The organism is Methylocapsa sp. S129, from assembly GCF_009765995.1.
Lineage (GTDB): Bacteria > Pseudomonadota > Alphaproteobacteria > Rhizobiales > Beijerinckiaceae > Roseiarcus.
This window is the reverse complement of the sequence record NZ_LMUI01000011.1, coordinates 1075876-1131481: the sequence shown is the minus strand read 5'-3', so window position 1 is coordinate 1131481 and position 55606 is coordinate 1075876. Positions and strand designations below refer to the sequence as shown.

The 55606-nt window shown below is 63.9% G+C and carries 55 protein-coding genes (1 of these 55 cut by a window edge); 25 read left to right on the top strand and 30 right to left on the bottom strand.

The features are described from left to right. The 3 genes from GSQ90_RS07780 to GSQ90_RS07770 form a co-directional block, all read left to right on the top strand. Positions 1 to 61 carry the end of a group II truncated hemoglobin gene (locus GSQ90_RS07780; protein ID WP_158814178.1) on the top strand. Its footprint begins 407 nt before the window's first position, so the window shows 61 of its 468 coding nt (coding positions 408–468); its start codon lies beyond the left edge, outside the window; its stop codon occupies positions 59 to 61. Positions 62 to 214: 153 nt separating this feature from the next. Beyond that, complete coding sequence (locus GSQ90_RS07775; protein WP_210254844.1) at positions 215 to 568, top strand: DUF6516 family protein; 354 nt, start codon at positions 215 to 217, stop codon at positions 566 to 568. Positions 569 to 586: 18 nt separating this feature from the next. Then, positions 587 to 949, top strand: coding sequence for a helix-turn-helix domain-containing protein (locus GSQ90_RS07770; protein WP_158814177.1), 363 nt, complete (start codon positions 587 to 589; stop codon positions 947 to 949). 106 nt (positions 950 to 1055) lie between these two features. On the opposite strand, the gene xdhC is transcribed toward GSQ90_RS07770, so the two are convergent. The 3 genes from xdhC to xdhA are packed head-to-tail and all read right to left on the bottom strand — an operon-like array spanning position 1056 to position 5842. Then, the gene (gene xdhC / locus GSQ90_RS07765) at positions 1056 to 1994 is read right to left on the bottom strand and encodes a xanthine dehydrogenase accessory protein XdhC (RefSeq protein ID WP_158814176.1); all 939 of its coding nucleotides are present in this window, start codon (positions 1992 to 1994) and stop codon (positions 1056 to 1058) included. A 49-nt stretch (positions 1995 to 2043) separates the two neighbouring features. Then, positions 2044 to 4374 carry a xanthine dehydrogenase molybdopterin binding subunit gene (xdhB, locus tag GSQ90_RS07760; RefSeq protein WP_158814175.1) on the bottom strand — a complete coding sequence of 777 codons (2331 nt, stop codon included), beginning with the start codon at positions 4372 to 4374 and terminating at the stop codon, positions 2044 to 2046. Next, positions 4361 to 5842 (bottom strand): xanthine dehydrogenase small subunit, encoded by a 1482-nt coding sequence (xdhA, locus tag GSQ90_RS07755; protein ID WP_158814174.1) that lies wholly within the window; start codon positions 5840 to 5842, stop codon positions 4361 to 4363. The genes xdhB and xdhA overlap by 14 nt, the downstream gene beginning before the upstream one ends. A gap of 238 nt (positions 5843 to 6080) precedes the next feature. On the opposite strand from xdhA, the gene GSQ90_RS07750 reads away from it, so the two are divergent. Beyond that, complete coding sequence (locus tag GSQ90_RS07750; RefSeq protein ID WP_158814173.1) at positions 6081 to 6377, top strand: nucleotidyltransferase family protein; 297 nt, start codon at positions 6081 to 6083, stop codon at positions 6375 to 6377. An 89-nt stretch (positions 6378 to 6466) separates the two neighbouring features. Here GSQ90_RS07750 and GSQ90_RS07745 read toward each other — a convergent pair whose 3' ends face one another. Then, the gene (locus GSQ90_RS07745) at positions 6467 to 8266 is read right to left on the bottom strand and encodes an FAD-binding oxidoreductase (RefSeq protein WP_158814172.1); all 1800 of its coding nucleotides are present in this window, start codon (positions 8264 to 8266) and stop codon (positions 6467 to 6469) included. Positions 8267 to 8396: 130 nt separating this feature from the next. Here GSQ90_RS07745 and GSQ90_RS07740 point away from each other — a divergent pair, with 130 nt between their 5' ends. After that, positions 8397 to 9257: a LytTR family DNA-binding domain-containing protein gene (locus GSQ90_RS07740; RefSeq protein ID WP_158814171.1), complete on the top strand. Its 861-nt coding sequence runs from the start codon at positions 8397 to 8399 to the stop codon at positions 9255 to 9257. Positions 9258 to 9450: 193 nt separating this feature from the next. On the opposite strand, the gene GSQ90_RS07735 is transcribed toward GSQ90_RS07740, so the two are convergent. Beyond that, positions 9451 to 9891, bottom strand: coding sequence for a VOC family protein (locus tag GSQ90_RS07735; protein WP_158814170.1), 441 nt, complete (start codon positions 9889 to 9891; stop codon positions 9451 to 9453). Between the two features lie 233 nt (positions 9892 to 10124). Between GSQ90_RS07735 and GSQ90_RS07730 the strand changes: the two genes are divergently transcribed. The 4 genes from GSQ90_RS07730 (at position 10125) to GSQ90_RS07715 (ending at position 15154) form a co-directional block, all read left to right on the top strand. Then, positions 10125 to 11057: a division plane positioning ATPase MipZ gene (locus tag GSQ90_RS07730; RefSeq protein ID WP_158814169.1), complete on the top strand. Its 933-nt coding sequence runs from the start codon at positions 10125 to 10127 to the stop codon at positions 11055 to 11057. A gap of 14 nt (positions 11058 to 11071) precedes the next feature. Beyond that, on the top strand, positions 11072 to 12040 hold the full coding sequence (locus tag GSQ90_RS07725; protein WP_158814168.1) for a glycosyltransferase: 969 nt from the start codon (positions 11072 to 11074) through the stop codon (positions 12038 to 12040). An 82-nt stretch (positions 12041 to 12122) separates the two neighbouring features. Then, positions 12123 to 13814 (top strand): outer membrane beta-barrel protein, encoded by a 1692-nt coding sequence (locus GSQ90_RS07720; protein ID WP_158814167.1) that lies wholly within the window; start codon positions 12123 to 12125, stop codon positions 13812 to 13814. A gap of 68 nt (positions 13815 to 13882) precedes the next feature. Continuing rightward, positions 13883 to 15154 (top strand): MFS transporter, encoded by a 1272-nt coding sequence (locus GSQ90_RS07715; RefSeq protein WP_158814166.1) that lies wholly within the window; start codon positions 13883 to 13885, stop codon positions 15152 to 15154. Positions 15155 to 15183: 29 nt separating this feature from the next. On the opposite strand, the gene GSQ90_RS07710 is transcribed toward GSQ90_RS07715, so the two are convergent. Continuing rightward, on the bottom strand, positions 15184 to 17520 hold the full coding sequence (locus GSQ90_RS07710; RefSeq protein WP_158814165.1) for a PAS domain-containing sensor histidine kinase: 2337 nt from the start codon (positions 17518 to 17520) through the stop codon (positions 15184 to 15186). Positions 17521 to 17842: 322 nt separating this feature from the next. On the opposite strand from GSQ90_RS07710, the gene GSQ90_RS07705 reads away from it, so the two are divergent. Then, the gene (locus tag GSQ90_RS07705) at positions 17843 to 19684 is read left to right on the top strand and encodes a glycoside hydrolase family 15 protein (RefSeq protein WP_158814164.1); all 1842 of its coding nucleotides are present in this window, start codon (positions 17843 to 17845) and stop codon (positions 19682 to 19684) included. On the opposite strand, the gene GSQ90_RS07700 is transcribed toward GSQ90_RS07705, so the two are convergent. From GSQ90_RS07700 to GSQ90_RS07665, 8 genes are all read right to left on the bottom strand, one after another. Further along, the gene (locus GSQ90_RS07700) at positions 19681 to 21291 is read right to left on the bottom strand and encodes an alpha-amylase family glycosyl hydrolase (RefSeq protein WP_158814283.1); all 1611 of its coding nucleotides are present in this window, start codon (positions 21289 to 21291) and stop codon (positions 19681 to 19683) included. The two genes, GSQ90_RS07705 and GSQ90_RS07700, sit on opposite strands and share 4 nt — an antisense overlap. Positions 21292 to 21417: 126 nt before the next feature. Then, a complete protein-coding gene (locus tag GSQ90_RS07695; RefSeq protein WP_158814163.1) occupies positions 21418 to 22257 on the bottom strand; it encodes an ABC transporter permease in 840 nt (279 codons plus the stop codon). 241 nt (positions 22258 to 22498) lie between these two features. Then, complete coding sequence (locus tag GSQ90_RS07690; RefSeq protein ID WP_246731448.1) at positions 22499 to 23365, bottom strand: ABC transporter permease; 867 nt, start codon at positions 23363 to 23365, stop codon at positions 22499 to 22501. Between the two features lie 4 nt (positions 23366 to 23369). Continuing rightward, a complete protein-coding gene (locus tag GSQ90_RS07685; RefSeq protein ID WP_158814161.1) occupies positions 23370 to 24443 on the bottom strand; it encodes an ABC transporter ATP-binding protein in 1074 nt (357 codons plus the stop codon). 3 nt (positions 24444 to 24446) lie between these two features. Then, positions 24447 to 25637 carry an ABC transporter substrate-binding protein gene (locus tag GSQ90_RS07680; protein ID WP_158814160.1) on the bottom strand — a complete coding sequence of 397 codons (1191 nt, stop codon included), beginning with the start codon at positions 25635 to 25637 and terminating at the stop codon, positions 24447 to 24449. Positions 25638 to 25661: 24 nt separating this feature from the next. Further along, positions 25662 to 25865 carry a hypothetical protein gene (locus GSQ90_RS07675; RefSeq protein ID WP_158814159.1) on the bottom strand — a complete coding sequence of 68 codons (204 nt, stop codon included), beginning with the start codon at positions 25863 to 25865 and terminating at the stop codon, positions 25662 to 25664. A 26-nt stretch (positions 25866 to 25891) separates the two neighbouring features. Further along, positions 25892 to 27292, bottom strand: coding sequence for a glucuronate isomerase (gene uxaC / locus GSQ90_RS07670; RefSeq protein ID WP_158814158.1), 1401 nt, complete (start codon positions 27290 to 27292; stop codon positions 25892 to 25894). A 15-nt stretch (positions 27293 to 27307) separates the two neighbouring features. Then, a complete protein-coding gene (locus GSQ90_RS07665; RefSeq protein ID WP_158814157.1) occupies positions 27308 to 28036 on the bottom strand; it encodes a GntR family transcriptional regulator in 729 nt (242 codons plus the stop codon). A gap of 215 nt (positions 28037 to 28251) precedes the next feature. On the opposite strand from GSQ90_RS07665, the gene GSQ90_RS07660 reads away from it, so the two are divergent. The 4 genes from GSQ90_RS07660 (at position 28252) to GSQ90_RS07645 (ending at position 31500) form a co-directional block, all read left to right on the top strand. Further along, entirely contained in the window at positions 28252 to 28608 is a 357-nt protein-coding gene (locus GSQ90_RS07660) for a helix-turn-helix transcriptional regulator (protein WP_158814156.1), read from the top strand. After that, positions 28595 to 29293, top strand: coding sequence for a glutathione S-transferase family protein (locus tag GSQ90_RS07655; protein ID WP_158814155.1), 699 nt, complete (start codon positions 28595 to 28597; stop codon positions 29291 to 29293). Before GSQ90_RS07660 ends, GSQ90_RS07655 begins: the two co-directional genes overlap by 14 nt. A 29-nt stretch (positions 29294 to 29322) precedes the next feature. Next, positions 29323 to 30288 (top strand): SRPBCC family protein, encoded by a 966-nt coding sequence (locus GSQ90_RS07650; RefSeq protein WP_210254843.1) that lies wholly within the window; start codon positions 29323 to 29325, stop codon positions 30286 to 30288. A gap of 99 nt (positions 30289 to 30387) precedes the next feature. Then, positions 30388 to 31500, top strand: coding sequence for an ABC transporter substrate-binding protein (locus GSQ90_RS07645; RefSeq protein ID WP_158814154.1), 1113 nt, complete (start codon positions 30388 to 30390; stop codon positions 31498 to 31500). A 150-nt stretch (positions 31501 to 31650) separates the two neighbouring features. Here GSQ90_RS07645 and GSQ90_RS07640 read toward each other — a convergent pair whose 3' ends face one another. Beyond that, positions 31651 to 32127, bottom strand: coding sequence for an SRPBCC family protein (locus GSQ90_RS07640; RefSeq protein ID WP_158814153.1), 477 nt, complete (start codon positions 32125 to 32127; stop codon positions 31651 to 31653). Next, on the bottom strand, positions 32117 to 32485 hold the full coding sequence (locus GSQ90_RS07635; RefSeq protein ID WP_158814152.1) for a helix-turn-helix transcriptional regulator: 369 nt from the start codon (positions 32483 to 32485) through the stop codon (positions 32117 to 32119). Before GSQ90_RS07635 ends, GSQ90_RS07640 begins: the two co-directional genes overlap by 11 nt. A gap of 308 nt (positions 32486 to 32793) precedes the next feature. On the opposite strand from GSQ90_RS07635, the gene GSQ90_RS07630 reads away from it, so the two are divergent. The 7 genes from GSQ90_RS07630 to GSQ90_RS07600 are packed head-to-tail and all read left to right on the top strand — an operon-like array spanning position 32794 to position 39397. Further along, positions 32794 to 33501, top strand: a complete 708-nt coding sequence (locus GSQ90_RS07630) for a GntR family transcriptional regulator (protein ID WP_158814151.1) — start codon at positions 32794 to 32796, stop codon at positions 33499 to 33501. Beyond that, the gene (locus GSQ90_RS07625; RefSeq protein WP_210254842.1) at positions 33498 to 34547 is read left to right on the top strand and encodes an ADP-ribosylglycohydrolase family protein; all 1050 of its coding nucleotides are present in this window, start codon (positions 33498 to 33500) and stop codon (positions 34545 to 34547) included. The genes GSQ90_RS07630 and GSQ90_RS07625 overlap by 4 nt, the downstream gene beginning before the upstream one ends. After that, on the top strand, positions 34547 to 35524 hold the full coding sequence (locus GSQ90_RS07620) for a PfkB family carbohydrate kinase (protein WP_158814150.1): 978 nt from the start codon (positions 34547 to 34549) through the stop codon (positions 35522 to 35524). The genes GSQ90_RS07625 and GSQ90_RS07620 overlap by 1 nt, the downstream gene beginning before the upstream one ends. Positions 35525 to 35565: 41 nt before the next feature. Further along, complete coding sequence (locus GSQ90_RS07615) at positions 35566 to 36648, top strand: PotD/PotF family extracellular solute-binding protein (RefSeq protein ID WP_158814149.1); 1083 nt, start codon at positions 35566 to 35568, stop codon at positions 36646 to 36648. Between the two features lie 25 nt (positions 36649 to 36673). Next, entirely contained in the window at positions 36674 to 37567 is an 894-nt protein-coding gene (locus tag GSQ90_RS07610; RefSeq protein ID WP_158814148.1) for an ABC transporter permease, read from the top strand. Between the two features lie 8 nt (positions 37568 to 37575). After that, positions 37576 to 38355 (top strand): ABC transporter permease, encoded by a 780-nt coding sequence (locus tag GSQ90_RS07605; RefSeq protein WP_158814147.1) that lies wholly within the window; start codon positions 37576 to 37578, stop codon positions 38353 to 38355. After that, the gene (locus GSQ90_RS07600; protein WP_371418335.1) at positions 38342 to 39397 is read left to right on the top strand and encodes an ABC transporter ATP-binding protein; all 1056 of its coding nucleotides are present in this window, start codon (positions 38342 to 38344) and stop codon (positions 39395 to 39397) included. The genes GSQ90_RS07605 and GSQ90_RS07600 overlap by 14 nt, the downstream gene beginning before the upstream one ends. A gap of 81 nt (positions 39398 to 39478) precedes the next feature. Here GSQ90_RS07600 and GSQ90_RS07595 read toward each other — a convergent pair whose 3' ends face one another. From GSQ90_RS07595 to GSQ90_RS07570, 6 genes are all read right to left on the bottom strand, one after another. After that, positions 39479 to 40438 carry an isopenicillin N synthase family oxygenase gene (locus GSQ90_RS07595; protein ID WP_158814145.1) on the bottom strand — a complete coding sequence of 320 codons (960 nt, stop codon included), beginning with the start codon at positions 40436 to 40438 and terminating at the stop codon, positions 39479 to 39481. A gap of 44 nt (positions 40439 to 40482) precedes the next feature. Next, positions 40483 to 41310: an ABC transporter permease gene (locus GSQ90_RS07590; RefSeq protein ID WP_158814144.1), complete on the bottom strand. Its 828-nt coding sequence runs from the start codon at positions 41308 to 41310 to the stop codon at positions 40483 to 40485. After that, a complete protein-coding gene (locus tag GSQ90_RS07585) occupies positions 41307 to 42077 on the bottom strand; it encodes an ABC transporter ATP-binding protein (protein WP_246731446.1) in 771 nt (256 codons plus the stop codon). The genes GSQ90_RS07590 and GSQ90_RS07585 overlap by 4 nt, the downstream gene beginning before the upstream one ends. A gap of 30 nt (positions 42078 to 42107) precedes the next feature. Continuing rightward, positions 42108 to 43199, bottom strand: a complete 1092-nt coding sequence (locus tag GSQ90_RS07580; protein ID WP_158814142.1) for an ABC transporter substrate-binding protein — start codon at positions 43197 to 43199, stop codon at positions 42108 to 42110. Between the two features lie 88 nt (positions 43200 to 43287). Beyond that, complete coding sequence (locus GSQ90_RS07575; protein ID WP_158814141.1) at positions 43288 to 44238, bottom strand: LysR family transcriptional regulator; 951 nt, start codon at positions 44236 to 44238, stop codon at positions 43288 to 43290. 212 nt (positions 44239 to 44450) lie between these two features. Beyond that, positions 44451 to 44939 carry a MarR family winged helix-turn-helix transcriptional regulator gene (locus tag GSQ90_RS07570; RefSeq protein WP_158814140.1) on the bottom strand — a complete coding sequence of 163 codons (489 nt, stop codon included), beginning with the start codon at positions 44937 to 44939 and terminating at the stop codon, positions 44451 to 44453. A gap of 62 nt (positions 44940 to 45001) precedes the next feature. Between GSQ90_RS07570 and GSQ90_RS07565 the strand changes: the two genes are divergently transcribed. Further along, positions 45002 to 45961: a zinc-binding alcohol dehydrogenase family protein gene (locus GSQ90_RS07565; protein WP_158814139.1), complete on the top strand. Its 960-nt coding sequence runs from the start codon at positions 45002 to 45004 to the stop codon at positions 45959 to 45961. Positions 45962 to 46384: 423 nt separating this feature from the next. Further along, a complete protein-coding gene (locus GSQ90_RS07560; protein ID WP_158814138.1) occupies positions 46385 to 47047 on the top strand; it encodes a DUF3313 domain-containing protein in 663 nt (220 codons plus the stop codon). Between the two features lie 65 nt (positions 47048 to 47112). On the opposite strand, the gene GSQ90_RS07555 is transcribed toward GSQ90_RS07560, so the two are convergent. Both GSQ90_RS07555 and GSQ90_RS07550 read right to left on the bottom strand, forming a co-directional pair. Continuing rightward, positions 47113 to 47787 (bottom strand): TetR/AcrR family transcriptional regulator, encoded by a 675-nt coding sequence (locus tag GSQ90_RS07555; RefSeq protein WP_158814137.1) that lies wholly within the window; start codon positions 47785 to 47787, stop codon positions 47113 to 47115. A gap of 414 nt (positions 47788 to 48201) precedes the next feature. Continuing rightward, entirely contained in the window at positions 48202 to 48780 is a 579-nt protein-coding gene (locus tag GSQ90_RS07550) for a TetR/AcrR family transcriptional regulator (protein WP_158814280.1), read from the bottom strand. Positions 48781 to 48922: 142 nt separating this feature from the next. Between GSQ90_RS07550 and GSQ90_RS07545 the strand changes: the two genes are divergently transcribed. Further along, complete coding sequence (locus GSQ90_RS07545) at positions 48923 to 49339, top strand: 4-oxalocrotonate tautomerase (protein ID WP_158814136.1); 417 nt, start codon at positions 48923 to 48925, stop codon at positions 49337 to 49339. A 177-nt stretch (positions 49340 to 49516) separates the two neighbouring features. Here GSQ90_RS07545 and GSQ90_RS07540 read toward each other — a convergent pair whose 3' ends face one another. The 5 genes from GSQ90_RS07540 to GSQ90_RS07520 form a co-directional block, all read right to left on the bottom strand. Continuing rightward, positions 49517 to 50374, bottom strand: a complete 858-nt coding sequence (locus GSQ90_RS07540) for a sigma-70 family RNA polymerase sigma factor (protein ID WP_158814135.1) — start codon at positions 50372 to 50374, stop codon at positions 49517 to 49519. A 10-nt stretch (positions 50375 to 50384) separates the two neighbouring features. After that, a complete protein-coding gene (locus tag GSQ90_RS07535; protein WP_158814134.1) occupies positions 50385 to 51272 on the bottom strand; it encodes an alpha/beta fold hydrolase in 888 nt (295 codons plus the stop codon). A gap of 102 nt (positions 51273 to 51374) precedes the next feature. Next, positions 51375 to 51689, bottom strand: a complete 315-nt coding sequence (locus tag GSQ90_RS07530; protein ID WP_158814133.1) for an EthD family reductase — start codon at positions 51687 to 51689, stop codon at positions 51375 to 51377. A 61-nt stretch (positions 51690 to 51750) separates the two neighbouring features. Beyond that, complete coding sequence (locus GSQ90_RS07525; RefSeq protein WP_158814132.1) at positions 51751 to 52056, bottom strand: putative quinol monooxygenase; 306 nt, start codon at positions 52054 to 52056, stop codon at positions 51751 to 51753. Between the two features lie 108 nt (positions 52057 to 52164). Continuing rightward, complete coding sequence (locus GSQ90_RS07520) at positions 52165 to 52935, bottom strand: DUF2061 domain-containing protein (protein ID WP_158814131.1); 771 nt, start codon at positions 52933 to 52935, stop codon at positions 52165 to 52167. A 305-nt stretch (positions 52936 to 53240) separates the two neighbouring features. Here GSQ90_RS07520 and GSQ90_RS07515 point away from each other — a divergent pair, with 305 nt between their 5' ends. Beyond that, positions 53241 to 54104 carry an outer membrane protein gene (locus tag GSQ90_RS07515; RefSeq protein WP_158814130.1) on the top strand — a complete coding sequence of 288 codons (864 nt, stop codon included), beginning with the start codon at positions 53241 to 53243 and terminating at the stop codon, positions 54102 to 54104. A 36-nt stretch (positions 54105 to 54140) separates the two neighbouring features. On the opposite strand, the gene GSQ90_RS07510 is transcribed toward GSQ90_RS07515, so the two are convergent. Continuing rightward, positions 54141 to 55343 (bottom strand): MFS transporter, encoded by a 1203-nt coding sequence (locus GSQ90_RS07510; protein ID WP_158814129.1) that lies wholly within the window; start codon positions 55341 to 55343, stop codon positions 54141 to 54143. Positions 55344 to 55606 lie beyond the last annotated feature (263 nt).

Sequence of the window (55606 nt, the reverse complement as noted above, 5' to 3'; positions counted from 1 at the left end):
CGAACAAGAGCCGATGCCGCGTTGGGGCTGGGGCGAAGTCAAAGGGCCGTATGCCGGCTGATTGTTGTCGTCTGGCGCGGGGACGCAACGCGCCAAAATGAAAGCTTGAAATATTCATTTCGCCCGTGATATCATGTGCGGATATGATCTATAAGGAACATGCCCAATATCCGACGAGCATACGCTTGAATTTTTGCTGGCGTTCGATGGACGCGTGCATCATCTCGAAAAGGGCTACTGGCTCAAATTCGAGATTGGCCGCGTGACGCCGACGCCAGAGCGACCGCATGGATTGCGCTATTCCTTCACCTTGCACGATGCCGAGGGAAACCGGCTTGTCGGGTTCGACAATGCCCATCGAGCCTCCCCGCCCAAGTCGGGCTATCGCCGCACGCGTATCGAGCGCGATCACTGGCATCGCGCCGGCGACGATCCGGGAAGGCCCTATGCATTCACGACCGCGGATCAATTGCTCGCGGATTTTTTCGCCGAAGCGCGGCGCGTTTTGAACGACCACGGCGTAAGCGAGGCCGTTGTCGGTACGAGCGATAGACGACAAAAGGACTGAGCCATGAAAATACAGCGCATGAGCGACTTGGAAGTCGAGATGCGGAAGGTCGCCCGAGGTGAAATAGCGGCTCCCGCGGACGCGGCTTCGCCGAGCGTGGACTCGAGCGAGGCGCTTATCCGGCTATTGACACCAGATAATCGGAGGCTGCTGCGCACGATCCGTGATTCCAAGCCGCAATCTGTCGCCGAATTGGCGCGGCTCACCAAACGCGCGCAGCCAAACTTGCTGCGGACCTTGGGCAAGCTCGAAGCGTTCGGGCTATTGGAAATGCGAACGGTCGATCGCCGACGCGTGCCAACGACGAAAATCGGGATGCTGCATCTCGACATCGACCCGTACGCGATGAGCGACAAGATCAAAATCAGCCTGGCGTCGTGAAGCCGACCGGACGAAATCGAAGATCGGGCGCGAAACGCCAGGGGGAAGATCAATCTCGTCGACGGGCAGATTCCTCAACTGAAGATGACATTCCGTTCTGACCTGCCTACCCCCGCGCGATCAGCAATTGCGCCGCAATCGCCGCCGCGATTACCGCGGGCTCCTTGCCCTCCACGCCCGGCAGGCCGATCGGACAGACGAGGCGCGCCAAAGCTTCTTCGCCAAGGCCGGCGGCGCGCATCTGGCTCAGGAAGCGGGCGCGCTTGGTCGCCGAGCCGATCAGGCCCACAAAAGAAAACCGCTCTGCGCCCAGAGCCTCGCTGACGATCGCCAAGTCTAGCGGATGCGAATGGGTCATGACCAGCACTTGCGCGCCGTCGGGCGCGGCGGCGAGCTCCTGCGCCGGCTCGCGCGCATGGACCATCGCGACATTGGCGGGCGCGCGCTCGGGGAACGCTTCGCGGCGCGGATCGATCCAGTGCGTCCGGAACGGCAGCGGCGCCAGCGCCAGGATCAGCGCGCGTCCGACATGGCCGGCGCCGAAGAGATAGAGAAGGGTGCGCGCGTCGTAAAAACGCTCGCGCAGGCCGCCGTCCGGCAGCAGTTCGATTTCCTCGCCCTTGCCGCCGGGCCAGGCCTGGATCGATCGCGCGAGGCGCCGGTCGGGCGTCTGACGCGCTTCGGCGACAAAGGAGCCGGCGCGTTCGGCGGCGGCGAGCGCCGCCAGATCGCTTTCGTCGCGCCCATCGAAAGTTTCGATCAGCCATTGCACGCGGCCGCCGCAGCATTGCGCGAGATCGGGGCCGAGAGAAACGGTACGGCGCAAGGCCGGGCCGCGGCCGACGGCGAGCGCAAGGCGCGCGGCTTCAAGCGCTTCCCATTCGAGCGCGCCGCCGCCGATCGTGCCGTTGAAGGCGCCGGACGGGCGCACCACCATGCGCGCGCCGCTCTCGCGCGGGCTCGACCCCTCCGCCTTGACGAGGCTGATGAGGGCGCCCGCCCCTTCGGCTTCAAGAGCCTCGATCAAACGATTGAAGACCTGCATGGAGGCGCCTCAACCCTCCCGCATCGAGGTCAGCGACATTGACCTATTTCTAGTGCGTTTGAATCGACTGAATGGCATTCAAAATCGCCTCCGGCGTACAGGGCGCTTCGAGTCTGGGCTGTGATCCCGGCCTGATCGCATGGACCGCGTCGAGAATGGCGCAATAGACCGAAATCGGCAGCATCAGCGGCGGCTCGCCAACCGCCTTAGAGCGATAGATAGTGTCGGCGATGTTCGGCCGCATGTGCAGCTTCGTGCGAAAATCGGCGGGCACATCGGAGGCGACCGGAATCTTGTAGGTCGCCGGCGCATGCGTCGACAGCCGGCCTTTGGCGTCGAACACCAATTCCTCCGTGGTCAGCCAGCCCATCCCCTGGACGAAGCCGCCTTCGACCTGGCCGATGTCGAGCGCCGGATTGAGCGAGGAGCCGACGTCATGGAGGATATCGACCCGCTCGACCTTCATCTCGCCAGTCAATGTGTCGATGACCACCTCAGAGCACGAGGCGCCGAAAGCGAAATAGAGGAACGGGCGCCCTGTCGCGGTCGCACGGTCCCAGGTGATGACAGGCGTCTTGTAGAAGCCGGCGGCCGAGAGTTGCACGCGATTCAGCCGGCAGGTCTTGGCGAGTTCGCCAAACGACATCGATTTGTTGCCGATCAGCACCAACCCATCGCGAAACACGATCTCCTCAGCCGTCACGCCCCATTGCGCGCAGGCGAATTCGACCATGCGCTGCTTGATCTGCCGCGCGCCGATCTGCGCCGCCATGCCGTTGATGTCGGAGCCGGAAGAGGCCGCCGTCGGCGAGGCGTTCGGCACTTTGGCGGTGTTGGTCGCGGTGATGCGCACGAAATCGATCGGCACGCCAAATTCCTCAGCGACTACCTGCGCCACTTTGGTGAACAGCCCCTGCCCCATCTCGGTGCCGCCATGATTGAGATGGATCGAACCGTCGGTATAGACATGGACGAGCGCGCCGGCCTGGTTGAGATGGATCAGCGTGAAGGAAATGCCGAATTTCACCGGCGTCAACGCGATGCCGCGTTTGATGTAAGGGCTATTCGCGTTGAAGGCCTCGATCGCGCGGCGCCGCGCCCGGTAATCCGAGGAGAGCTCAAGCTCTTCGATCATCGAAGGCAGCGTCGTCATATCCTCGACCGTCTGGCCGAAGGGCGTCTTGTCGCCGCCCGGGCGGTAGAAATTGGCCTTGCGCACGTCGAGCGGATCGAGGCCGCGCTCATGGGCGATCGCATCCATCACGCGCTCGATGGCGAGCATGCCCTGCGGCCCGCCAAAGCCGCGAAAGGCGGTGTTGGAGACCGTATTCGTCTTGAGGCGCCGCGAGGCGACCTTCACATCCGGTAGCCAATAGGCATTGGCGGCATGAAACATCGCGCGGTCGACGACGCCGGGCGACAAATCGGCCGAACAGCCGCAGCGCGCGTTGAGCATGACGTCATAGGCAGAGACGATTCCCTTGTCGTCATAGCCGACGCGCCAATCGGCGCGGAAATCATGGCGCTTGCCGGTCAGTGCGAAATCATCGTCGCGGTCGAGCCGTACTTTGCATGGCTTGCCCGTGACAAGCGCCGCCAGCGCCGCGATCGCCGCCCAGGCGCAGGCCTGGCTCTCCTTGCCGCCGAAAGCGCCGCCCATGCGCCGCGTCTCGACCGTCACAAAGGCGTCGGGGATGGCGAGAATCCGCGCCACGATGTGCTGGACTTCGGTCGGGTCCTGCGTCGAGGAATGGACCAGCATTTCGCGTCCCTCGCCCGGAATGGCGAAAGCGGCCTGGCCTTCGAGATAGAAATGCTCCTGGCCGCCAATATGCAGCAAGCCTTCGAGCCGGCGCGGCGCTCGCCCGAGCGCCGCGGGCGCGTCGCCGCGCCCAAATTCATAATCGGGCAGCACGCGCGCGCCGGTCTCCAGCGCGTCCGCGACGGTGATGGCGGGTTTGGCCTCGTCGATATCGATCTTGGCGAGCCGCGCGGCGCGCCGCGCTTCGTCGCGGCTGCGCGCGACGACGGCGAAAATCGCCTGATTGTGGAAGAGGATTTCCTTGTCGGCGAAGAGAGGCTCGTCGGCGAAAGCCGGCGCGATATCGTTCTTGCCCGGGATATCCGCCGCGGTGAGAACCGCGACGACGCCCTTGGCCGCGCGCACCGCGTCAAGCGTCATCCCGCGCAATGTTCCGGCCGCCTTGTCGGCGAGGCCGATCGCAATGTGCAAAGTCCCGGCGGGCTCGCGGATGTCGTCGATATAGGTCGCCGCGCCGCTGACATGCAGGCGCGCGGAATCATGGGCGAGCGGCTTGTGGACAACCGCCGTCTCCTTTTCGAGCGGGACCTGCGGGATCGCGGTTCTATTCCGCAGCATGGAGGCCTCCGATGCGCGTAGCGCTGTGGCCGCCGGCGACTTCAAGCAAAGCTTTCATCAGAAGATTGGCGGCGACGCGCGAGCGATAGGCCGATGTCGCGCGCATGTCGGTCAGCGGCGAATAATCCGTGGCGATCGCCGCTATCGCGGCGCTCCAGCTTGTGGGATTGTCGAGATCGGCGCCGACCAGCGCCTTCTCGGCGCCGCTCGCGCGTTTGGGCGTCGCGGCCATGCCGCCATAGGCGATGCGCGCTTCGATGACGCGTCGTCCCTCCAGGGTGAAGCGGAAGCCGCTCATCACGGCGGAAATGTCTTCATCAAAGCGCTTCGACACTTTGAAGGCGCGATAATGCTGGTTCGCCTTCAGCCTGGGGGCGTGAATGCGGCGCACATATTCGCCAGGCTGGCGATCCTGCTTGCCATAAGCGATGAAGAATTGCTCCAGCGGCAGAACGCGCGAGGCTTCGCCATGGCGCAGTTCGACGCTGGCGCCCAGCGCGATCAGCGCCGGCGGCAGATCGCCGATGGGCGAGCCATTGGCGATATTGCCGCCGACCGTGCCGGCAACGCGCACCTGCGCGGAGCCGAAGCGGCGCATGATCTCGCCAAGATCGGGATGAAGCTCGGCGAGCCTCGGCATGGCGCGCTGAAGGCTGGTCGTCGCATAGATATCGAGCCCTTCGGCCACCGTCTCCATCCGGTCGAGCCCGGCGACGCGTCCGAGCCAGATGATCTTGCGCGGATCGCGCAGCATTTTGGTGATCCACAGGCCGACATCCGTGGCGCCGCCGAGCAGCACCGCGTCCTTGTGCCGGTCGCAGAGTTCGGCGAGCGAGCGCTCGCTGGCCGGCGCGGCGAAAAAGGCGCTGTCGTCGCCGACGAACAGATCTTTTTCGTCGGCGATGGCGGCAAGGGCCTCAGCTCTCGCCTCGGCATGGATCGCGAACCGGTCGGCGGGCTCGCCGAGACAGGTTTCGAGCGCCGCGTCGACGATCGGCCGGTAGCCGGTGCAGCGGCAGAGATTGCCCGCGAGTTGATCGCAGATCGACGCGCGCGTCGCCGGCTCGCCGCGATGATAGAGCGCAAACAGGCTCATCACGATGCCCGGCGTGCAAAAGCCGCATTGCGAGCCGTGCTGGTCGACCATCGCCTGCTGGACGGGATGGAGGTTCGCCCCCTCGGCGAGATCCTCGACGGTCAAAACCTCGGCGCCGTCGACCTGGCCGAGCAGCAGCACGCAGGCGTTGGCCGCCTCATGGGTCAGTGCGCCATCCCGGTTGCGGGCGAGCACGATGGTGCAGGCGCCGCAATCGCCCTCGCCGCAACCTTCCTTGGTGCCGGTCGCCCCCGCCTCCTCGCGCAGCCAGTCGAGGAGCGTGGCGCGCGGCGCGAAGCCGTTCAACGCGACATCGGCGCCGCGGAAGCGGAAATTTAGGGACTTTCGCGGCTCTTTATGCGGATCGGTCATCTCGAAAGCTCTATCGACGGACCCAATCATGCGGCCAAATCGTACAAAACAAAAGGTTTCGCTCTATCGACCCCCGCCAAAGCACTTATCGAGAAATCCGTTAAGCGCGGCCAGGAGCCCCGTCGCCGGCTCTTCGCGCCGCAGGAGGTAACGGTTTAGGCAAGCTGCGCCTCGAAAGCGAAACAGGCTAGACGCAAGTGAATTGAGCACATTGTGACCGTGATGCTATACTCGCCCTATGAAACGCGACGAGATCATCGAGAAGCTGAGGCAAAGCGAGGCCGACCTTCGAGCCCGGGGGGTCGCGCATGCCGCGCTGTTTGGCTCCATGGCTCGCGACGAGCAGCGGCCCGATAGCGATGTCGACATCATGGTCGAAATTGCGCCGGACGCACGCATCGGCTTGTTCCAGTATGTCGGAATCGTCCAGTTTATCGAGGCCTTGTTCCCCATGCGCGTCGATGTCGCGAACCGGGAAGGCTTGAAGCCTTTTGTTCGGCCGAGCGCGGAACGCGACGCCATCTACGCCTTCTGATCGAACTCGCTTCGCCCTGTTCGATATTCGCGACGGTATCCTCATCCTCCTGGCGCGCGAATTCGTGCAGGATATCTCCCGCGAGCCCGTCAGCCCCTCGTAAACCCGTCATCGGACCAGCCCTCGCTGCCAACGCCATGGCGCACGAAGAACAGACCGCCTGGATCGTATTTCGCCTTGACAGCGCGCAGGCGCGGATAGTTCGATCCCCAGAAAGCGTCCTGCCACGACGCGACAAAATAATTGCTCTCGGAGACATAGGATCCCGCGTCCGGCGCCACTCTGCGCAGTTCGAGGGCGGCAAGATCGATCGCGCGCGCGTGCTTGCGCGCCGTAGCCACATCGAGTGCGGGCCGCGCGAGGCCGGGATAGCGCGGACCCTCGCCATCGGCGATGATGGCGAGCGCAAAAGCCTCGGTCATGGCCGGGTTGGTCGCCGTATCCCTAGCGGCCGCGATGGCCTCGTCCGGCGCGCCGGCCAATCCCTTGTTGAAATGCAGGTCGACTTTCTTGATGCGACTCGCCGCGAACAGCGCGTCGGCGAAGCGCTGCCGCTCCGCCTCCCGCAGCAAGGACGCCGGCAGCCAAAGCGATTCGTAGCCATGCAGGAACATGCCAACCTGATCCTGATCGCCCCGCCACCAGCCATGAAAGGCGGGAACGCCGGCGCGGGAATCGGCGATCATGAAATGGCTGCCCGCGACATCCCAGAAGTGGCGCGCCGGCAAGGCGCCCGCGCCGTGGCTGGCGCTGAGGTCAAAGTCCTCCGGCGATGCTTTGACCCAATCGAAGAAAGGCTGCCAAACCGCGCTCGCCTGCGGGGTGTCGAGGCCCTGGCACACCATCGACAGCTTGAGAATATTGTCCGATCCCAGTCCGATCTGTTCGCCCCAGTGCGGATTGAAGAGACTTTCGGCATAGAACGCGAGGAAGCGGGCGATCAGGCGCCGGAAGGCGTCGTCCGATTGCGCCTTGATGGTTCCCCAGGCGCCGCCCAAGAACGCGGGCAGGTCGTGCGTGCGCAGCGTCACGCGCGTGACCACGCCCCAGCTTCCGCCGCCGCCGCCCTTGATCGCCCAAAACAGATCCGGATTGGTGCAGGCGTTCGCAATGCGCACCGCGCCGTCAGCGGTGACGATCTCGGCTTCGAGCAGGCCCGCGGCCGCCGACCCAAAACCCTTCGAGAAGCTGCCGAAGCCGCCGCTTTGAATCAGGCCCGCCACGCCGACGTCGGTGCAGCCGCCGCCCTGCACATAGCGGCCGGCCTCGCTCGTGACGGCGTGATAGAGGTCGATCCACACCGCGCCCGCTTCGGCGCTGACCGCGGGACCGGGCGCGATTTTGCCTTCGCAGCCTTGCGGCGCGAAGGAATCATGCAGCGTCACCTTGTCCATCGCGCGCGTCCAGATCAGCAGCGAATCGGGCGCGTTCGAAGTTCCCTGATAGCTGTGGCCCGCGCCCTTCACGACGAGGCGCAGATTGTTGTCGCGCGCGAAATTCACCGCCGCCGCGACATCGCCGCTCGACCGGGCCTTCACCGCATAGGCGCTGGGCGCCGGCGTCCAGGCGTCGAGCCAACCGGAAACCTGCGTGCCCCCTGGCTGGTCGCCGAGGTAGAAGGGATTGCGGATATTGGCCAGCGCGTCGACGCAAGGCGCGCTGCCGGCGTCGGTCGCACAGGCGCCGAATGGGGAAGGCGCGGCGATCAGATTGCCGCCGACCGCCTCGTTCAGCTTGGCCCAGCTTGCGGCGCTCGGCCATGCGGCGTCGCCGGGCCGCACGCGGCTGAACGCGGAGGTCGCAGCGGCGTTGGCCGCAAGCTGGGACAGGAGATCGGATTGCAGCGCGATGACCGCCGCCATTCCCTTGAGCATGTTTCGTCTGTGCATCGTCCCACCTTTGCCCTTCCGGCCGCGGTCCTTTAATGTGGCTTGCGCCATGAGACCGAGCCTGTCCGCACCCGCGGAACGCACCTCTTCTTCCAAACGCGGCGCTCCGGGGGAAGGTCGCGGTGACGGCATGCACCCGATGGGTGATGTCTGGCAATGGCTTGGGATGAGCGGCGACGCTTTGGGGACGAGCGGCGTCGCCCGACGCACGCTTCTCTATTGCTACGCGGTCGCCGTGGCGATGGTCGGGGCCATCAACGCCATCAACGTCATCACCACCCACCACGAGCAACCGCAATACGGCCTTGCCGCTCCCATCCTCTGGGAGGGGTCGAGCGGGCTCGCCTTCATCCTGTTCCTGTGGATCCCCTGGGTCGCGTGCCGCATCGCGCCGCTCAGAGTGCGGCCGCGCTGGAAGCTGTTGATTCACGTCCCGGCGATGCTGATCTTCTCGCTCGCCCACGTCACGGGTTTCATCGGCTTGCGCAAGCTCGTCTACTGGTTTGGCGGCGCGCATTACGAATTCGGCGCGTTCCTTCCCCATTTCGGCTACGAACTCGCCAAGGACGCCATCAGTTATGCGATATTCGCGGCGGCCGCCGCGCTCGTCGAACATTTGCTGCGTCAATTGTCGCTGATCGAAACGCCTGGACAGACGCTGACTTTCGATATCCGCGACGGCTCCAGGCTCACCCGCGTGCGGCTGGATCAGGTTCTGGCCATCGCCTCGGCGGGAAACTATGTCGAATTCGTGCTCAAGGACCAGCGCAAGCTGTTGATGCGCTCGCCGCTGTCGACGCTCGAAAGCGAACTCGGCCCGCGCGGCTTCCTGCGCACGCACCGGTCATGGCTGGTCAATGCCGGACAAATGACCGCGCTGAAACCAGAGGGGTCGGGCGACTATACGGTGGAGCTGGGAAGCGTCACCGCGCCGCTCTCGCGCCGGTTCCCGGCGGCGCTGGCGAAATTGCGCGGCGGGTGCGGCTCTTGAACGGGTCTCCACGCCGGAAGTCCTTGCAACCTCCGCGCGTCATGCCCGGCCTTGTGCCGGGCATCCACGCCGATCCGTCGCCGCCAGCCTTGAGAGTTTCTTGCAACGGCGCCGCGTGGGTGGCCGGGACGAGCCCGGCCATGACGTAAGTTGCGCGGAAATCAAGATTGCCAGCTTCGTACGCTGGCGAGGCTCACCACACCCCCGTATTGGGCATCGAAAGCCAGGGCTCGGCGGGCGGCAGGGAGCCGTCTTTCTGGATCAGCTCGATCGAAATATTGTCGGGCGTGCGCACGAAAGCCATATGGCCGTCGCGCGGCGGCCGGTTGATCGTCACGCCCGCTTTCATCAACTTATCGCAAAAGGCGTAGATGTCGTCGACGCGATAGGCGAGATGGCCGAAATTCCGGCCGCCGGTATAGACTTCCGGATCCCAGTTGTGGGTCAGTTCGATCAGCGGCGCCTGGGTTTTCGCCGCCTGCGCGGCGTCGCCGGGAGCGGCGAGGAAAACCAGGGTGTAGCGCCCCTTTTCGTTATTGATGCGCCGCGTCTCCACCAGCCCGAACTTGCCGATGAAAAAATCAAGCGACGCCTCGAGATCGGTGACGCGGATCATGGTGTGCAGGAATTCCATTGCTTTGACTCCGCCGATTGTTTCAAAAGATGGGCATAGCCTCAAAAGACCGGGCAGACCATAACCGGCAATTCGGGTTGTGGAAGCCCCCGTTTTGTTCCTCCTCTCGGCGATCACGCAAAGATGACCCCGGAACCTGCCGCCGGCCGCAAGCCCATCGCCCTATTGGCCGAACGCCAAGAAAAATATTATGAATGGCTTGAGCATATTGCGTAAGCGATTCGGCGACATTCATGGACTTCGACAGCGATTCCTCCGATCTGCGCAGCGCCCATGTCATTGTCGTCGGCAATGAGAAGGGCGGCGCCGGCAAATCGACGATTTCGATCCATGTGACGGTCGCTTTGCTCAAAGCGGGCTATCGGGTCGCATCGATCGATCTCGATACGCGCCAGCAGACGCTGACCCGCTTCTTCGAAAATCGGCGCTCGTGGTCGGCCAACGCCAATTGGCCGATCGAATTGCCGCATCATTGCGCCATGGGGCGCGGCGAATCCGCCGATCTGCGCGAGAACGAGGCGCGCGAATTCGCCGACTTCGCCGCCGCCATCGGCGCCGTCGAACACGATTACGAATTCGTCGTCATCGATACGCCGGCCTCCGACAGCTATCTCATGCGTCTGGCCCATTCGCTCGCCGATACGCTGATTTCGCCGCTCAACGACAGCTATATCGATGTCGACGTTTTTTCGCGGGTCAACCACGACCGCAAGCAGCGCGGCGCGGTCGCCCATTACGCCGACCTCGTGCTTGAGGCGCGCCGCAAACGCCAACTCGTCGACAATGGCGTCATCGACTGGATCATGGTGCGCAACCGCATGGCCTCGCTGGCCAACAACAATGCCAAGCAAATCGCCATCAGCATCGCCCGGATCGGCGCCGAACTCAGGTTTCGCATCGCCGACGGCTTCCATGACCGGGTCATTTTCCGCGAGCTTTTCCCCATCGGACTGACTGCGCTCGACGCGATCGAACAAGGCGCGCAGAAAGGCGCGTTGACGTCTTCGCAGCAGAGCGCGCGGCAGGAGATCGAAAACCTCGTCGAATCCCTGCAATTGCCGACCCGGACGCCGGGCGTCGAGCACATCGAATCGCGTCGCCTGTGGCATGCGCGCGTATCGGATTTTTACCGGGCGCCGAGCGCCGACGCCCATGACTTCTCTTGACGACGGCGCCTTTCGTGAAGACCGCCGTCTGCCTCACGCCTGATCTGGCCTTCTTTCGCCAGGCGGCGTTCACCGCCTCCACCATCCTCGCGCAAGCGGATGCCGGCGCCTTCGATCTCTTCATCATCTGCGAGGAAGCCGATGTCGCGCCCGGTTTCGCGCAGCTTGATCCGGCGTTGCGCGCCCGAATTAACCTGCTCTGCGTCGATTTTTCGTCGTTCGATCGCGATACGCCGGGCCGCGGCCGCTTTTCGCGCGCGGTGTTTCGGCGCCTGTTCCTCGATCGGGTCTTGCCTGAGTCCTACGCGCGCATCGTCTCGGTCGATTCCGATATGCTGATCCGGCGTCCGGGCCTCGGCCGGCTCGCCGAAATCGATCTTGGCGGCGCGCCGATCGCCGCGGCCTATGACATGCTCTTCCTGATGGATTTCAACGGCGGCGCGCTGGCGCGCAGCTTCCAGCGCCATCGGCGCACGCTCGGCCTCGGCGAAAAGACGCCCTATTTCAACGCCGGCCTGATGGCGATCGACCGGGCGCGATGGAGCGCGCTTGAGCTCGGCGAACGCGCGCTGGCCGCATTGCGCGCGGTGCCCGGCCGCTACCCCTTCATGGAGCAAAGCGCGCTCAATGAACTGATCGCGGGCGGCTTTGCGCCGCTATCGCCGCGATACAATTTCATGGGCGACTTTTTTCTTCTCGATTTGGAGGCGCCGATCGACCCGATCGCCCTGCATTTCGTCAATCATCCCAAACCATGGAATCTCGACGTTTGGCGTGGAGAAGCGCGCTTTGCGCGGGACTACCAGGCCTGGTTCGCCGCTTCGCCATGGCCTGACTATCTCGCCCAGCCCCCTGCGAAGGGCCTGCGCCCGGGCAGGCCGCGGAAAACGCCCGCGCGTCGCGCCTTCGCCGAACGCATGATGGCGTTCTTCAGGACTTGCGCGTTCGCCGATGGATGGCGCGCGCCAGGCCCGGCGCCTTAGGCAACCGCCCGATCCGGCGCCGCGCGAGAATTCATTAACCAAGTTAAGGTTAACGTTCCGCACCGGCAACCCGAGACGGCGCGTGAATCGATACGTCATCCTCATCCTCTTATGCGTCGCAGGCTCCGGCGGCGGCGCCTTTGCGGCCGATCTTGACGTCATGGCGCCAACCCCGGTGCAAGACTCAGTCCCCTCGGGCCCGCGCTGGAACGGATTTACGGTCGGAATCAACGGCGGCGGCCTCTGGGCGCCCGGCCAAAGCGAGACGCAGATCTGGTTTCCGCCATCGCTGGTCACGACGGGGATTCCCGGCTCCTATAGTTTCTCTTCGCGCGGACTGATGGTTGGCGGACAGGCCGGCTTCAACAAGCAATGGGGCAGTTTCGTCATCGGAGCGGTCGCGGATTATGATCTCGTCGGCGGCGCGAAAACGACGCAAACAGCTTCCGGCGCCTATACCGGCGAACCGCCCGCGACGCCCTTCACGACGACGCAGTCGCAGCAGCTCCAGAGTCTGGGCACGATTCGCGGACGCGTCGGATTCACGCCGATCGACGACATGCTCCTTTACGCGACGGCAGGCCTCGCCTTTGGCCAGACGCGAACATCGACCAGCTTGACGTTCGATAGCGGCGCCGCATATGCGGGCGCGCGTAGCGACACGGCGGTCGGCTGGGCGGCCGGCGGCGGCGTGGAATATGCGCTGGGTCCGCAATGGTCGATCGGCGGCGAGTTTCTCTATTACGATCTTGGCGAAACCCATGATGTCGGAATCGCCAATTTCATTTATTCAAATGGCGACGCGACGCCAAAATCGGACTCGACCTTTGCGTTCAAGGGCTATGCATTGCGACTTGCCTTGAACTATGAATTCGACGGTTCGAGCGATGCGTCCGCTGTCGCGGCGGCGCCAGATTCCAGCGCCGATATCGTTGGAACCTTCGGGGTGCGCGCCGGCATGTCGACAAGCAGCGCTCAGATGAAGCTGTATGACTTCACTGGCGCCACGAAGGTTTCGCAGCTCACCTATCACAACCCGACGGCCGACACCGCCGAGATCTACGGAAGGCTCGACGAGACCAGTTCCGGACTTTTCGCGAAAGGTTTCGCCGCCATCGGCAAGGAGATGCGCGGTTACCTACAGGACGAGGACTTTCCCCCGGACACATCGCCCTATTCCTCGACCAACAGTCCGCAAAGCGATGGCCACCTAAGCTATGCCGACATCGACGTCGGCTATTACGCGATGCAAGGCTCCTGGTACAAACTGGGCGGCTTTGCCGGCTATCATTATCTCAACCAAACCTTCAACGCCTTCGGCTGCACGCAAACGGCCGGCAATGCGGATATCTGTCCGCCCGGAGACGTGGCGTCGTCCAACCTGACGATCACCGATGTAGGCGTCTGGCGGTCGGTCCGTCTCGGGATCGCAGGAGAGATGACCCTGCCCGCCGGCTTCTCCCTTCGCGCGGAAGCCGCCTGGCTGCCCTATATCGGCTTCAACGGCAGCAACGATCACTGGCTCAGAGAGCCGGAAGATTTCTCGGGCGCGATCCCGGAAACCGGCAGCGGTTCGAACGGCTATCAACTCGAGGCGGAGTTGAACTACGCCCTTTCGCACAATTTCGACATCGGAATCGGCGGCCGCTTTTGGTCGATGAACGCCAAAGGCCATGTGCTGTTTCAGGACGTTACGCCAGGCGGCGGCGCCCAGGTCGCAACCTTTCGCACCCAGCTTGCCCAGGTCTTCGTACAGTCGGCCTATCATTTCTGATCGCCCATTGTCATAGTCGCATAGCGATGCAGGCGGAGGCAAAGCCGCTATCGGATCGTGGGGGCGGAATGTTCGGCCAATTGATGATTTCGCGGCGTTTTGCGCCGCTGTTCTGGTGCCAGTTCCTGTCCGCGTTCAACGACAATTTCGTTCGCCAGATGCTGGTGATGCTGATCCTGTTTCGTTTCGGCGGCGGCGACGCTGGATCGAAGGTCACGCTGGCGATCGGCATATTCATTCTGCCTTCGATGCTGCTGTCGGCCCTGGGCGGCGAACTCGCCGATTCCCACGACAAGGCGCTGATCGCGAGGCGGTTGAAATTTGCTGAAATATTCATCCAGCTGGTCGCGGCGGCCGGCTTCTATTTCTCGTCGCTCGCCCTGCTCTATGTGTCGCTTTTTGGCCTTGGAATCATCGCGGCGCTGTTCGGCCCGATCAAATACGGCATTTTACCCGACCATCTGAAGCGCGAGGAGCTTGTCTCCGGCAATGCGCTTGTCGAAGGGGCGACTTTCGCAGCGATCATTTGCGGGCTGATCGCCGGCGGCTTTGCCGCCGCCGAAGGGCGCGCGGTCTGGAGCGTCGTCTTGCAGCTCGCCGTCGTCGGGCTCGCCTGCTGGGCCGCCTCGCTTTTCATTCCGAAAACCAGCGTCGGCGCGCCCGGGCTGAGGATCAATCCCAACCTGTTCGCCTCGACCCGCGACATCCTGCGCGAACTCAAGCGCGACGATCGCCAATGGGTCGGCGGCGCCGCGGTGAGCTGGTTCTGGCTGGTGGGCGCCGTCGCGCTGTCGCTCGTGCCCGTGGTCGTCAAATCGCGCATCGGCGCCGGCATCGAGGTCGAGACGGCGATCAATCTGTTCTTCGCCATCGGCATCGCGGCCGGATCCCTGCTCGCCGCGATTATCGCCCATGGCCGCATTCAACTGGGGCCGACGCCATTCCTGCTGCTGGCGATGGCGGGCGTTCTCGTCGACCTCGGCCTGACGACCGGCGCCTTGCCGCAAGCGGCGAGCGAGATCGGCCTCGTCGATTTCTTCTCCAGCATCGCCGGCCTGCATCTGCTCGCCGATATTCTCCTGCTGTCGGCCGCGTCCGGCCTGTTTGTCGTACCGGTTTTCGCCGCCGTGCAAGCCTGGGCGGGCGAGGACCGGCGCGCCCGCGTGGTTGGCGCCGTCAACACGCTGAGTTCGATCTATATGGTCGCCGGTTCGCTCGCGACGACCTTGCTGCTCAAGCTGGCGGGGCTGAGCGAGTCCGCTGTCTTGACCCTTCTAGGGCTCATAAGCGTTTTGGCGGCGGCTTATCTCTTCCGGTTTTTGCCCAAGCAATCCGACTGACGCTGGCAGACCCGCAAATCGCTGCGCCGTCAGGCGACCTCGGCGAGCGCCAGGAAGCGCTGCACGATCGGCGATCGGGGCAAGGCGACGAGAACGACGGTGCCTTCGCCCAGAGTGGAATTGATGCGCAGCGAGCCGCCATGCAATTCGACGAGAGAATTGGCGATGGCGAGCCCAAGGCCCGAGCCTTTCATCCCGTTGGCGAGCATCATATCCGCCTGTTCGAAAGGACGCCCCAGGCGCGACAGGTCGGCGCTGGCGATTCCGGGACCCGTATCTTCGACATAGATGTAAATCTGCTCGTCGAAGGCCTGCGCGCCAATGCTGATCGCGCCGCCATCGGGCGTGAACTTCACAGCGTTGCGCAACAAGGTCACCAGGATGCGCTCGACAGCCTCGCGATCGGCCTGAATCGTTTCGCTCGGGTTCGCGTCGATATCGATCGTCAGGTTCTTGGCCTGCGCCGCCGCGTCGACGTCGCGCATGGCGCTCTTGATCGCCGCTTCCACGCCAAACTCGCTTCGGTTGAGGCGCACGCGCCCCGCCTCAAGGCGCGACATGTCTAGGACATCGGAGAAGACATGCAGCAAATATTGGCCGCTCTCATGGATATGCGAACAATAGTCCTGATATTTGGGCGAACCCAGCGGGCCGAAGGTCTGTTGCTCCATCATTTCGGAGAAGCCGATGATGGCGTTGAGCGGCGTGCGCAATTCGTGGCTCATATTGGCGAGGAATTCGGCCTTGGCGCGGTTCGCCATTTCGGCGCGCGCCTTCTGTTCGAGATGACGCTCGGCAAGGTCGGCCAATTGCTGCGCCTGCGCTTCCAACGACTGGCGGGATTGGCGCAGTTCGGAAACCGTCGTCAGCAGGCGCCGCTCGGACTCCATCAATTGCTCTTCGTGGCGTTTCAGCGCGGTAATGTCCGTGCCGACCGAGACATAGCCGCCGTCCTTGGTGCGCCGCTCGTTGACTTGCAGCCAACGCCCGTCGGTCAGGCGCGCCTCATAGGTCCTGGCCGGAACGTGCTCTTGCGCGAGCCCTTTTGCATTGATGAGGATTTCGCTGTCGACGACCGGCGCCGCGCCTTTGGCCGCCAGTTCCGCATAGGGCGCGCCGGGGCGCATGCTCTCGGGCGGCAGATTGTGAAGGCGCTGGTATTTCGAATTGCACAGGACAAGGCGGTTCGAGGAATCCCAGAGGACGAAAGCTTCCGAAATGGCCTCGATCGCCTCGCGCAGCCGCTGGTCCGCCAGCACCGAGGTCGCGACCAGATTCTTTTGTTCGGTAATGTCGACGGCGATGCCGACAAGATGGCGGCCGGCGCTCGGGCTGTCCTGAACGAGTTCGGCGCGGGCGCGCAACCAAACCCATTCGCCCGCGGCGTTGCGGATGCGAAATTCGTGGTCCATCGTCTGGTTTTGGCCTTCGACGGCCTGTTTGGCGATGTCAGCCAGATTGTCGTCGTCGGGATGGACCATCGCCTGCAGGTCGCCGAACGACAGGAATTCGAACGAAATCGGCATGTCCAGCAGTTCGTACATCGATCGCGACCAATGAATCCGCCCGCGCGCCAAATCCCAGTCCCACAGTCCGCATCGGCCGCGATTGAGCGCCATATCGACGCGCGTTCGCGCACGCCGCGCCACCTGTTCTCTCTTTCGCGCGCGTCGGATCTGGGTGATGTAGGCCGCGGTGGCCCCGATGAGCACAACGCTCGTGGAGGCGAGGAGCAATGTGGTGATGAGCGCCGCCTCGCGCCAAGGTTCGAGCAGGGCGCCGATCCGCATTGTGAGGGCCATCTGCCCCAAGGGCGCGTGCAAATTGCGCACCGTCGCCAATTCATCCTCGCCATTGGCCGCTTCGATGCGCAGCACCCCGGCCTTTTCGGCGAATGTCGTCAGCGGCTGGCTCGCGCCAAGCCGGGCGTTCAGCGTCGAGGTCGTGTCGATCGCGGGAGGTTCGCTCGCCAGAATATGGCCATCGGAATCGGCCAGCGTGACGTCGACCGCCTGCAGGTCGGGGCTCGCGCCCAGAACCTTATGGAGCAGGTCGCCAGGCGTCTGGCTGGGGTCGGCGGCAAACGTCTGATTGAGGCCCATCGCGAGAACCGAGGCGCGCAAATCGACCTCGCGCTCCGCGGCGTCGATGGCGCGATGACGCTCGGAGCGGATATGACTGACCGCCGCAAGCGCCAGCAAGGCGAGGAACAGAAGAGCGATGGCGGGGATCAGATAGCGAAGCCAAGGCTCGAAGGCCTGCGAACGCGCACCCGTATTGTCGTTCAACGGTTGTGTGATCGACCTGGCAAGATCGCGCCATGCAACAGCACGCACGTCCTCCATCGTCGCGTTCGCACGCGCCATTGTGGCCCCCTCATTCCTATCCGTGTTGACCCGGTGAAATGTGCCGCACCGCACCGAATCAATCTGATAAGAATCCTTGTCGGAATCTTTGTCCAGAGATTAATGAAGGGTTGACAAAAATTATCTATTTTTAGGTTAGCGCGGCTGGGAGCGCGCTTGGCGCGTCAAGCGGCCGCTCATGATTTCGGCGGAATCCTGGGATCAAACGGGCTTTGAATTCGTTAATGGCCGAAGCGTTTTCGCGCGCCGCCCCGCATCGCCCCCACCCGACGATTCCCGTCGAGATCGCCCTGTTCCCGGATCAACAAACATACGAGGCCCCATGCCGAGCCGTATCGAAGATTATGCCGTCATCGGCAATTGCGAGACCATCGCGCTGGTTGGGCGCGACGGCTCCATCGACTGGCTGGGGCTGCCGCGATTTGACAGCGCCGCTTGTTTCTCGGCGCTGCTGGGAAATCCGCATAACGGGCGCTGGCTGATCGCGCCGACCGGGAACGAGGCGCGTGTGACGCGGCGTTATCGGGGCGACACGCTGGTTCTGGAAACCGATTTTGAGACCGAAGACGGCGCCGTTTCCGTCATCGATTTCATCGGCCGCCGCGATGGGGTCTCGGATCTCATCCGCCTGGTCAGAGGATTGCGCGGCAGGGTGTCGATGGGCGTCGAGCTTGTCGTGCGGTTCGACTATGGCTCCGTCATGCCCTGGGTATCGCGCCAGGAGGACGGGCGGCTCGAGTTCACCGCCGGCCCCGACAGGCTTTTGCTCGATACGACGGTTCCCCTTCGGGGCGAGGACTGGCGCACTGTAGGAGAGTTCGACGTCAGCGCCGGAGAGGAGATCAGCTTCATTCTGAGCTGGTCGCCGTCGTTTCGTCCCCTGCCTTCGCCATTGCAAGGCGCCGAGGCGCTCGAGCAGGTCGAGTCCTTCTGGTTGGAATGGACCACGCCATTCAACCCCCCTGCCGAATGGTCCGACGCAGTGCTTCGATCTTTGCTGACCCTGAAGTCCCTCACGCATTGGGAAACGGGCGGGATCGTCGCGGCCGGCACAACCTCGCTGCCGGAAAAACTGGGCGGGTCGCGCAATTGGGATTACCGATTCTGCTGGCTTCGCGACGCCACTTTCACCCTTTACGCCCTCATCGGCGCGGGCTTTCTGGGCGAAGCCCAAGCGTGGCGCGAATGGCTGTTGCGCGCCGCCGCGGGCAATCCGGACGATTTACAGATCATGTATGGGGTGGCGGGCGAACGGCGTCTGACGGAATATGAAGTGCCCTGGTTGTCCGGCTATGAAGGGTCCGCTCCGGTGCGCATCGGCAATGCGGCGGCAGGCCAGATCCAGCTCGATGTCTATGGCGAAGTGCTTGACGCTCTTTATGTCGCGCGGAAGGCGGGCCTCGCCGCGGAGGAAGCGAGCTGGGGGCTGGAATGCGCGCTGATCGCCCATCTCGAGACGATCTGGGAGCAACCCGACGACGGCATCTGGGAGGTTCGCGGCGGCCGCAAGCATTTCACCCATTCCAAGGTCATGTCCTGGGTCGCCTTCGACCGCGTCGTGCGCTCGGCTGAGGAATTCGGCCTGGAGGGGCCGCTAGATCGCTGGCGCGCCATTCGCGACGCCATTCACCGGCAAGTCTGCGAACGAGGCTTCGATCCCATCCAGAACTCCTTCGTTCAGTCGTATGGGTCGAGCGCGCTTGATGCGAGCCTGTTGTTGATCGCGATGGTCGGCTTCCTGCCGCCCGACGACCCGCGCGTGCGCGGCACGGTCGCGGCGATCGAGCGCAATCTCATCCGCGGCGGCTTCGTGCTCCGCTACGACACCGGCATTCCTGTCGATGGCCTGCCCCCCGGCGAGGGTTCATTTCTGGCCTGCAGCTTCTGGCTCGCCGACAATTATGTCCTGCAAGGCCGCTATGACGAAGCGCGCGCCTTGTTTGAACGGCTGCTGTCGCTGCGCAACGACGTCGGCCTGCTGGCGGAGCAATATGATGCGTCCGGCAAGCGGCAATTAGGCAATTTTCCGCAGGCGCTGTCGCACCTGGCCTTGATCAATACGGCCCATAACCTCGTGAGCGCCAGCGGTCCGGCGCATCAGCGCTCCGCCGGGAGCGAGGGAGAAACAACGTCAACCCTTCCCTTGGCCGATGCGGACCGCTAGGGCGCGAATTCAGCAATGAATCCTTCGTTCGGCGCGATCGCCATTGTTCCGGCGATCTCTTCGCCGAGGCGGCGCGAGCCCGTCGACAGCAAGACGCGACTATGCGGCGCTTCGATCCGCGCCGGCCGACCGGTCAGATTGAGAACGATCAGCAATCGGCGCGGCCCAAACCGGCGCTCATAGGCCAGGACCTCCTCCGTTGCGATCAGCGGCGCATAGTCCCCCAGGCTGAGCGCTGGCTCGGCGCGGCGCAAGGCAAGCAGCGCGCGATAGAGAGACAGGATCGAACCCGGCGCCGCGCTTTGCGCCGCGACATTCACCTCGGCGAAATCTCGGCTTAGCGGCAGCCAGGGCTCGGCGGAACTGAAGCCGGCATTGTCCGAGGCGTCCCATTGCATCGGCGTGCGCACGGGATCGCGGCCCAATCCAAGCCCCGGCACATTTTTCTCCCAGGGGTCCTGAATCCGGTCGGCCGGTATCGGCACATCGCCCATGCCGATCTCATCGCCTTGATAGAGGGTGGGCGTTCCCCGCAGCGTCAGCAGCAGCATCGCCGCGACGCGCGCCTGATCATCCCCGATGCGAGACGCCAGACGCGAACGATCATGATTGCCCAGCACCCAATTGGGCCATGCGCCATGCGGCAGTTTCGCTTCATAGGCGTCGACGAGCGCCGTGATGGCGGTTGGATTCCAGGGCGTCGTGATCAGGTGGAAATTGAAGGGAAGGTGGAAGCCTTTGAGATCGCCGCCGTAATAGAGGACCAGTCGGTCGAGCGGCAGATAGGCCTCGCCGATCAGCAGCCGGTCGCCGCCATATTCGTCGACGACCGCGCGCATCCCGGCGATGGCGTCATGGACCTCCGGCCGGTCCATGCTGTGCAGGCGCAGGAAACGGCGCGCTGGCGCCATGCCCTCGCGCCAGAGGGGATTGGGCGGATCGTCGGTGAGGTCCGCATCCTCAATGAGATGGTGGACGGCGTCGACGCGAAATCCGTCGACGCCGCGCGCGAGCCAGAAACGCAGCACGTCATGCATCGCGGCGACGACTTCCGGATTGCGCCAATTGAGGTCCGGCTGCTCGCGAAGGAACGCGTGATAATAGAATTGTGCGGTCGGGGCGTCCCAGCTCCATGCGCCGCCGCCAAATTCGGAGACCCAATTGGTCGGCGCCGCGCCATCAGGCTTCGCATCGCGCCAGACATACCAATCGCGCTTTGGATTATCGCGGGACGACCGGCTCTCGATAAACCAGGGATGGCGATCGGAAGTATGGTTAGGCACGTAATCGAGGATGACTTTCAGGCCGCGGCGATGCGCTTCGCTGACCACCCGATCGAAGGTTGCAAGACTGCCAAACATCGGGTCGATCGCGACATAGTCGGAGACGTCATAGCCGAAATCGGCCATCGGCGAGGGGAAGACGGGCGATATCCAGATCGCGTCGACGCCGAGATCGGCGACATAGTCGAGCCGGGCGATGATCCCTTCGAGATCGCCGACGCCATCGCCGTCGCTGTCCTGAAACGAACGTGGATAGATCTGATAGATCGCCCCGCTTCGCCACCAGAGCGACGGCGGGGTGCTGGAAACGTTGGAGACGGTCATGATTGTCTGCGCGCCATTGTCGTCCTCGCGATTACGCATCTGATTACGCGATAAACGCGCAACAGGCGATTGACGTTCCCCTTTGGGCGAATAGCAAGAACCCGCGGCGGATCAAAGGGCGCGCGCTCACGCGGCCGTCTTGCGCGCACGCGCCACAATCTGCGTCGGATTGACGAAACGCAGCGCGATGAACAGCCAGACCATCGAGGTCAGCATGAAAATGACCGCCATGGCGTTGATCGATTGTTCGGGGCGAACGCCGGCGGCGAAGACCGCGTAATAAAGCGCCACCACCAGCGTCTGGCTGTCCGGACCCGATGTCAGGAAGGTCAGTTCGAACATTGCGAGCGTGCGCACCAGCACAAGCAAGAGCGCGGCCAAAACGCCCGGCGCGAGCAGCGGCGTCAGGATGTGCCAGAACAAGCGGGACGTGCCGGCGCCGAAGACGCGCGCGGCCTGCTCAATCTTCGGATCGATCTGTTCGACGAAAGGGATCAACACCAGCACGACGAAGGGCACGGAAGGCACGAGATTGGCCATCACGACGCCCGATAGTTTGCCGGCGAAGCCCGCGCTGTAGAGCACAGTCGCCAGCGGAATGCCGTAGGTGATGGGCGGCGCGAGCAAGGGCGTCAGCAACAGCAGCATGACGAGCCTCTTGCCGGGAAATTCGCGGCGCGCCAGGGCATAGGCGGCTGGCGCGCCGACCAGGCCGGAAATCAGCACGACGAGGAAGGCGACTTCGAAAGTCGTCGTCAGCACGTCGGCGAGCTGAAATTCGCTCCAGGCGGACGCATACCATTGCGCGGTCCAGCCGGCGGGCAGCCAGGTCCCGAGCCAGCGCGTCGCCAAGGAACTCACGATCACCGTCGCGATGACCGCCAGCAGATTGAGGACAAAGACCCCGACCAGCAGCCAGATCGCAGCGGCCCACAGGCGCGAGGAGAGCGTCCGCCCCTGTCGCATCAGCGGCCTGCGTCATGATAGCTGAGGGGCGCTGGGGTTTCCCTTCCCCCCTTGTGTCCCGACAAACGCTTTCGCGTTTGCGGTGGGAAGGTGGCCGAAGGCCGGATGGGGGGTCGCGCTGACCTATCAAATAAAGGCCTCGACCCAAGTCGAGATAGGGCGGCGCGACCCCCCTCCCTAACCCTCCCCCACAAGAGGGGAGGGAATCCCAACGTCTCGTCAATTTTGCCGAAGCAGGCCATCAACCCTTCCCTCCGCCAGCCGGACCGCGATAGGCGAGGCCGCGCAGGCCGAGCACCGCGGCGATGATGGCGAGTTGCACGCCGCCCATGATCATCGCAATCGCCGAGGCCATGGAATAGTCGAAATCCTCGAAGGCGGCCTGATAGGCGGCGATCGAAATGACGCGGGTCGGCCCCGCCGGCGCGCCCAGCAGGATCGCCGAGGGAAACACCGAAAACGCCTGCACGAAAGACAGGCAGAAGGCGATCGCAAGGCCGGGCGCCAGCAGCGGCAGGATGACGCGAAAAAACCTCTGCCGCGCATTGGCGCCCAGCGTCGCCGCCGCCTGTTCGAGCGCCGGATCGATGCCGCTGACATGCGACAAGGTGAGCAGAAACGTGAAGGGAAAGCCGGTGATGAACAGCGACAGGAAAACGCCCCAATAATCATGCACCAGCCGGACGGGATGGCTTACGAGCCCGAGCGTCATCAGCGCGCGGTTGAACCAGCCTTGCGGTCCGAGATAGGTGAGCAGCCCCTGCGCGATCAGCACGACGCCGAGCGTGATCGGCAGCACCAGGATCGTCGTCAGCAGGCGCTGGCTGTGCATGAGCCGCACGCGCATCGCGACCGGCACGGCCAGCACAAGGTTGAGGATGGTGACCGGCAAGGCGAGCCATAGCGTCGTGGCGATCGTTCCATAGAGGAAGGGATCGGCGAAGAATTTATGATAATTCGCCAGCGCGCCGCCGGCCGCGGGCGCGAAGGACAGCCACAGGCCGTAGACGAAGGGATAGAGAAACAGCGCGCACAGGATCAGCACCGCCGGCGCCGCCAGCAGGGTGACACGGTCGAAGGGCGCGCGGGTGGAGGACGCGATCGCCAAGCGGTCAGGCTCCATCAGCGGGGTAGAGCCTCGCGCGGGCGGGATCGATGCGTAAATGCACGGCCTCGCCGATGGCGAGGCGGGTCGGCGATGTGAACCAGAGTTCGGCGCCGCTCTCGCTTGCCCCCGAACAGACAAAGCCGTCGCCGCGAAATTCGCCCGCCGTCACGATCGCCGGGACCGTCGAAGCGTCCGGCGGCGCGGGCGCGAGATCGGCGGTGCGCATGACGAGCGTCGCGCGCGCCCCTTTGGCCAGGGGCGAAGCGGCGACGCCGCGCAGCAGCGCCGCGCCGACGCGCACAGACGCGCCGGCCCCGTCGCTTTCGACGATTTCGCCCGACAGACGATTGCGGAAGCCCATGAATTCGGCGACGTCGAGGCTGGCGGGCCGCGCATAGAGATCGTCGGGCGTGCCGACTTGCCGCACGTCGCCCGCCTGCATCACGACGATGCGGTCGGCGAGCGACAAAGCCTCTTCCTGATCATGGGTGACATAGATCGTCGTCGCCCCGAGACTCATGTGGATACGGCGGATTTCGGCGCGCATTTCGAGGCGCAGCTTGGCGTCGAGATTGGACAAGGGTTCGTCCATCAGCACCAGGGGCGGTTCGATGACGATGGCGCGGGCGATGGCGACGCGCTGTTGCTGGCCGCCCGAAAGCTGGCCCGGCAGTTTGTCCGCATGGCCTTCGAGACGCACGAGCGCGATCGCTTCCTGCGTGCGCCTTGCGATCTCGGCGCGCGAGACATGGCGCATGGCGAGCCCGAAGCCGATGTTGCGGCGCACGTTCATATGCGGAAACAGAGCATAGTTCTGGAACACCATGCCAAAGCCGCGCTCTTCGGGCCGCAGCGTGTCGATGCGGCGCTCGTCGAGCCAGATGCCGCCACCGGTCGCCGGCAGAAGACCGGCGAGGATGTTCAGCGTCGTCGATTTGCCGCAGCCGGAGGGGCCAAGCAAGGCGATGAACTCGCCCTTGCGGATCGTCAGCGTCACATCGCGCAGCGCATCGACCGTTCCGAAGGACCGGCTGATCCTGTCGAACCGCAATTCGCCAAAGCTTGCCGCGCGCGCCATCGCTCAGCCCTTGCTCTTGGCGGCGCCGATCCGCTGATCCCAGAGCTTGAACGCGGTCACCATGCTGGCGGCGTCGAGCGGCAGCTCGATCGGATGGCTCGCGATCATCGCTTCATATTCGGGGCGGCCGAATTCCTTGATCACGTCCTGGCTCGCCTGCGGCGCCATGGCGAGCGTCACATCCTTTACCGCGGGGCCGGGATAGAAATAACCCTTGTCATAAGCATAGGCCTGGCTCTTGGGCCGCAGCATGAAGCGCATGAGGTCGAGAACCACGGCGAGCCGGTCGTCCGGCAGACCTTTTGGCACGCACATGTAATGAGCGTCGCCGACCCAGTGCAGCCCCTGCAATGCGACGACCTGCGCTTCCTTGGGCACGATGCCGAGCGCGCGCGGGTTGATGTCCCAACCGGTGGTCGCCGCGATCATATCGCGCGTGCCGTCGCCCAGTTCCTTCATCGTGATGCCGGTGCCGGAGGGGTAATATTCGATGTTCTCGCCAAGCGCGGCGAGAAAGGCCCAGGTCTTGTCCCAGCCCTTCACCGGATCCTTGGGGTCGGCATCGCCCAGGATATAGGGCAGTCCCATCAGCAAGGTGCGGCCGGGGCCGGAATTGGCGGGACGCGCATAGAGAAAACGGTTCTTGTTTTCTTTGGAATAGGCGAGCAGTTCGTCGGCAGTGGCCGGCGCCTTTTTCACGCGGTCGGGCATATATTCGAACAGCGGACCCGAGGGATAATAGGTCACGCAGACGCCCTGCCCTTGCGCGAGGCTCTGCATGTTGTTGGCGGCGGGCTGATAGATGGCGGCGAGATCGGGCAGATCGGCCTGATGGGCGGGCAGCAGCTCGATCCACAGCTTTTCCTGGATGCCCGCGGCGAGCGCATCCGTGCCGGTCAGCACGAGATCGATATCGACGCGATTGGCGCCCTGCTGCGCCTTGATCTTGGCCGGCAGTTCGGGCGCCGGCGCCTGGCTGAAGGCGACATGCGAAACCAGTTTGGGATTGGCGGCGGCGTAATCCTCGATGGCCGGCTTGGTCAGCGCCAGATTGCCCGCGACATCGACGATGGCGAGACTCACCGGCGATTTCGGCGCCGCCTGCGCACGCGCGGCCCCCGCGAAAGCGGCGGCGCCGACAAGGCCAAGGCCGGCCTTGGCGAAACCGCGCCGGCTCCAATCGGATGTCGTCATGTCTCTCTCCCCTTGATTCTGTCCTCAGCCGTCATGGCCGGGCTTGTTCGCATAGGCGTCTAGGGCTCCTCCGCCGTCATGGCCGGGCTTGTCCCGGCCATCCACGCCGGGACGTTGCATGTACTCTCGGCAGGCTTGCGGCGGCATCACGGCGTGGATGGCCGGGACGAGCCCGGCCATGACGGATGGAAGGGTGTTAGCTGTCTGCGTCTCCCATGATGCGTTCATTCCTAGGCATCGCCTTGTTGCCGGCTTCACAAACGATACGCCGATTTGGCGAGCCGGTAGGCAAGATCATGCGCCAGTTCCTGCGCTTCATCCTCGTCAAGCTGATGCGTCGCGACGAGTTCGGCGAGCGCGGCGCAATCGACGCGGCGCGCCACATCGTGACGGGCGGGAATCGAGGGAAAGGCGCGCGTGTCGTCGTTGAAGCCGACGGTATTGGCGAAGCCCGCGGTCTCGGTCGCAAGATCGCGGAAGCGACGCATGCCGGCGACCGAATCGAAGAACCACCAGGGCGGCCCGAGCCGCAATGCGGGATAATGGCCAGCGAGCGGCGCAAGTTCGCGCGAATAGGCGGTCTCGTCGAGCGTGAACAGGATGATCGTCAGCGCGCGCTCGTTGCCGAAGCGGTCGAGCAGAGGCTTGAGCGCATGCACATAATCGGTGGATGTCGGAATGTCGGCGCCCTTGTCGCGGCCGAACTGTCGATGCACGAGCGGATTGTGGTTGCGGAACGAGCCCGGATGGATCTGCATGACGAGACCATCGTCGAAGCTCATCGCCGCCATTTCGGTCAGCATTTGCGCACGAAATAATTCGGCGTCGGCGTCCGAGGCGTCGCCGGCGAGGACGCGCGCGAACAGAGCCTCCGCGGCGGCGGGCGTCAGGTCGGCAGTCGCCGCGCTCGGATGACCGTGATCGGTCGCCGTCGCGCCATGCTCTTTGAAAAAGGCGCGGCGCTTGCGATGCGCGGCGAGATAGCCGGCCCAGGTTGTCGCATCCTCGTTCGCGATGGCGCCCAAACGCGCGACATTGTCGCGAAACCCGGGGAAATGCGGATCGACGACGGAATCGGGTCGATAGGTCGTGACGACCCGTCCGCCCCAGCCGGAATCGCGGATCATCCTGTGCCAGCGCAAATCGTCGAGCGGACTTTCGGTCGTCGCGAGAACTTCGATGTTGAATCTCTCGAACAAAGCGCGCGGGCGAAATTCGGGCCGCGGCAATGCGTCGGCGATGACTTGGTAATAGCGATCGGCATTCTCGGCGCCGAGACGGCCTTCAAGACCGAACAGGGTCTCGAAGGCGTGGTCGAGCCACAGGCGCGTCGGCGTGCCCGCGAACAAATGATAATGCTGCGCGAACAGACGCCAGACCTTGCGCGGATCGGTCTCGACGGGAGCGCCATCGGCGCGCGGCACGCCCAGATCTTCGAGCGCGACGCCCTGGCTGTAGAGCATGCGGAAGACGTAATGATCGGGCGTCACGAACAATTGGGCGGGATCGGCGAAAGGCTGGTTCTCGGCGAACCAGCGCGGATCGGTATGGCCGTGCGGCGAAATGATCGGGAGATGGCGCACCTCGTCATAAAGGCGGCGCGCGATGACGCGGGTCGCGGTATTGGCGGGAAACAGGCGATCGTCATGCAGCATAGTCGTCTCTCGCGATCAGGACGCAGCGGCGCGGCGCGGGCGCGGCGCATCGGACAAGGTTTCGGGTTCGAACAGGTCGGGATGGGCGCGGCGAATTTCTTCGAAGACGGGCAGCACGCTTTCAAGATGGGCCTGCATCGCCGCCTCGGCCGCGCCGGGATCGTGCGCGGCGATCGCCTCGACGATCGCCTCATGTTCAGCGATCACAATTCCCGCGCGCGCCGGCAAAGGCAAAGTGAGGAGGCGGAACCGGTCGATCTGCGCCTTCTCGCGCTTGACCACCCGCCAGATGTTGGGATGGCGCGCGATTTCGGCGATCGCCTGATGCAGCGCCTCATCGGCCTCGTGGAATTCATCGAGCGCGCCGACGGCGGCATGCGCCTTCTGGCGGACGAGGATGCGGCGCAATCGCTCGATGTCGCCATCCTCAGCGCGGCTCGCCGCATAGCGCGCCGCCGCCTGCTCCAGGGCCTGGCGGATCGCCATGGCGTCGCGCACCGCGGCTTCGGCGATGCGCGAAACAAAAGTGCCGGTCTGCGGATAGACGACGACGAGTTGCTCTTCGCTCAGCCTGAGCAACGCCTCGCGCAACGGCGTGCGGCTGACGCCGAACATCTGGCAGAGGTCCTTTTCGACCACCATGGCGCCGGGCTTGACGCGCATCGTGACGATGTCCTGCCGCAGCACGGCGTAGACGCGCGCGGCGGTCGTCACAGGGCGCACGTCCTCGGCGTGAAACTTCATGAAGGCGTTTTCCCGAGGCCGCGTTGTTGTTAAATACTAATATATTACATGCGCGGGATTGGCAAATCGATCCGAGGCGGGCCTCGACTCTTCCAGCACAAGACTGCCGACCGGCTCTCGCCATGTTGGAACGGCCTGGAAATGTCCTCAAAAAAATATGGCCGCCCCAATACTAAAGCTATTGCCTAACCGTTCGAACCCTGATACTTAGGCATATGCTTAACCAATCGACCGATCTCGACCGCCTGTTTCACGCCCTGGCCGATCCGGCGCGCCGGGCGATCGTCGAGCGGCTGAGCCGCGGTCCGGCGCCGGTCAGCGAACTCGCCCGGCCGCTGCCGATGTCGCTGCCCGCGGCGATGCAGCATCTGGGCGTGCTGGAGGCGGCGGGCCTCGTCCGTTCGGAGAAGGCCGGCCGCGTGCGCACCTGCGCGATCGAGCCCCAGGCGCTCAGCCAAGCCGAACAATGGATCAACGCCCGGCGCATCGAATGGGAGCATCGCCTCGATCGATTGGGCGACTATCTGGAAATTCTCAAAGCTGAGGAAGAGGCCGACAATGCCGACCAATGAACCTGCGCTGACCCTCTATTCGCACCCGCTGGCCTCCTATTGCTGGAAGGTGTTGGTCGCGCTCTACGAGACCGGCACGCCGTTTCGCAGCGCGCTCATCGAAGGCATGCCTAAAGCGCATCCGACCCTTTCCGGGTTCTGGCCGATCGGCAAGATGCCGCTGCTGCATGATGCGGCGCGCGACAAGGCGGTGCCGGAAACCACGATCATCATCGAATATCTGCAGCAATATTATCCAGGCTCCGTAAGGCTGATCCCCGAGCAGCCGGCGCTGCAGCTCGACGTGCGCCTCTGGGACCGCTTCTTCGACCTTTACGTCCACACGCCGATGCAAAAACTGGTCACCGACCGCATGCGGCCGGACGATCGGAAAGATCCTGCCGGCGTCGACGAGGCGAGAGCCACGCTCGACACCGCCTATGCGATGCTGGAGAAGCGGATGGCGGCGCAGACCTGGGCGGTGGGCGATGATTTCACCCTCGCCGATTGCTCCGCCATGCCGGCTTTGTTCTATGCCGAGGCGGTTCACCCGTTCAGCGAAACGCATCCGGCGCTCGCCCGCTATTTCGACAGGCTGACGGGCCGCCCGTCGGCGCGACGGACCATCCGCGAGGCGCAGCCGTTTTTCCACTGGTTCCCGTTCCACGAGGCGCTGAACCCGCGATTCACCAGCCCCGACTTCTGACCCGCCCCTTACAGCTTATGGAGACAAGCATGCCGACTCTCGCCGCAAACAAGAACGCTCCCATGCAGCACCCCACGCCGCTCAAGATTTCCCGTGTCCTCCACGCCCGGCGCGAGACGGTGTTCAAGGCCTGGAGCTCGGCCGATCACGTCAAGCGCTGGTTCTGCCCGGATGCCTATACCGTGCCGGACGCCAAGGTGGAGATGCGCGTCGGCGGCCCGTTCGAAGTCTGCATGCGCGCGCCCACCGGAGAAGAACACTGGACGCGCGGCGCATTCGTTGAAGTCACGCCGCATAGCCGACTCGTGATCGACATGCGCGTCGTCGACAATGCCGGCAAGCCGCTGTTTCGCGCCTATACCGAAGTCGACTTTTCCGATGCGCTCGGCGGCACCCAGATGGATGTCGTACAGACCTACACGTTCACCGATCCGTCGATGGCCGCGCCGATGGTCGCGGGCGCGCCCGAGGGCTGGCGCATGACGCTCGACAAGCTGGACAAGGAAGTCGTGCGCATGCAGGGCGGGGCCGAGACCGGAATCCGCTCCATCGTCCATGCGACTTTCCACCTCGAGCGCACCTATGACGCGCCGGTGGCGCGGGTTTGGCGGGCGCTGACCGACGAGAGCGCCAAGCAGAAGTGGTTTGGCGGCACGCCGGGCCGCTGGGAATTGCTGGAGCGCCACATGGATGTGCGCGTCGGCGGAACGGAGCGGCTGAAGGGCCGTTGGGAAGGCGGCGTCGTCTCCACTTTCGACGCCCTTTATTACGATGTGATCCCCAATGAGCGGCTGGTCTATTCCTACGAGATGCATATGGGCGACAAGAAGATCTCGGTGTCGCTGGCGACCATGCAATTGAAGGCCAAGGGCGCCAAGACCGTTCTGATGGTCGCCGAACAGGGCGCGTTCCTCGACGGCTACGACGACGCCGGTTCGCACGAGCACGGCACGGGATATCTGCTCGATGCGCTGGGCGCATCGCTGAAAGATTGAAAATAGGCGGAGCGCGCTGGCCGATGGTCCGCGCCGCTGACGTTCTCTCTGCGATCCGGGCATACTGCGACCGAATCGTCAGCCGGGAGACGCCGACGCATGAATACGCCGCCATCGCCGCCTGGAGCGGAGCGGACTGACAAATCAGCCGTCCGCATCGGCGCTCTGGTTCCGCTCACTCGGCCTGGCTGGGCCGAGGCGGGCCGACATTTGCTCGCCGGCCTCGAGCTGGCGGTTTGCGAAGTCAATGACGCTGGCGGGATCGCCGGAAGACCACTCGAGCTATTGGTCCGAGACACTGCCGCTGATCCACAGAAGGCCGCGGCGGCCGTGGATGAATTGGCGCGCCTGAGCGTGGCCGCCTTAGCGGGGGAGTATCACAGCGTCGTCGCTCGCGCCGCCGCCGCCAGGGCCGACGCCCTCGGCCTGCCGTTCCTCTGCTCGTCAGCGGTTCTCGATGCGCTCACCGAACAGCCAACCAAATGGGTCGCGCGCCTCGCCCCGGCGCAGTCGCACGGCTGGCGGATCTACGCAGACTTCCTCCTCGGCGCGGGCCACAGTCGAATAGCCGTCGCGATCCAGCCGAGTGTTTACTGGGCGTCTGGAGCCCGCGTTCTGCGGGACTATTTCGCTCCACGCGGCGGCGCCGTCATCGAACTCGAGATGAGCTCGCTCACCCCCACGACGCTGTGCGACGAACTCGTCGACAATCGCGCGACAGCCCTGCTCCTTCTGGTCGGCTACCCGGAGCCGGCAGTGTCGATCGTCAAATCCGTCCGCCGCGACCAGCGCCTCGCCGGGATCATGATTGGCGCTCCGGCCGGGCAACCGGAGTTCGCCGAATGGGCGACATTGCTGGGCGACGACGGCGCTGCGATCCCGTTTTTGCGCTACCGGCCCGAGCGCCTCAGCCCACTCGGCGCCCGCGTCGAGATGGCCCTCCGTGAGCGGCTAGCCGAAGCGCCCTCCTTCGTCGCCTTCGAGGGCTATGACACGATCGCCGTCCTCGCCGATGTGCTGCGTTCTCACGGCGTGGACCGGGCGCGCATTGCCGAATCCTGGCCGCGCGTCGCCGTTGAAGGCGCCCGCGGGCGGATCCAATTCTCCCGCACACCAGGCATCAGCGTTTGGCAGTGGGCTTGGGCGCCAATCCAAGTCGTTGATCGAGATCCGGCGCAACCCGATCGCTTTCGGATCCTCCACGCCCGCTGAGAGAGCGCGGAGGTCCTCCGACTTCCGAACCCAGGCCAACCATCCCTGACCCGTCACCTATGTCTCCGAACAGCCGTCACCCATGTCCCCGGTCTGAACACCCACAAAGGGGAGGGATTGGAACCGAGTTCATAGGCGATCGCCGCGGACTCAACTCACGCCGAGGTGACGCGCGAGTTTGCCGAGGGTCTGATAGCCGAACTCCACCGCGCCGAAGCCGATGGTCGCGTCGCGTTGTTCCTTGGTCGGGTGCAGTTGGCGCAGGGTGAGCACGGTCTTGCCGTCGCTTTGGGCGTCGAATGTCACGGTGACGTGGAACCGCGTGGGATCGTTGTCCTTGTCGGAACCGTGCTCGATCTCGATCAGCCGTGGCGCTTCGATCCGCAGGAACACCATGCGGCTCTCATAGCGCGCGCCGTCGGGTCCGGTATAGACGAAGCGCCAGCGCCCGCCGGCGCGGATGTCGCATTCCAGGCTCTCGATCTTGAAGCCATCCGGCCCGAACCATTGCGTGATCTGCTTCGGATCGGACCAGGCCTGGAACACGCGTTCGCGCGGCGCGGCGATTACGCGGCTCAGCACGATCTCGCGATCGAGCGCCCAGGTCTTGCGGGAATCAGCGTTCATGGTCGTCACCTTTCGTTTCTGCCGATTGAGGGGTTTCCGTTGTCGCGAGAAAGCGTTCGAGGCGGTCGAATCGCGCCTCCCAAGCTTCTCGCGTGTGATTCAGCCAGCGCGTCGCCTCCGCCAGGCGCTCCGCGCGCAAAGAGCACGGCCGCTTCTGGCCGTCGCGCCCGCGCGCAATCAGTCCAGCGCGCTCCAGCACCTTCAGATGCTGCGACACCGCCGGCAGGCTCATTGCGAAAGGTTCGGCGATCTCCTGCACGGTCAGCTCCCCCCGGGCCGCGAGGCGGCCAAGGATGGCCATCCGAGTCGGATCGCCGAGGGCCCCGAACGTCTGGATAAGGTCCTGAGATAACTGCACGTCTCTGAGCCGTTTTATATTTAAGACAATGCTTAAATATATAGGAAAATGAGGCCCGTCAAGGGGGGCGCCGCAGGCCTATCGCATTTGAAGATTAGCGAACGGGGTGAGGATTTGAGCGAGGACAGCATTGTCCCATCCGGCTCGCTTGAGTTTTCCGCGCTTGGAGCCTTCTCCTAGAATCCGTCCAACCCTTTCCAGGCGAGCTCATTTTTCAAATGCGATTCCCCTGGCCTCTTCGATGTTTGGTCATTGCATTCCTTCTCTGGATGTGATGCACTCGGACAGGTCCATACAGGTTCGGACATATGGCGGCGAAATACAAACAGGTTGCCGATAGCCTCGTTCGGCGGATTCAGGCGGGCGAGATCGGCAATGGCGCGCGTCTTCCGGGCGAGGTCGATCTGGCGCGCGCCTATGACGTGAGCCGCAGCACCGTCCGCCAGGCGCTCTCAAACCTCAAGCAAGCGGGCCTGATCGAGACATGGACCGGCGCCGGCTCATTCGTCAGCTATGACGGCGCTACGCTCGACGACCGCATCGGCTGGTCCAAGGCGCTGGCGCAGCGGGGCGTCGACACGCTGACGCGCGTGCTTCTCCTGGCGCGCGTCGACGATCCCGATCTGGCGCGCGAGTTCTCCCTCTCCGATCCGTCGTTCCTGGCGCTCGACCGCGTCCGAAGCCTGGCGAGCGGCGAGGCGATCTCGCTTGAACGAAGTCGCGTGCCGTGGCGCAGCGGCTTTTCGAAAGTGCTGCGCAAAGGCCTTATCGAGGGCTCGCTCCAGCGCACGCTCGAGGCGCACGCGATCCACACAGCCGGCGGCGTCGAAACCGTCAGTCTCGTGCAGCTCTCCGCGGCGGAAGCCGAGCTTTTGGGGCGCAAGGCGGGCGACGCCTTCCTCGCCACGCAGCGCACGGTCCATGACGGCGCGGGCGCGCTTGTCGAGCGCGTCGACAGTCTGCTCCACCCCAAGCATTTCAAGCTGCGATTCAATTTCGGAGATCCCGCGCGATGATGCCAAACGCGCAAAGCCGGGCGCGCGGCGCTCTCCTCGGCCTCGCCATCGGCGATGCGCTGGGAATGCCGACGCAATATATGCCGCGCGAACTCATCGCCGGCCGCTATGGCGTCCTCGACCGTTTTCACGACGCGCCGCCCGATAACATCATCAGCCATGGCATGGCGGCTGGCCGCGTCACCGACGATACCGATCAGGCCGTCATCCTCGGACAGTTGATCGTCGAAGGGCGGGGCCATGTCGATCCCGAAGCTTTCGCGCGCCAACTCCTCGCCTGGGAGCAGCGGATGATCGCAGCCGGATCGGACGATCTTTTGGGGCCCTCCACCCGCCGCGCGCTGACCCTCGTCTCCGAAGGCACTTCGACAGACCTGACCGGGCGAACCGGCGCGACCAACGGCGCGGCGATGCGCGTCGCGCCAGTCGGCGTCGCTTTCGCCGCCGAACCGCTGCCCATCCTGATCGATGCAGTGGTGCAGACCGGGCACGTCACGCATAATACGACGATCGGCCTCGCCGGCGCAGCGGCGGTCGCGGCGGCCGTCAGCATCGGCATCGACGGCGCCTCAGTGGGCGAAGCGCTGGCGCGATCGATCGAAGGCGCGCGCCTCGGCGCCTTGCGCGGCTATTATTACGCCGGCGCCGATGTCGCCGCCCGCATCGAATGGGCGCTGGAACTCGTGCGCGGCCGCCGCGTCGAGGAAGCGCTCGATCTGATCTATCGCCTCGTCGGCACCGGCGTCGCGACTCAGGAAGCCGTTCCGGCGGCGATCGCGATCTGTTCGCTTGCGCCGGACGATCCCTGGCTCGTCTGTCGCCTCGCCGCGAGTCTTGGGGGCGATTGCGACACGGTCGCTGCGATCGCCGGCGCGATCGTCGGCGCCTGCCATGGCGTCGAGGGTTTTCCGCGCGAGGTCATCGACAAACTCCATGCGGCCAACCCTGGTTTGCAACTCGAAGCCCTCGCCGATGCGCTCCTTGATTTGCGGGGTGGGGCCGCGACGCGCGCCGCAGGCCAACATCCTTCGCTGGAGCGCGGCTGATGGCGCTCATCCGCCCCCTTCGTCTGATGTCGGTCGGCAGCATTCTGGCCGACATTCGCATGGAGGTTCCCCATCTTCCGGAGCGGGGCGGCGACATTCTCGGCTCGGCGGCGACGGTGAGCGCGGGCGGCGGCTTCAACATTCTGGCGGCGGCGGCGCGAAACGGGCTCGAGACAATCTTCGCCGGACGGCATGGCGTCGGTCCCTATGGCGCCCGCATCCGCGCCGAATTGGCGCGCGAGGGCATATCGACGCTGCTTGCGCCTGACCCGGAGAGGGACAGCGGTTTTTGCGTCGTCCTTGTCGAGCCCGACGGCGAGCGCACCTTCATCACAAGCCCCGGCGCGGAGGCGCAGCTTGGCGCCCGTTCGCTCGAAGACATCCCCTTGCGCGACGGCGACGCCATTTTCGTTTCGGGCTATGACCTTTGCTATCCCGATCTTGGATCTGCGATCGCATCCTGGATTGGCGCGCTGTCGCACGGCGTCCTTCTCGTCGTCGACCCCGGCCCGCTCGTCGCGCAAATTCCGCCGGACGTTCTTGCCGCCGTGCTGCCGAGAACCGGAATCTGGACGCTGAACCAGCGCGAGGCGCGGATATTCTCGGGGGCCGGCGACATCGGCGCGATCGCGGACAACATTCTGCCGCGCCTCGCGGCCGGCGCCCTGCTGGTGCTGCGCAACGGCGCCGAGGGCTGCGACGTCGCCAGCGCGGGGCCGCCTTCCTCATTCGCGCATCTCTCCTCGCCTGACGTCGCGATGGTCGATTCCACCGGCGCCGGCGACGCCCATACCGGCGTGCTGATCGCGGGACTCGCCGCCGGCCTCGATCCGTTTTCAGCGGCGATGCGCGCCAATGCGGCGGCCGCGATTTCCGTCACCAGACGCGGACCGGCGACCGCCCCCGACAAGCAGGAACTGGATGCGTTTCTCGCCGCGCGCGATCCGCGCCGCGAGAAGGGCGCAGTGCAGAATTAACAAAGAGGAAGTCGAACCATATCAGAGAGAGGGACAGGATCATGGCAATCGCAATCAATCGTCGCAGTTTCAATGCTCTTCTGGCGTCCGGCGTCACGGCTGCCGCGTCATCCGGTCTTATGCCGCGTCGCGCCGCCGCGGCGACCGAAATTACCGTCCTCAACTGGAAGGGCTATGGCACCGACGAAGCCTGGGCGCTGAAGGATTTCGCCGCGGCCACGGGCGTCACGGTCAAGCACGATTATTTCAATTCCGAACCGGAAATGCTGACCAAGCTGCAGACCAATCCTGGCGCCTATGACGTCGTGTTGATCAATAGCGCGCGCACGCAGCAGGCGCAGGCCGCCGGGCTGCTCGACCCGATCGACCTCGCCGCCGCGCCCAACGCCAAAGACCTCGCGCCCGCCCTGAAGACCCACGCGAATCTGATGGTCGACGGGAAGACTTACGGCCTGTCCTGGCTATGGGGCATGAACTCGCTGGCGATCCGCACGGGCAAGGTGACGGGCGCCGATAGTTTTGCAATTTTTCTTGATCCTAGATATGCCGGCCGCCTCGCTTTGTTGGACGATGCGGCGACGGAGATCGCCGTCGGCGCGCTGCTCACCGGGCAGGACATCAACAACCCCAAAGACATGAAGGCGATCGGCGACAAGCTCAAGGCGATGAAGACGAACGTCAAATTGCTATGGTCGAGCGAGGACGAGTGGAACAAGGCCTTCGCGGCGGACGCCTTCGACATTTCCGTGTTCTGGTCCGGCGCCGCCGTGCGCTCGAAGAAGCAGAGCAAGCTGCCGGTCGAATTCATCGTTCCCAAGGAAGGGGCGATCGGCTGGCTCGACGGCCTGTCGATCCCAAAATCCAGCAAGAACAAGGACGCGGCGCTGAAGTTCATCAACTATATGGTCGATCCGAAATTCTATGTGGCCTGGGCGACGCAGGCCGGCGCGCCGGCCTCGGCCAATACGGCGGCGATGAGCGAGCTTCCCGCCGACGATCTCAACAAGCAGATCCACAAGCCGGAATATCTGTCGAAGCTGCAGTTCATGTCGCCGATGCCCGACGACAGACGGCAGGCCTTCAACGATCTCTGGGAAGAAGTGAAGGCCGGCTACGCCAAATAGTTCCGACGCCGACCGGAGTCTGGCCATGGCGACCCGCATAGCCCCATCCCTTCCGGCGCGACTGTCGTCGCGCCGGGCGTGGACGACGGCCGGTCTGCTGATACCCGCCTATGGCTGGCTGACGCTGGCGGTGTTCCTGCCGCTCGGCGCGATGCTGTTTTTCTCGTTCCTGAAGGCGGCCCCGTTCGGCGACCGGCCGCTCGTCTTCACCTTCGATCAATATCTCGCCTTTTTCCGCCGGCCCTATCTGTTCGACGTCGCGTGGCGCTCGATCGAACTGGGGCTTTGGACGACGGGCCTGTGCGCGCTGATCGGCCTGCCCGCGGCGCTGGCGCTCGCCCGCGCCACGCGCGGACGGGCGAGGCAGGTTCTCTTCCTCCTGATCATCCTTCCCTTCTGGACGAACGGGCTGGTGCGCATCTTTTCCTGGACGATCGTGCTGCGCGAAGGCGGCGTGCTCGATCAAGCCTTGCACCTGGTGCTGCCTTCGGCGCCGGGCCTGTCGCTTCTCTACAGCTATCCGGCGATCGTCATCGGGCTCGTCCACGCCTACCTGCCCTATATGATCCTGACCTGCTACCTCTCGGTCGCCGCGATCGAGGATTCCGTCGTCGAAGCGGCGCGCAGCCTCGGCGCGCGCACGCCTGCCATATTCTGGAAGATCATTCTGCCGCTGTCGCTGCCCGGCCTCGTCTCGGGCGCGATCCTGATTTTCGTGCCGGTGATCGGCAGTTTCATGGAGCCGCGCATCCTCGGCGGCCGCATCGGCGTCACCATGGGGACGGTGATCGAGGACCAATTCACCCAGGCTTTCAACTGGCCGCTGGGCGCCGCCTTGTCCTTCATCATGCTGGCGGTCGTTCTTTTGATCTTTGGGCTGACGTCACGCATCCTGCCCGGTCGCGTGGCGAGTTTTTAGGAGGGCGCATGGTTCTCGTGGGCCGTTCCTGGCTTCTGGCGGTGGTGGCTTTCCTTTATCTGCCGATCGCGGTGATGATCGCGATGGCGTTCAACGCCTCGTCGCTTTACGCACTGCCCATCAAGCCGTCGCTGCAATGGTTCGTCGCGCTCGCGGGCGACGCGCCGCTCCTCACCGCCACGCGCAACAGCCTGGCGATCGCGCTGTTCACATCGATCGTCGCGACGCTGGTCGGGACCCTCGCCTCGATCGCGCTGTCGCGCCAGGCCTTTCGCGGACGCTCGCTCCTCAAGGCCTTGCTGCTGCCGCCGATCGCGATACCCTGGCTGATCACCGGCACCGCGATGCTGGTGTTTTTCTTCTGGACCGGCATCGGGCGCGGCCTGCATGCGATGATGATCGGCCATGTCGCGCTCGCCATTCCCTATGTCGTGCTCGTCGTGGGGACCGGCATGGAGGCGGTGCGCGTCGATCTGGAGGAGGCGGCGATGAGTCTGGGGTCGACGCCGGTCCACGCCTTCGTCGCGGTGACGATGCCGCTGCTCGCCCCCAGCATCGTCGCGGCGGGATTGTTCGCCTTCGCCGTTTCGCTGGACCAGTTCGTCGTCTCCTATTTTCTGTCGACGCCCGGCGTCAGCACGCTGCCGGTCGAGATCTATTCCTCGATCCGCAAGGGTTTTACGCCAGAGATCAATGCGATCTCCGCGATCTTCTTCGGGGTCTCGACGCTGCTCGTCCTCCTGTTTGCGCAATTGTCGAATCTGGGAGGCAATCGTGGTCGGCGTTGATGTCGTTTCCATCGTGAAGGACTACGGCCCCGCGCGCGTTCTCGACGGCGTCAGCGCCGCCTTCGAACCCGGACGCTTCACGAGCCTGCTCGGGCCGTCCGGCTCGGGCAAGACGACGCTGCTTCGCATCATCGCCGGTTTCGTGACGCCCAATGCGGGAACCGTCAGCTTTGGCGGCGTCGACGTCACGGGCGAACCCGTCTGGAAGCGCAATGTCGGCATGGTGTTTCAGTCTTACGCGCTGTTCCCGCATATGAGCGTGCGCGACAATATCCGCTTCGGCCTCGACCGGCGCGGCGTCCGCGGCGAAGTCGCCAACCGCGAGGTGAACCGCGTCCTTGAACTCGTGCATCTCGAAGGCTTCGACCAGCGCCGGCCAAAAGAACTCTCCGGCGGCCAGCAGCAACGCGTCGCGCTCGCCCGCGCCATTGTGACCAAGCCGCGCGTTCTGCTTCTCGACGAGCCGCTTTCGGCGCTCGACCGGCGCCTGCGCCAGGGAATGCAAGTGGAGCTGCGGCGCATCCAGCGCGAAAGCGGGCTGACGACGATCTTCGTCACCCATGATCAGGAAGAAGCGCTGACCTTGTCGGATGAGGTCGCCATCCTCGATCGCGGGCGGATCGTGCAGCACGGCTCCCCGACCGACATTTACGAACGGCCGCGCACGCGCTTCGCCGCGTCCTTCCTTGGCGACGCCAATTTCTTTACGGGCCAGGTGAACGCCGGCGCGATCGAGATTGGACCCTATCGGCTCAGCACGCAGGACAGTTTGCCGGCGCAAGGATCGGCCGTGACCTTCGCGGTGCGGCCCGAGAAAATGAATTTCCAGGCGCCGCGCGACGGCGCCAGGCCGATGAACCGCTTCGGCGCGACATTGCGCGAGATCATCTATGCTGGCGCGACATCGACATTCCTCCTGGCGGACGATTCGGGAAGCGAGCTGAAGGTGTTCCTGCAGAACCGGGATATGGCATGGCCAAGCATCGGCGCCCGCGTCGAGCTCTCATGGTCGCCGTCCGATACGATCCTGGTCTCGGAATAGAACGTGGCCGCGACGACGCTTCTGATGGGGCCCAGTACCAGGGCCATGATTGTCCCGGCCAAGATCTGAAACTTCCGGTCATTATGTCTTCAGTCCCTGGTTCGCCCGGATCTTGTTGACGACATAGTCGCCGGCGAGGACGGGCTCATATTTCGGCGGACGACCGGGGCCCGTGCAGGTGGGGATGCATGCGACCTCCGCCCGGTGGTTGGGATTCATGAAAATCGGGATCGACATGCGGTCGCGATTGAGGCGATTGACGACCCGGTGGAAGTTTGACCGATAGACATCGTTGGTCCAGCGCGCCATCAGGTCGCCCAGATTGACGACAAACGTATCGGGAACGAAAGGCGCGGCGATCCACTCTCCTCCCGGCAGTTGGATTTCAAGGCCGCCCGCCGGGTCGGGCGCCAGGATCGTGATGTGGCCATAGTCGGTATGCGCGAGGGCGCCGACGCCAAAATCGCTCTCCTGCCCCGGCTCCGGCATGGGATAATGGATGACGCGGGCCAGAATCGATGGCTTTGTGTAAAGCTTGGCGAAATAATCCTCTTCGAGGTCGAGGCTCACGGCGAGAACGCGCGTGAGCTTTATCCCGGCCGCCCGAACGCCCTCGAAATAGGCCTCCAGCGCTTCGCGAAATCCCGGTAGATCGGGCCATTGATTGGGCCCATGGAGCGGCAGCCCGGCGGCGACGTCCGGATCGTCGAGAGGAAGATCGACGCCAAAATCGAAGCTGTCCTTGAGGTCCTTTTTTTGGCCGGGATATTGCGTCGTGCCGAGCGGCAGGTAGCCGCGGTGAAACTTGCTCTTGTAGACTTTCATCTTCTCATCGAGCGGCAGCGAAAAGAAGCGTCGGGCTTCGGCGAATGCGCCGTCGATCACCGCGCGACTGACGCCGTGATTGGCGATGTAGAAAAAAGCCGAATTCTCGCAGGCGTGCCGGACCTTTTGCGCGACAGCCCGCACATCGGCGTCGGCCAGATCAATGATCGGAATTTCGTCCAGGCGGCCGGCGCGCGGAGCGGGTTCGTTTGTCATCGTTTGTCCTCTGTCTCTCGGATTGCGGTGTTCGTTCTCGGGGCTCACGCTCCCACGATCCTGTCGTCGTCCTCGTGAATCCAGAAGACGACCTTGCGCTGCAGCCAGCGCATGAGCGCGTGCAACGCCATGCCGAAGATCGACAGGATCACGAGGATGGCGAAGACGCCCGCAATATCCATCGTGAATTGCCGCTGCAGGATCATGTAGCCAAGGCCCGCCTGCGCGCCGACGAACTCCCCGACGATGGCGCCGATCACCGACAGGACGACGCCGATATCGAGGCCGGCGAAAATGTAGGGAAGCGCGTGGGGCAGTCGCGCCTTCCAGAAGATCTGGCTGCGCGAGGCGGTGAACGCCGCCATCATCTCAACCTGGTCGGCGGGGGTGACCCGCAAGCCAACCAGCGTATTGGCGATGACCGGGAAGAAACAAATCGTCGCCGCCGTAACGATCTTCGAAGATAGGCCGAACCCGAACCAGATCACGATCAAAGGCGCCAGCGCGACCTTGGGAACCGTCTGGAAAGCGACGACATAGGGATAGATCGTCTGCTCCAGGATTGGAAATCGCCCGATGAGGCATCCAAGCAGAAAGCCGAAACCGCCCCCGAGCGCGAAGCCGCCGATGACTTCGAGGCCCGTCGCCCAGATATGCCGCGTCAACTGGCCAGACGACAGGCTCGCGGCGAGCGACTTCAGCACGGCGCTGGGCGGCGGCAGAACGAGAGACGGCACGTCGAACAAGCGGACGCCGCCTTCCCACAACCCGATAAACAGCACAAAGATGAGGGCGCTCAGCGCCCATTGCCGATGCGCCCAAAGCCATGTGGGATTGCGGGTCGCGGGCAAGGCTTGCGCGATCTCGTTCATGCGTCCAGGCCTCCGTGCGATCCGAAATGGCCGCGCACACGCCTGACATAGTCGCCGAATGGGTCGGAGTTGATCATGTCGAGGCGCCGCGGCCGCGTGAGATCGACTTCGATCACTTCGGCGATACGGCCCGGCCGCGCCGACATCACGATCACCCGATCCGCCAAGAAAATCGCCTCGGGAATCGAATGGGTAACGAGAATGATCGTCTTGCCAGCGTCTTTCCAGATGCGCAGGAGCTCCAGATTCATGTGCTCGCGCGTCATCGCGTCAAGCGCCCCAAATGGCTCGTCGAGCAGCAGAACCGCCGGATCATGGATGAGGGCGCGGATGATGCCGACGCGCTGTTGCATGCCGCCCGACAGTTCCTTTGGATATTTGCGCTCAAACCCCTCGATGCCGACGAGGCGGAACAAATCCGCCGCCCGAGCGCGATGGTTGCGGACGTCCTGCCGTTGAATCTCGATCGGTAAAAGAACGTTTTCCTCGATCGTTCGCCAGGGCAGCAGCACGGGCGATTGGAACACCATGCCGATATCCCGGCTGGGGCCGTCGATCGCCCTGCCCTGCAACCGAACCGATCCGGCCGAACGGCGCAGCGTCCCCGCGATGATTTTGAGCAGCGTGCTCTTGCCGCATCCCGAAGGCCCGACGATCGTCAGAAACTCGCCCTCGCGCACGGTGAAGCTGAGCGGCGCCAGCGCCTCGACGTTGAGCCCCTCGCGCGTGGCGTATGATTTCGTCAATCCGGCGATTTCGATCAACACGGGGGATTCCTCATCGTTCATCCCGCGTGATCAGGGCGCCGGGCAGGATTGGGCCAATTTGGCGATGGCCTCGTGATCAAAATCATTGATCGCCTCGAAGAAATTCGGCGTCGAGATGACGAAAGTCGCCGGCGGCAATGTCGTGGCGATCTGCTTTGTCTGCAGCATGAACTGCTGAACCTTGTCGAAGCCGGCGGGCGTGGTGGCGCCCCAAAGACGGCCGCCGTTCGCAGAGAGGGAGCTCTTCATCGAAGACATCTGCGCAGCGAGGCTATTCATGTCCCAGGCGACGGCCGTCGCGTCGTCGGGAGCGCCGCTCGGTCTCGTGTCGGGAAAATGCGCCCAGTGAATCCGTCGCACGCAGTCGGGAGAATCCATCGCCAGGGCGCTGGCCCTCGCCGCGCCGAGCGCGATCGTCTTGACAAGTTCGGGATCGGAATCGATGCGCGACTGCAGGGTCGCAAGCGAGAAGTCCGGCATGCGGCGCCATTCTTCCGGGTAGAAATAGCGAAGCTTCACCCCCTGGTTCTCAAAGAACGTATTCATCGAGCTCCAGAACATCAGGCCCTGAACGCGGCCGCTCTTCAGCGCCTGAAGCGCCGGGCCGCCGGCGCCGGTCGCGACGATCTGAACGTCGTTTTCCGGATCGAGACCGTTCGCTGTGAGATAGGCGCGCAGAAGCGCCGTGCCCGAACTCGCCAGGCTGAGCACGCCGATAGTCGCGCCCTTGAAGTCGGCGGGCTTCTGGATGGCATTGTCCGCCAGCGTCACCAGCGACCAATCCAGAACCGTGTTTTCCATGATGGCGCGCAGCGGAATGTTATTGGTGACATTCGCCTGGATGATCGTGCTAGCGTTGATTTCTGCGAAATCGAGCGTCCCCGCGACAAGGAGCTGGGTGGCCTGGAGCGATCCGCTGACCGGAATGACGGTGACGTCCAATCCCTGCTGCTTCCACCAGTCGAGCGCGACCGGCATCATGAGCCAGGGGTAGGTCAGGTTGAGCACGGCTGTGCCGACGCCGATGGTCACCTTGCGAGGCGCGGCGGCCAGCGCCTGACTGGCGGCGAGCGCGCCGATCAGACCCACGCGCAAAAAGACCTTCACGAACCGCCCGATCATGCCCTGACTCCTCTAGGGATCGCATCGTAGCCAAGACGATCGATCGAAAAAGATGCAGATTGAGCATGACGGGCGTCGCGAAATTAGTTCATTCGGCGATATCGTCGTTTATGCTGTCGCCGCTTTTTCCTTGAAGCGTCAGCGCCGCCTTCAGCGCCTCGACGAAGACGGCCGCGGCGATCGGCGGATCGCGCCCGGCCCGAACGCAGCAAGCCAGCGCATGAGGAACACGGTAGGAATCGCGCAGCGGGATCGACCGGACATCGCGCCGATTGGGATCCTCGGACAGAAGAAAATGCGTTTGGATGCTGATCGCCATGCCCGAGGCGACGATATCGCGGATCAATTCAAACGAATTGGTCTTCAGAATGGCCCGGTTGTCGATCCCCGCTTTGGCCAACATCTCCCGCAAGATCTGGGTCAGGATCATCGAGTCGTCGGGCATGGCGAGCGGGTAGCCGACGCAATCGGATAGACGCAGCGAATTTTTCTTGGCCAAGGGATGGGATTTCGCCATGAGAACGCACATGCCGAGCGGAAAGGCGACAATGGTGCGAATGCTGCTCCGTGCAGGTATGTTGTAAGCGAGTATGACGTCGGCTTCGTCGCGCTCAATGCGATCAAGAAGCGCCGGCGTATTGTCGACCGTGATCTCGAAGTCGATTTCGGGGTAGGTCTTGTGAAAGTCGGCGAGGAAGTTGGGAAGGAAGTCCCGGCTCAATGAATCATTGATACCGAGCGCCACGACGCCGCGCTTGAGACCCCGCAACGACTCGATCGCCGAGCGCGCCACCTGCAGCTCGTTCATCGATAGCCGAACCCGATGGAGGAGGATCTCGCCAGCCGCGGTGAGCCTCAGTTTGCCGCGTCCCGGGCGCCGATCGAACAGCGGCGCCTTCAGTTCCGCCTCGAGAAGCGTGATCTGCCGATTGAGCGCGGACGCCGCGATATTGATCCGCTCCGCCGCTTGTCGGAACGAGCCTGACTTCGCCACTTCGAAGAAATATCGAAGCGGTTGCGAAACGGAAGTGAACGCCATGGGCTTGCCTGAGAACGTTGCTCCACCCGCGGAGCCGCGCGTTGCCTTGAGATGACTCTTTGACCATACAGGACAACATCGCGGGTGGGGAGTTACCGGCCCGCGCTCGGAGGATCATACGACGCTGGCTTTTGCGCAGCTTCTGGAATGCCGATTGGGGGCGCCGGTCGAGAGACAGGGTTAGAAAACGATTGGCGCCGGCGTTTACGCGCTCACGCGCCTTTCAGCGGAGCCTCGTTAAAAGCGTCTGCGAATTTTCGCATCAGGCGCACCAGCTCTTCGATATCATGCGCGCTCCAGCGCTCGAAAATGGCGCGACCGATCCGGTCGCGCGCGGCGTCGACGAGGTCGGTCATCGCTTTGCCCTTGGACGTGATGAAAGCTTCTCGCATCCGGCGGTCGGCCGGATTGTCGCGGCGCTCGGCGAGGCCGAGGCTTTCGAGTTTTGCGACCTGACGGCTCACCGTCGTATAATCGCGGCCGACGCCGTCGGCGAGCTCGACGATTCCGATCGGCCCGAACCGCTCCACCGAAACCAGCAAAGGAAACAGCGCGCGGTCAAGCGGAATCCCGGCCTCCCTGATCAGCGCCTCGTCGCGCTGCGGCCGGTTCATGAGGGCGACAATATCCAGCAACGCTGCATGAAGCTGCCGGAGCTGCGCGCTGATATGTGTATTTTGCACTTTCTTTCTTGACGGCATCGACGGCTCCCCTTATATGTGCATTATACACATATATTGCAAAGCCGAAAGGAAAACCCACCATGAAAGCCGCAATCGTTCTGGGAGCCGGGCAAACGCCGGTTTATGGGGATTTCAACGAGCCGGTCGCCGCCCCCGGCGAGAGCCGGATCGCCGTGACGGCCTCTGCCATGAGCCCCCTCGCCAAAAGCCGGGCCTCCGGCGCGCATTACAGCGCATCGGGCCAGTTTCCGCTGGTCGCGGGCGTCGACGGCGTCGGGCGGCTCGACGATGGGCGCCGCGTCTATTTTGTCCTGCCCAAAGCGCCCTATGGCGGCATGGCGGAAAAGACCGTCGCGCCTTCGGATCATTGCGTGGCGCTCCCTGACGACATCGACGACGTGACGGCCGCCGCGATCGCCAATCCGGGAATGTCGTCCTGGGCGGCCTATCAGGAGCGCGCTAGGCTCAAGGCTGGAGAGACCGTGCTGGTCAATGGCGCAACCGGCGCGGCGGGCCGTCTGGCTGTCCAGATCGCCAGGCATCTTGGCGCGGCGAAAGTCATCGCGACCGCCCGCAACCGCGAGGCGCTGCAATCGGTCGCCGCGCTCGGAGCCGATGTGACCATCCCGCTGGTCGAGGACGGGACGGCGCTGGAGAACGCCTTCAAGGAACAATTCGCGGCGGGCGTCGATGTCGTGATCGATTACCTCTGGGGCGCCAGCGCCGAACGCCTGCTGATCGCGGCGGCCAAGGCTGGAAAAGAAGGCGCATCGATGCGGTTTGTCCAGGTCGGTTCGGCGAGCGGCGCCAACATTACGCTGCCGAGCGCGGCGCTGCGCGCATCGGCGATCTCACTGATGGGCAGCGGCATCGGCAGCGTCCCCGTTGACCGCCTCCTCAACGCGATCGGCGAATTGTTCAAGGCGGCCGCGCCGGGCGGCTTTAAAGTCGCGACCCAATCCGTTCCCTTGTCAGAGGTCGAACAGGCGTGGACTCACGACGACGGCGCTCGACGCACCGTATTCACCATGAACGTGTAAGCGGTTGATCGCGGCGCTGGCCACCTGCGCGGAAGCGCCGGCGTCGCCGCGCCAGCTCTATCGATGACCTCGCCCTTCTGAGGCCCGGCCAATCCCCAATCGCCGGGCGGCGAGGTCAAAGCTCTCTACCGTCAATCAACAGATCGGAACGTTCGGCTCGAGCCTTCGGAGGGGGGCTTGCATCGGCGCGCGATATTGTTTAATAGAACGATATCGTTTGATTAATGGCCCGACGCATTTGAGTGCGGCGGGCGCCATTGGTCGCGAAGGCCCTCTGCTTTCGCGCGGCGACAAATGGATAGGAGTCGCAAGGCGCCGGTAAGGGCCGCGCGCCGCCGGTTTTTTGCGTCTCCTCAACAACCGCTGCTGAGCGCCTGGTTCTGTCTCGTTAAGGCTTCCCCCCATCTGAAATCGGAGTTTGAAATGTATGCATGCTCGCAAGCGAACCGCCTGGCGGTCGCAGCGCTCTGTGTGGCCTTGGCGGGCTGCGCGAGCGTGACGCCGGTCTCCTATTCGGCGATCGCTTCATCGTCCTATCTCGCGCCCAATCCAACCGACGCGTCTGGACATATTCCCTATCGCTACGCGACAATTGTGGACTGGCGCGCTTATAATAAATTCGTCATCGAACCGGTCGTGATCTATCGGGGTTCGGATCAGCAATTTGGCGATATGTCCGAACAGGACAAGGCGTCGCTCGCCGCTTACATGCAGGCGCAGTTCGCAAACAAGCTCAGCGGCCGCCTCACGCTCGTCAATCAGCGGGCGCCCAACACCTTGCGCGTGAGGCTGACGCTGACGGGCGCGACAACCAGCACGCCTGTCATCGGCACTTTGTCGCGGTTCGACATGGCCGGCGCCGTCTATAATGGGGTTCAGACCGTTAGGGATGGCGAGGGCGCAATGACGGGGTCGGTCGTCTACGCCGTTGAGATCTTCGATGCGACGACCTCCCGCCTGCTCAGCGCCTTCGTCTCCAAGCAATATCCGAGCCCGTACGACATTGGGGCGACCGTCGGATCGTTGACCGCGGCGGAGGCCGGGATCGACAAGGGCGCGGACGCGCTCGTCGCGCAATTGAGATAACGCCGATCCGCCCCCGCGCGCTAGCTGGATCGCCGCGACAATAGTCCGCGGCGGTCTGGACGGATCTAGGCGCCCCGCGCGGGGCGGTCGCGGCACCCGTCCAGAAACAATCGGACCGCCGCGGTGACCTGCGCGCGCAAATCCTTCTCGGATCTGGCGATCTTGCCATCGAGAGCCAGGGCGCGGGCCGGCCCTTCGATCGCCGCGTAAAGGAACTGCTCGGCCAGGTACCCGGCGTCCGCCGACCGTATCTGGCCATCGCGCATGGCGTTGGCGAACATCTCGGCGATCATCTCCCGCGAGCGGACGCCGCCTTCGCGGTACGCGAGGGCGAGTTGCGGGAATTGGTGCGCTTCGGACGCGACGAGCCGGTAAAGCGCGAGCGCCGCCGGCCCGAACGCACGCTCGGCAAGCGCGACTCCGATCTGGATCAGGGCCGTATCGATCGGGCCAGCGCGATCCGATTCGCCGGCGGCTGGATCAAGAAGGTCATCCATTCCCTTGCGAATGACGGCGGCGAACACCGCTTCCTTGGAGACGAAGCGGGCATAGAAGGTTTGTTTCGATATGCGGGCCTTCGCCGCGATCAGATCGACGCTCGTCGCCTCAAAACTGGTCTCCAGGAACAGCCGCGTCGCCACGCCGACGATGTGCTCAGTGATGTGGCCGGCTTGGTCCTTCGTCGGCCGCCCAACGCCTCGTCGCGTATTTTTGTTCGGCTTGGGCTTGGCGACATTCATCTTAATTTTCTCTCCGAGCGATTCCCTGCGCGCCCGCGGGGATGATTGGCCGGCTGCCGGGGTCGCAGCTTCAATCGTCCGATTCTCCAAATATAGACTTGCAGCCGCGCACGATAGGATATAAATAGTACGGTATCGTTTGATTAGTGGCCTAAGGCCTCGGATACGTCGGTCGTTCGCGCATTGCTGTTCGTCCGCCTTCGCGCCGAGAGAACTCAATCAACAGCCGCGGATCTGGGCGCCGCCGCAGTCCCAGCAACCCCACAAATCGGAGCTTCCCATGGTGAGAAACGTCATTCCAATGGCGCTCGTCCTCGGCATTCTCGCCGTGACGATCTGGATGAACTTCCGGCGCCCGTAGATGGGCGGCCTCATCCGACGCGCATAGACCATCGCGCTCGCAGTGAAAGACGCTTACGAACGGGCCAAAGCGAGCACGGCGGCCTTGATCGCGCTTGCGATCGTCGCGCCAACTTTCTGATCATGGCCCGAACGCGCTAAAGTGACGCCGCCGGACAGAATCGACAAAATGGCCCAGGCCGTTTTTCGTCTCGCGAACCGCGTCCCGTGCGGCAGGCCATCGGCGACGGCGTCGACCACCTTCAGCAATTCCGCTTCGTAAGCGGTTCTTGTTTCGGCATCGGCGCGCGCGACATCCGGCGACAGGCTCTGCAGCGCGCAGCTTTCGCTGAGGTCGCAGGTGCGCCTGACGCTCATGTAAAAATCTGCGAACTCTTCCAGCCAGGCGTCGCCGGCCTTGGCGCGCAAATCTTCGATCCCGCCGCGCAATTCGACGAGGCCGGCCAGCGCCGCCGCCTTGAACGCTTCGGCCTTCGAGGGAAAATGGCCGTAGAACGCGCCCGAGGTGACGCCGGCCTCTTTGGCGAGGCCATCGACGCCGATGCCGCCATAGCCGAGCCGCCGAAAGCCCCGCCCGGCCGCGCCGAGAATCCTGATTTGCGCATCTTCCTTGTGGCCCGGCCCGTATCGCATGGCGGATCCCTTCATGTAACGATCGTGCTTTAACGCTTGACTCCATAACGATCGTTATTTTATGGATGAATAACGGTCGTTATATCACGGCCCCGCTCCGCCGCCAATGGCGAGCGCCCCCGAACGATGATTGGACACATCCATGCCGCTCACTCTCACCCTCACCGAAGGCGTGTTGCCCAAGGGCCAGGAGAAAATAGCCTTCGCGCGTCTCTCCGACGCGATGCTGAAATGGCACGGCCTGACCGGCAACACAGTGATGACGCCCAACGTCATCGGCTCGATCCACGTTCTGGCCAAGGACCAGACGTTCGCCGGAATGCGCGAGACGCCGGTTGCGTTCGTCGAATGGAAAGTGCCGTCCTTCGCCTTCGCCAGCCGCGACATCCAACTGGGCTATTTCGAGGAGGCCACAAATATCATTCACGAAATGTCCGGCGGCGCGCAGCCCAGGGACAACATCTACATCAATGTCGTTCATGCCGTGGATGGGGCGTGGAACCTCGACGGCAAGGCGCGGACCAACGCCGAATTGGGCGCACTCGTCGCCAAAGGCTGATCCCGGCGGCGACGCACGCTCAAGCCTGTTGCGATTCGATCGAATCGCAACAGGCTCCAGTTTCCCTGAAAACGCGCGCGGTTTGCGAAAAGCCGGCGTCCCCTTTTTTCGCCGCGCGCTCCAGCAGATGAATCGCTGGCGGTCTTGTTGGTCGGGCAAGAACGCGACCATAAGTTTTTAGCCTAACCGCACCCAATCTATGGCTTCGAGCACATAGGGGGCGAACAAGAAATCTCGGACCGCGACGATCCGGTTTTCCGACCAGTCGATCAGGACAAAATGCGCCGGTCTTTCCATCGGGCCGGTGCTGTCGAAAACCAACATGGCCGGCTGTCCTTCCACCGCGCCGAAGGCGAACCGCCATTTCGTCGCTTCCGCATAGCCCGTGAAATAGCGGCCAATCTTGTCGCGCCCTTGCCATTGCAACCGGTTCACCAGATCGAGCTTCACGTCATCGGCGAGCATGGCGCGGATGGCGTCGAAATCGCCGTTCCGAAACAGATCGACATAGGCGGCGATCTTCCGCCGGTCTGAATCCGACATCAGCGGCAGCCTGATGTCTTCGGGCGCCTGCGCGAGCAGCCGCAGCGCAACGCGCCCGCGCTGAAGCGCCGATTTGGCTGATGCCGGAGTGCAGGCGGCGATGCTGGCGATCTCGTCAACCGAATGACCCAAAACATCCCTCAGGATCACCGCGCAGCGTTGAAGTTCAGGCAGCCGCAGAAACGTCTGAAAGCTGATCGCGATAATGTCCGCCTCGGGCATGGGCGCCGCCTCCATGTCTTCGGTGAGCGGAACGACATTGTTGCGGGACCTGTCGCGCAGGAAATCAAGGCTCGCATTGTGGGCGATGCGAAACAGCCAGCCCTCGAGATTATCCACTTCGGCGCCCTCGGCTCGTGCGTGAAGAGCTTTGACGAGCGCATCCTGCAAGACATCCTCGCCATGGACCGCCGATCCCGTCATGCGCGCGCAATAGCGATGCAGGCGCGGCCGCAGCGCCTTCAGGCGATCCTCGAATTCGTCCGTGTTCATGGTTCGAGACCTATTGCGCTTCCGCGCTTTGTTCGGCCAAGGATTGCACGCCAATGTCGATGAGAATCTTCGACAGGGCGGCCGGTTGCGACAGGAATGGCGAGTGGCTGCTTTCCAGCGTGTGGGTCATTGTCTTGCCGCCGATGGCGGCGTCAACCGTCGTAATCATGTGATCCTGACCGGTCAACGGAATCGCGCGATCCTGTGTGGTGCGGATATAATGGCGCGGCACGGCGCCAAATCGTCCAGGCGTGATTTCCGATGGGGCTAAGGCGCCGGCGTTCGGCTCGTCGCAATGAAGTTGCGACGCCGCGGCCACGAATTCGGCGTCCGACGCGTCGGCATAAAACGAAGCCTTGAGCAGCGATCTGTGGGCTTCGTCGGTTGATCCCGCATGGATCCTTGTCGCGCCGATGGCGGCGGGGTCGCCCACGAACAGCCCCGGCGATAAAGCGGAAGAGAAGGTTTCATGCTGGAGCATCGCGAGCAACGTCGTGCCGTTCGGAACCATGAATCCGGCGAGATAGACGATTGCGCGAAGCAGGTTCGGAACCTGCTCGGCGACCGCCGAAATCGTCATCCCGCCGGCCGAGTGCCCGACCAGGATGACCTTGCCGTTGCTGAGCGACGCCGCTTCCTTCACCAAGGCGACGACGGCTTGCGTCCGCTCCTCCTGCGTCAGGCCGGCGATCGGCGACCGCTCGGCGGCGAAGGCAGCGGGGTCGAACGGGCGACGATCGAGCGACGACGGCGCTATCGCATGGACCCCCGCGCCGGGAAGGTCGAGCGTCAAAGCCGCAAAGCCATTGGCTTCAAGGATGGGCGTCACTTTGTCCCACGCCGAACGGTTGTGCCAACCGCCGTGGACCAGGACAAAAACTGCTTTGGGTGCTGACATCGCTGAGCCTCTTGCTCTCAATTGATGATCTTTAAGACCGGTATGAGCGGCCGTCCGCCATTTCGCCCCCTCGCCCGTCGCGACAAACAAAGGGGGATGGGCTCAAACTTCCTTGTTGTCGAAAAGGAACATTTGAACGCCCGAGTCGTCAGGCGCAAACAGTCGGCGATCCGCTCCAGCCGCTTGCCCCTCCGGGCTGGCGAACGCGGTTTTGATCGCCTGGAGGTCGTCGAAATGCAGCGTTCCGATCCGATGAACATCGGAGGCTCCTGCCGGCGTTGCGATGGGGCCGTCGCTGACCTCGTATTTCCTCAGACCGGGAATTTTCTTGGCGAGAGGCACGTGGATTTCGAAATAATGCCGGTCAAACGCCTCGACGTCCCTAGGCGTCCGGTAAATCACAACCATCCGAGCCATTGTTGTTCTCCTTTGTTGCTTGTGTTGCTTGCGTGACGCCAGCTCACTTGCGCCCTCGCCCTCACCGGACTTCGTTGAACACCGCCGCGCCCACGATCGAGTCCAGGCTCGCCAATTCCATGACCTTGGGGAAATAGGCTTTCATGCGCGGATCGTCGCGCATCGCCTCGACGGCCGCGGGGGTCTCCCATTCGGAATAGATGACGACGCCGGCGCCGTCCTTCGCCGCGATCAGCCGGGTCGTCTTCCAGCCGGGAAGCGTGCGGACGATCGCCTCGGTGCTCTGCTTCAGGAGTGCGATCAGCGCGTCCTGCTTCCCGGGCTTGACCTTGAACAGATTGATCAAAATAACGGATTCGTCGGACATGGCGCATCTCCTTCTGTTTCGGACACGCCAAGGACGATCCGAAAGGTGGAAACGGATCGCGACGGTGAAATTTTTTTAGCAAATCATCTCGAAGTCGGCGCCGGCGGCTCAGCGGCGCTTTTTTGGCGAACCATAATGGTCCCAGACCATTTCGTGGCCGAGATAGACAAAGGGGCCGACCACGAAGCCGAAAGCTGACAGACCCGCCGCCGTGGCGAGGTCGCCGACCACCACGTAAAGCGTGGTGAAGTCCATCGCCGTGGCGAGGGTGCGGAAGGTGATGGTTTTGGCCAGGGCCCGGTTGATCGTGAGCCCGCGCCGGCCGGGCAAGAGAAACGAGACATCGACGGCGGAGTCGGAAGGGCCGAAATAATTCCAGGCCGTTTCGTGGACAAGATAGAATACGGGGCCGACCACCAAAGCGAAGGCTGACAGGCCCGCCGCCGTGGCGATCTCGCCGAGCACCACATAGTTTGAAGTAAAGTCCAACGCCGTGACGATGATGCGAAAGGTGATGGTCTTGGCGACCGCCTGTCTGATCGCAAGCTTGGCCGGGAGGACGGCCAGCGGCGCCTTGAGGCCCGGGCGGTCCAGCGGGAGAATCTCGGGCTCGGCCGGCCGCCGGACGGTGGAGTTGAACAAAGGCTGCAGACGCCGGCCCAGCCCGGGCAGCAATCTGGGCGCCAGCACGGCGGCGCCGCCCAGCACCATGCCCGGGATCAGCGCCACTTCGAATAGAGCGACGCCCGCGGCGATGACCCCGATGGTCGCCGCCGTGGAGACCCAATCCTGCGCGGGCTTCGCCGCGGCGCCGGCGCGGGCCGCCGCCGGATCGGCTCGTTTGGATTGGTTACGGCCATCGACGTTGGAATTCGACACGGCGCTATCCCGTTTCTAAGACCTGTTTGAGCGCAAACGGATGAACCTCAGATGACGCTGGGGTCGGCGATCAGGTTTGCGGTAGGCGCAACCGCGGCGTGCATTTCGATGCCGTTCAAAGAAAGCGTAGTTTTGCGGCTTCGGGCCGGCGAGCGGCTTACGCCTGTGCCGCGAGAACATTCCCACCACTGTGCCGTCCAGTCCAAGTTCCCTGCCGTCCTGTCCAAGACAGGCTATCGCCGGCTTGGTAGGTCATGGTCGGCTGCGCTCTGTCGCAAGGCCGGTCGAAAGCCTCTGGGGGAATGATGAAAAAACTGCTGGTTTGCGTCGTCGCGCTTGGCGCCCTTTCCGCGACGTTCGCCGCGGCCTCGGACCTGCCGACCAGAAAGCCGGCGCCGGTGTTCGTTGCGCCGGCGACCAATTGGGGCGGGTTCTATATCGGCGGCAATGTCGGCTACGGATGGGACCCCGCCAGCGCTGCATTCGATCCGGCGAGTTTGGCGAAGACGGTGCTCACCGGCCCCCTTGGCCCCTATACGATATCGGGCAGCAGCGGGCCGCAAAGCCTGTCGGTGCATCCGCAAGGCTGGCTCGGCGGCGCCCAGGTCGGCTATAATTGGCAGCAGAACGCCCTGGTGTTCGGCCTGGAGGCGGACATCGACTGGAGCGGGATGAAAGGCGCGACGTCGGCGCCGTTCTTTGTCAACGGGGTCACGGCGCCGACGCTGAGAGGCGACCTGGCCGATTTCACCGGCAATGTCGGCCTGCAACAGAAGGTCGATTATTTCGGCACTTTCCGCGGCCGGCTTGGCTGGGCCAATGATGCGCTGCTGCTTTACGGCACCGGCGGCTTCGCCTGGGGCCATGTCAATACGTCATTCAATACATTCAACATCGCCAATGCTCCAGCGACTCCCGGGGGCTTGAGCGCCGCGCAACTCGCAGGTTTGCAGGTGGGCGCTTCCTCCAGCAGCATTCGGCCTGGATTTGCCGTCGGCGCGGGGCTTGAATGGAAGGTCGCGCAAAATTGGAGCGTGAAAGCCGAATATTTGTATATCGACCTTCTGGGAGGCGACACGCTCACCATCCCGGGCGGCACGGCGAAAGCGGGCAACACGTCCGTGCAGGTCGCACGCGTCGGCCTGAACTATTTCTTCGGCGGGCCGTAACGGCCGCCGAAGAGGTCCTCGGATATCACACGCTGATCACGCCACGGCCGCCGCCGGCCGGGAGCCCACGCCGGCCAGGATGATCAACGTCGCCGCGAGCAGGACGACGCCAGCCGCGCCGAAGACGCCTCTGGCGCCGCTCGCGTCGAACAACAAGCCGCCCGCCGCCGCGCCTATCGCGATCGCAAACTGAATCGCGGCGACAAAGAGGCCGCCCGCGCTTTCGGCTTCATCGGGAACCGTGCGGGTGATCCAAGTGGACCATGCCACCGGCACAGCGCCAAAGGCCACGCCCCAGAGCGCGATCAGGATCGCATCCGCCAGCGGCGCGCTTCCAAGACCCGCCAGCACCAGTCCGAGCACGCCCATTGCGAGCGGCATCGCCATCAGCGTCAGGCGCATGTCCCGCTCCAGCATGAAGCCGCCGAGCAAGGTGCCAAGGAAATTGGCGACGCCGAAACCGAGCAGGATGGCCGACATGCCGCCAACGCCGACGCCGGCCACCGTCTCAAGGAAAGGACGGATATAGGTGAACAGCGCGAAATGGCCGGTGAACACCAGGGTTATGGCGATCATGCCGAGCCCGATGTGGGGCCGCGTCAGGACGTCGACCAGGGTCCGCAAGCTCGTGTGGCGGTGAGACGCCATGCTCGGGAGCGTCGCAAATTGCACGGCGAGGGCGAGGGCGCCCAATCCCGCGGCCATCAGGAAGACGGCGCGCCACCCTGCGACATCGCCGACATAGCTGCCGAACGGCGCCGCAAAGATCGTCGCAGCCGAGACGCCGCTGAAGATGATCGACAAAGCGCGCGGCACCTGCGCCGCAGGCACAAGCCGCATCGTCGTGGCGGCCGACATCGTCCAGAAACCGCCGAGGCCAACGCCAAGCAGCACGCGGCCGAGCACCAGCAGGGGCAGGCTCGGCGCGATGGCGACGAGCAGGTTCGAGGCGATCAACAAGGCGGAGAAAGCCAACAGCAGGCGCCGGCGGTCGACGCCGCGCGTGACTGTGGCGACCAGCAGGCTGGTCACCAGGGCCACCCCCGCCGTCGCCGTGACGGCCTGCCCCGCCAGGCCCTCGCTCACGCCGAGGTCGCGGGCGATCGGCGTCAACAGACTCGCCGGCAGGAATTCCGCCGTCACCAGCCCGAAGACGCCCAACATCATCGACACGACCGCCCCCCAGGCGGGCGTCTCGCGCGCCGACATGGCCGTCGCGCCGCGCAGGTCTTCGTTCATCCATCGCTCCTATCACATGCGTTATGTTGCGTTGCAGCACGATAGGATGGACAAAGCGGACGGTCTATGCCATAAAATCCGGAATGATTGATCATTCGTCCAGGATCCACACTATGCAGCGCCACAGTCCGCCTCCGACCGATCTGGTGAGCGAGTTGCTGCTGGGCATGCGGCTCAATGGCCTCCAGTATCGCCGCATGGAGCTGGCGCCGCCCTTCGGCGTCCGTTTCGGCGCCATGGCCGGGCGGGCGCAGTTCCATTTC

Bases quoted from the DNA above. Each gene is read 5' to 3' on its own strand.
- GSQ90_RS07770 (WP_158814177.1), top strand. From the start codon at position 587: ATGAGCGACTTGGAAGTCGAGATGCGGAAGGTCGCCCGAGGTGAAATA.
- xdhC (WP_158814176.1), bottom strand. From the start codon at position 1,994: ATGCAGGTCTTCAATCGTTTGATCGAGGCTCTTGAAGCCGAAGGGGCG.
- xdhB (WP_158814175.1), bottom strand. From the start codon at position 4,374: ATGCTGCGGAATAGAACCGCGATCCCGCAGGTCCCGCTCGAAAAGGAG.
- xdhA (WP_158814174.1), bottom strand. From the start codon at position 5,842: ATGACCGATCCGCATAAAGAGCCGCGAAAGTCCCTAAATTTCCGCTTC.
- GSQ90_RS07750 (WP_158814173.1), top strand. From the start codon at position 6,081: ATGAAACGCGACGAGATCATCGAGAAGCTGAGGCAAAGCGAGGCCGAC.
- GSQ90_RS07745 (WP_158814172.1), bottom strand. From the start codon at position 8,266: ATGCACAGACGAAACATGCTCAAGGGAATGGCGGCGGTCATCGCGCTG.
- GSQ90_RS07740 (WP_158814171.1), top strand. From the start codon at position 8,397: ATGCACCCGATGGGTGATGTCTGGCAATGGCTTGGGATGAGCGGCGAC.
- GSQ90_RS07735 (WP_158814170.1), bottom strand. From the start codon at position 9,891: ATGGAATTCCTGCACACCATGATCCGCGTCACCGATCTCGAGGCGTCG.
- GSQ90_RS07730 (WP_158814169.1), top strand. From the start codon at position 10,125: ATGGACTTCGACAGCGATTCCTCCGATCTGCGCAGCGCCCATGTCATT.
- GSQ90_RS07715 (WP_158814166.1), top strand. From the start codon at position 13,883: ATGTTCGGCCAATTGATGATTTCGCGGCGTTTTGCGCCGCTGTTCTGG.
- GSQ90_RS07710 (WP_158814165.1), bottom strand. From the start codon at position 17,520: ATGGCGCGTGCGAACGCGACGATGGAGGACGTGCGTGCTGTTGCATGG.
- GSQ90_RS07705 (WP_158814164.1), top strand. From the start codon at position 17,843: ATGCCGAGCCGTATCGAAGATTATGCCGTCATCGGCAATTGCGAGACC.
- GSQ90_RS07700 (WP_158814283.1), bottom strand. From the start codon at position 21,291: ATGACCGTCTCCAACGTTTCCAGCACCCCGCCGTCGCTCTGGTGGCGA.
- GSQ90_RS07695 (WP_158814163.1), bottom strand. From the start codon at position 22,257: ATGCGACAGGGGCGGACGCTCTCCTCGCGCCTGTGGGCCGCTGCGATC.
- GSQ90_RS07685 (WP_158814161.1), bottom strand. From the start codon at position 24,443: ATGGCGCGCGCGGCAAGCTTTGGCGAATTGCGGTTCGACAGGATCAGC.
- GSQ90_RS07680 (WP_158814160.1), bottom strand. From the start codon at position 25,637: ATGACGACATCCGATTGGAGCCGGCGCGGTTTCGCCAAGGCCGGCCTT.
- GSQ90_RS07675 (WP_158814159.1), bottom strand. From the start codon at position 25,865: ATGAACGCATCATGGGAGACGCAGACAGCTAACACCCTTCCATCCGTC.
- uxaC (WP_158814158.1), bottom strand. From the start codon at position 27,292: ATGCTGCATGACGATCGCCTGTTTCCCGCCAATACCGCGACCCGCGTC.
- GSQ90_RS07665 (WP_158814157.1), bottom strand. From the start codon at position 28,036: ATGAAGTTTCACGCCGAGGACGTGCGCCCTGTGACGACCGCCGCGCGC.
- GSQ90_RS07660 (WP_158814156.1), top strand. From the start codon at position 28,252: ATGCTTAACCAATCGACCGATCTCGACCGCCTGTTTCACGCCCTGGCC.
- GSQ90_RS07655 (WP_158814155.1), top strand. From the start codon at position 28,595: ATGCCGACCAATGAACCTGCGCTGACCCTCTATTCGCACCCGCTGGCC.
- GSQ90_RS07650 (WP_210254843.1), top strand. From the start codon at position 29,323: ATGCCGACTCTCGCCGCAAACAAGAACGCTCCCATGCAGCACCCCACG.
- GSQ90_RS07645 (WP_158814154.1), top strand. From the start codon at position 30,388: ATGAATACGCCGCCATCGCCGCCTGGAGCGGAGCGGACTGACAAATCA.
- GSQ90_RS07640 (WP_158814153.1), bottom strand. From the start codon at position 32,127: ATGAACGCTGATTCCCGCAAGACCTGGGCGCTCGATCGCGAGATCGTG.
- GSQ90_RS07630 (WP_158814151.1), top strand. From the start codon at position 32,794: ATGGCGGCGAAATACAAACAGGTTGCCGATAGCCTCGTTCGGCGGATT.
- GSQ90_RS07625 (WP_210254842.1), top strand. From the start codon at position 33,498: ATGATGCCAAACGCGCAAAGCCGGGCGCGCGGCGCTCTCCTCGGCCTC.
- GSQ90_RS07620 (WP_158814150.1), top strand. From the start codon at position 34,547: ATGGCGCTCATCCGCCCCCTTCGTCTGATGTCGGTCGGCAGCATTCTG.
- GSQ90_RS07615 (WP_158814149.1), top strand. From the start codon at position 35,566: ATGGCAATCGCAATCAATCGTCGCAGTTTCAATGCTCTTCTGGCGTCC.
- GSQ90_RS07610 (WP_158814148.1), top strand. From the start codon at position 36,674: ATGGCGACCCGCATAGCCCCATCCCTTCCGGCGCGACTGTCGTCGCGC.
- GSQ90_RS07605 (WP_158814147.1), top strand. From the start codon at position 37,576: ATGGTTCTCGTGGGCCGTTCCTGGCTTCTGGCGGTGGTGGCTTTCCTT.
- GSQ90_RS07595 (WP_158814145.1), bottom strand. From the start codon at position 40,438: ATGACAAACGAACCCGCTCCGCGCGCCGGCCGCCTGGACGAAATTCCG.
- GSQ90_RS07590 (WP_158814144.1), bottom strand. From the start codon at position 41,310: ATGAACGAGATCGCGCAAGCCTTGCCCGCGACCCGCAATCCCACATGG.
- GSQ90_RS07580 (WP_158814142.1), bottom strand. From the start codon at position 43,199: ATGATCGGGCGGTTCGTGAAGGTCTTTTTGCGCGTGGGTCTGATCGGC.
- GSQ90_RS07575 (WP_158814141.1), bottom strand. From the start codon at position 44,238: ATGGCGTTCACTTCCGTTTCGCAACCGCTTCGATATTTCTTCGAAGTG.
- GSQ90_RS07570 (WP_158814140.1), bottom strand. From the start codon at position 44,939: ATGCCGTCAAGAAAGAAAGTGCAAAATACACATATCAGCGCGCAGCTC.
- GSQ90_RS07565 (WP_158814139.1), top strand. From the start codon at position 45,002: ATGAAAGCCGCAATCGTTCTGGGAGCCGGGCAAACGCCGGTTTATGGG.
- GSQ90_RS07560 (WP_158814138.1), top strand. From the start codon at position 46,385: ATGTATGCATGCTCGCAAGCGAACCGCCTGGCGGTCGCAGCGCTCTGT.
- GSQ90_RS07555 (WP_158814137.1), bottom strand. From the start codon at position 47,787: ATGAATGTCGCCAAGCCCAAGCCGAACAAAAATACGCGACGAGGCGTT.
- GSQ90_RS07550 (WP_158814280.1), bottom strand. From the start codon at position 48,780: ATGCGATACGGGCCGGGCCACAAGGAAGATGCGCAAATCAGGATTCTC.
- GSQ90_RS07545 (WP_158814136.1), top strand. From the start codon at position 48,923: ATGCCGCTCACTCTCACCCTCACCGAAGGCGTGTTGCCCAAGGGCCAG.
- GSQ90_RS07540 (WP_158814135.1), bottom strand. From the start codon at position 50,374: ATGAACACGGACGAATTCGAGGATCGCCTGAAGGCGCTGCGGCCGCGC.
- GSQ90_RS07535 (WP_158814134.1), bottom strand. From the start codon at position 51,272: ATGTCAGCACCCAAAGCAGTTTTTGTCCTGGTCCACGGCGGTTGGCAC.
- GSQ90_RS07530 (WP_158814133.1), bottom strand. From the start codon at position 51,689: ATGGCTCGGATGGTTGTGATTTACCGGACGCCTAGGGACGTCGAGGCG.
- GSQ90_RS07525 (WP_158814132.1), bottom strand. From the start codon at position 52,056: ATGTCCGACGAATCCGTTATTTTGATCAATCTGTTCAAGGTCAAGCCC.
- GSQ90_RS07515 (WP_158814130.1), top strand. From the start codon at position 53,241: ATGAAAAAACTGCTGGTTTGCGTCGTCGCGCTTGGCGCCCTTTCCGCG.
- GSQ90_RS07510 (WP_158814129.1), bottom strand. From the start codon at position 55,343: ATGAACGAAGACCTGCGCGGCGCGACGGCCATGTCGGCGCGCGAGACG.